General features: G+C 48.2%; 44 protein-coding genes, 3 tRNA genes and 1 riboswitch. Of the genes, 14 read left to right on the top strand and 33 right to left on the bottom strand.

The window, feature by feature from the left end; all coding sequences use genetic code 11:
- Positions 1-235 precede the first annotated feature (235 nt).
- The 11 genes from ACN5NT_RS09675 to ACN5NT_RS09625 form a co-directional block, all read right to left on the bottom strand.
- Positions 236-973, bottom strand: coding sequence for an amino acid ABC transporter ATP-binding protein (locus tag ACN5NT_RS09675; RefSeq protein WP_419175282.1), 738 nt, complete (start codon positions 971-973; stop codon positions 236-238).
- Between the two features lie 41 nt (positions 974-1014).
- Positions 1015-1686, bottom strand: coding sequence for an amino acid ABC transporter permease (locus tag ACN5NT_RS09670; protein ID WP_136798597.1), 672 nt, complete (start codon positions 1684-1686; stop codon positions 1015-1017).
- Positions 1687-1730: 44 nt separating this feature from the next.
- Positions 1731-2489, bottom strand: a complete 759-nt coding sequence (locus ACN5NT_RS09665) for an amino acid ABC transporter substrate-binding protein (RefSeq protein ID WP_136798596.1) — start codon at positions 2487-2489, stop codon at positions 1731-1733.
- A 502-nt stretch (positions 2490-2991) separates the two neighbouring features.
- Entirely contained in the window at positions 2992-4692 is a 1701-nt protein-coding gene (locus tag ACN5NT_RS09660) for an NAD-dependent malic enzyme (RefSeq protein ID WP_136798595.1), read from the bottom strand.
- A gap of 245 nt (positions 4693-4937) precedes the next feature.
- The gene (locus tag ACN5NT_RS09655; protein WP_136798594.1) at positions 4938-6725 is read right to left on the bottom strand and encodes a hypothetical protein; all 1788 of its coding nucleotides are present in this window, start codon (positions 6723-6725) and stop codon (positions 4938-4940) included.
- Positions 6712-7197, bottom strand: a complete 486-nt coding sequence (locus tag ACN5NT_RS09650) for a putative lipoprotein (protein WP_136798593.1) — start codon at positions 7195-7197, stop codon at positions 6712-6714. The genes ACN5NT_RS09655 and ACN5NT_RS09650 overlap by 14 nt, the downstream gene beginning before the upstream one ends.
- Positions 7179-7379 (bottom strand): hypothetical protein, encoded by a 201-nt coding sequence (locus ACN5NT_RS09645; protein ID WP_136798592.1) that lies wholly within the window; start codon positions 7377-7379, stop codon positions 7179-7181. The genes ACN5NT_RS09650 and ACN5NT_RS09645 overlap by 19 nt, the downstream gene beginning before the upstream one ends.
- A gap of 105 nt (positions 7380-7484) precedes the next feature.
- Positions 7485-8831, bottom strand: coding sequence for a Na+/H+ antiporter NhaC family protein (locus ACN5NT_RS09640; RefSeq protein ID WP_419175281.1), 1347 nt, complete (start codon positions 8829-8831; stop codon positions 7485-7487).
- A 475-nt stretch (positions 8832-9306) separates the two neighbouring features.
- Complete coding sequence (locus ACN5NT_RS09635) at positions 9307-10491, bottom strand: M14 family zinc carboxypeptidase (RefSeq protein WP_136798590.1); 1185 nt, start codon at positions 10489-10491, stop codon at positions 9307-9309.
- Between the two features lie 254 nt (positions 10492-10745).
- Positions 10746-11930: a Gfo/Idh/MocA family protein gene (locus ACN5NT_RS09630; RefSeq protein ID WP_136798589.1), complete on the bottom strand. Its 1185-nt coding sequence runs from the start codon at positions 11928-11930 to the stop codon at positions 10746-10748.
- A 331-nt stretch (positions 11931-12261) separates the two neighbouring features.
- Positions 12262-12347, bottom strand: a tRNA-Leu gene (locus tag ACN5NT_RS09625).
- A 753-nt stretch (positions 12348-13100) separates the two neighbouring features.
- Here ACN5NT_RS09625 and ACN5NT_RS09620 point away from each other — a divergent pair.
- Complete coding sequence (locus ACN5NT_RS09620; protein WP_419175280.1) at positions 13101-13664, top strand: acetate uptake transporter; 564 nt, start codon at positions 13101-13103, stop codon at positions 13662-13664.
- Between the two features lie 152 nt (positions 13665-13816).
- Here the strand turns inward: ACN5NT_RS09620 and cooS are convergent, their stop codons facing one another.
- From cooS to ACN5NT_RS09580, 8 genes are all read right to left on the bottom strand, one after another.
- Positions 13817-15706: an anaerobic carbon-monoxide dehydrogenase catalytic subunit gene (cooS, locus tag ACN5NT_RS09615; protein ID WP_419175279.1), complete on the bottom strand. Its 1890-nt coding sequence runs from the start codon at positions 15704-15706 to the stop codon at positions 13817-13819.
- 131 nt (positions 15707-15837) lie between these two features.
- The gene (locus tag ACN5NT_RS09610) at positions 15838-16500 is read right to left on the bottom strand and encodes a Crp/Fnr family transcriptional regulator (protein ID WP_136798586.1); all 663 of its coding nucleotides are present in this window, start codon (positions 16498-16500) and stop codon (positions 15838-15840) included.
- Positions 16501-16912: 412 nt separating this feature from the next.
- Positions 16913-16998, bottom strand: a tRNA-Leu gene (locus tag ACN5NT_RS09605).
- Positions 16999-17013: 15 nt separating this feature from the next.
- Positions 17014-17382 (bottom strand): preprotein translocase subunit SecG, encoded by a 369-nt coding sequence (gene secG, locus ACN5NT_RS09600; protein ID WP_136798585.1) that lies wholly within the window; start codon positions 17380-17382, stop codon positions 17014-17016.
- A gap of 12 nt (positions 17383-17394) precedes the next feature.
- A complete protein-coding gene (gene tpiA / locus ACN5NT_RS09595) occupies positions 17395-18153 on the bottom strand; it encodes a triose-phosphate isomerase (protein ID WP_419175278.1) in 759 nt (252 codons plus the stop codon).
- A gap of 54 nt (positions 18154-18207) precedes the next feature.
- Entirely contained in the window at positions 18208-19386 is a 1179-nt protein-coding gene (locus ACN5NT_RS09590; protein WP_419175277.1) for a phosphoglycerate kinase, read from the bottom strand.
- Positions 19387-19438: 52 nt separating this feature from the next.
- Complete coding sequence (locus tag ACN5NT_RS09585) at positions 19439-19888, bottom strand: GNAT family N-acetyltransferase (protein WP_419175276.1); 450 nt, start codon at positions 19886-19888, stop codon at positions 19439-19441.
- Between the two features lie 10 nt (positions 19889-19898).
- Complete coding sequence (locus ACN5NT_RS09580; protein ID WP_419175275.1) at positions 19899-21116, bottom strand: type I glyceraldehyde-3-phosphate dehydrogenase; 1218 nt, start codon at positions 21114-21116, stop codon at positions 19899-19901.
- 177 nt (positions 21117-21293) lie between these two features.
- On the opposite strand from ACN5NT_RS09580, the gene sfsA reads away from it, so the two are divergent.
- A complete protein-coding gene (sfsA, locus tag ACN5NT_RS09575) occupies positions 21294-21989 on the top strand; it encodes a DNA/RNA nuclease SfsA (protein ID WP_136798580.1) in 696 nt (231 codons plus the stop codon).
- A gap of 118 nt (positions 21990-22107) precedes the next feature.
- On the opposite strand, the gene ACN5NT_RS09570 is transcribed toward sfsA, so the two are convergent.
- Genes ACN5NT_RS09570 through lepB form a run of 3 tightly spaced genes read right to left on the bottom strand, consistent with a single transcriptional unit; the run spans position 22108 to position 25008 of the window.
- A complete protein-coding gene (locus tag ACN5NT_RS09570; protein WP_136798579.1) occupies positions 22108-23379 on the bottom strand; it encodes a dihydroorotase in 1272 nt (423 codons plus the stop codon).
- 1 nt (position 23380) lies between these two features.
- The gene (locus tag ACN5NT_RS09565) at positions 23381-24337 is read right to left on the bottom strand and encodes an aspartate carbamoyltransferase catalytic subunit (protein ID WP_136798578.1); all 957 of its coding nucleotides are present in this window, start codon (positions 24335-24337) and stop codon (positions 23381-23383) included.
- Positions 24338-24363: 26 nt separating this feature from the next.
- Positions 24364-25008: a signal peptidase I gene (gene lepB / locus ACN5NT_RS09560; protein ID WP_136798577.1), complete on the bottom strand. Its 645-nt coding sequence runs from the start codon at positions 25006-25008 to the stop codon at positions 24364-24366.
- A gap of 400 nt (positions 25009-25408) precedes the next feature.
- Here lepB and pilM point away from each other — a divergent pair, with 400 nt between their 5' ends.
- From pilM to ACN5NT_RS09525, 7 genes are all read left to right on the top strand, one after another.
- Positions 25409-26467, top strand: a complete 1059-nt coding sequence (pilM, locus tag ACN5NT_RS09555; RefSeq protein ID WP_136798576.1) for a type IV pilus assembly protein PilM — start codon at positions 25409-25411, stop codon at positions 26465-26467.
- A 29-nt stretch (positions 26468-26496) separates the two neighbouring features.
- Entirely contained in the window at positions 26497-27084 is a 588-nt protein-coding gene (locus ACN5NT_RS09550; protein ID WP_136798575.1) for a PilN domain-containing protein, read from the top strand.
- A 17-nt stretch (positions 27085-27101) separates the two neighbouring features.
- Entirely contained in the window at positions 27102-27722 is a 621-nt protein-coding gene (locus ACN5NT_RS09545) for a type 4a pilus biogenesis protein PilO (protein ID WP_136798574.1), read from the top strand.
- Between the two features lie 23 nt (positions 27723-27745).
- Entirely contained in the window at positions 27746-28279 is a 534-nt protein-coding gene (locus tag ACN5NT_RS09540) for a pilus assembly protein PilP (RefSeq protein ID WP_419175274.1), read from the top strand.
- Positions 28280-28282: 3 nt separating this feature from the next.
- On the top strand, positions 28283-30193 hold the full coding sequence (locus tag ACN5NT_RS09535; RefSeq protein WP_419175273.1) for a secretin and TonB N-terminal domain-containing protein: 1911 nt from the start codon (positions 28283-28285) through the stop codon (positions 30191-30193).
- A 69-nt stretch (positions 30194-30262) separates the two neighbouring features.
- Positions 30263-31948, top strand: a complete 1686-nt coding sequence (mshL, locus tag ACN5NT_RS09530) for a pilus (MSHA type) biogenesis protein MshL (RefSeq protein ID WP_419175272.1) — start codon at positions 30263-30265, stop codon at positions 31946-31948.
- Positions 31949-31998: 50 nt separating this feature from the next.
- Positions 31999-33015, top strand: coding sequence for a hypothetical protein (locus tag ACN5NT_RS09525; RefSeq protein WP_419175271.1), 1017 nt, complete (start codon positions 31999-32001; stop codon positions 33013-33015).
- 92 nt (positions 33016-33107) lie between these two features.
- Here ACN5NT_RS09525 and secB read toward each other — a convergent pair whose 3' ends face one another.
- From secB to ACN5NT_RS09510, 3 genes are all read right to left on the bottom strand, one after another.
- On the bottom strand, positions 33108-33587 hold the full coding sequence (gene secB / locus ACN5NT_RS09520) for a protein-export chaperone SecB (RefSeq protein ID WP_419175270.1): 480 nt from the start codon (positions 33585-33587) through the stop codon (positions 33108-33110).
- Between the two features lie 133 nt (positions 33588-33720).
- Positions 33721-36582 carry an excinuclease ABC subunit UvrA gene (uvrA, locus tag ACN5NT_RS09515; RefSeq protein WP_419175269.1) on the bottom strand — a complete coding sequence of 954 codons (2862 nt, stop codon included), beginning with the start codon at positions 36580-36582 and terminating at the stop codon, positions 33721-33723.
- 41 nt (positions 36583-36623) lie between these two features.
- Positions 36624-37046: a CoA-binding protein gene (locus ACN5NT_RS09510; protein WP_419175268.1), complete on the bottom strand. Its 423-nt coding sequence runs from the start codon at positions 37044-37046 to the stop codon at positions 36624-36626.
- Positions 37047-37311: 265 nt separating this feature from the next.
- Here ACN5NT_RS09510 and glyQ point away from each other — a divergent pair, with 265 nt between their 5' ends.
- The gene (gene glyQ, locus ACN5NT_RS09505; protein ID WP_136798566.1) at positions 37312-38178 is read left to right on the top strand and encodes a glycine--tRNA ligase subunit alpha; all 867 of its coding nucleotides are present in this window, start codon (positions 37312-37314) and stop codon (positions 38176-38178) included.
- Positions 38179-38592: 414 nt separating this feature from the next.
- Here the strand turns inward: glyQ and ACN5NT_RS09500 are convergent.
- Positions 38593-38690 (bottom strand) — tRNA-Sec (locus ACN5NT_RS09500).
- Between the two features lie 224 nt (positions 38691-38914).
- On the opposite strand from ACN5NT_RS09500, the gene ACN5NT_RS09495 reads away from it, so the two are divergent.
- Entirely contained in the window at positions 38915-39202 is a 288-nt protein-coding gene (locus tag ACN5NT_RS09495) for a hypothetical protein (protein ID WP_167495825.1), read from the top strand.
- A gap of 72 nt (positions 39203-39274) precedes the next feature.
- On the opposite strand, the gene ACN5NT_RS09490 is transcribed toward ACN5NT_RS09495, so the two are convergent.
- On the bottom strand, positions 39275-40066 hold the full coding sequence (locus ACN5NT_RS09490) for a lysophospholipid acyltransferase family protein (RefSeq protein WP_136798564.1): 792 nt from the start codon (positions 40064-40066) through the stop codon (positions 39275-39277).
- Between the two features lie 388 nt (positions 40067-40454).
- On the opposite strand from ACN5NT_RS09490, the gene ACN5NT_RS09485 reads away from it, so the two are divergent.
- Positions 40455-41300 (top strand): AAA family ATPase, encoded by an 846-nt coding sequence (locus tag ACN5NT_RS09485; RefSeq protein ID WP_136798563.1) that lies wholly within the window; start codon positions 40455-40457, stop codon positions 41298-41300.
- Between the two features lie 114 nt (positions 41301-41414).
- Here the strand turns inward: ACN5NT_RS09485 and ACN5NT_RS09480 are convergent, their stop codons facing one another.
- From ACN5NT_RS09480 to ACN5NT_RS09460, 5 genes are all read right to left on the bottom strand, one after another.
- Positions 41415-43262 (bottom strand): SLC13 family permease, encoded by a 1848-nt coding sequence (locus ACN5NT_RS09480; RefSeq protein WP_419175267.1) that lies wholly within the window; start codon positions 43260-43262, stop codon positions 41415-41417.
- Positions 43263-43626: 364 nt separating this feature from the next.
- Positions 43627-44064 carry a hypothetical protein gene (locus ACN5NT_RS09475; protein WP_419175266.1) on the bottom strand — a complete coding sequence of 146 codons (438 nt, stop codon included), beginning with the start codon at positions 44062-44064 and terminating at the stop codon, positions 43627-43629.
- Positions 44065-44395: 331 nt separating this feature from the next.
- Positions 44396-45409, bottom strand: a complete 1014-nt coding sequence (locus tag ACN5NT_RS09470; RefSeq protein ID WP_419175265.1) for a histone deacetylase — start codon at positions 45407-45409, stop codon at positions 44396-44398.
- A 762-nt stretch (positions 45410-46171) separates the two neighbouring features.
- On the bottom strand, positions 46172-46699 hold the full coding sequence (locus ACN5NT_RS09465) for a hypothetical protein (protein ID WP_419175264.1): 528 nt from the start codon (positions 46697-46699) through the stop codon (positions 46172-46174).
- A 240-nt stretch (positions 46700-46939) separates the two neighbouring features.
- A riboswitch (cyclic di-GMP riboswitch) is annotated at positions 46940-47013 on the bottom strand.
- Positions 47014-47624: 611 nt separating this feature from the next.
- Positions 47625-52814 carry a RecQ family ATP-dependent DNA helicase gene (locus tag ACN5NT_RS09460; protein ID WP_419175263.1) on the bottom strand — a complete coding sequence of 1730 codons (5190 nt, stop codon included), beginning with the start codon at positions 52812-52814 and terminating at the stop codon, positions 47625-47627.
- 674 nt (positions 52815-53488) lie between these two features.
- Between ACN5NT_RS09460 and ACN5NT_RS09455 the strand changes: the two genes are divergently transcribed.
- Together ACN5NT_RS09455 and ACN5NT_RS09450 are read left to right on the top strand one after the other, a co-directional pair.
- Complete coding sequence (locus ACN5NT_RS09455; RefSeq protein WP_419175262.1) at positions 53489-53683, top strand: hypothetical protein; 195 nt, start codon at positions 53489-53491, stop codon at positions 53681-53683.
- A gap of 1187 nt (positions 53684-54870) precedes the next feature.
- Positions 54871-55761 carry a hypothetical protein gene (locus ACN5NT_RS09450; protein WP_136799992.1) on the top strand — a complete coding sequence of 297 codons (891 nt, stop codon included), beginning with the start codon at positions 54871-54873 and terminating at the stop codon, positions 55759-55761.
- Here the strand turns inward: ACN5NT_RS09450 and ACN5NT_RS09445 are convergent.
- On the bottom strand, positions 55758-56780 hold the full coding sequence (locus tag ACN5NT_RS09445) for an L-tyrosine/L-tryptophan isonitrile synthase family protein (protein WP_419175261.1): 1023 nt from the start codon (positions 56778-56780) through the stop codon (positions 55758-55760). The two genes, ACN5NT_RS09450 and ACN5NT_RS09445, sit on opposite strands and share 4 nt — an antisense overlap.
- Between the last annotated feature and the right edge of the window lie 891 nt (positions 56781-57671).

Here is a 57671-nt window from a genome sequence, read left to right as displayed (position 1 = left end):
CATCATTTGATGTACCTGCCAGAAGCGTACCCACAATAACTTGAGGGAACTGCTGACTGATAATAGCCAAACCGAGCCAGGTGATGATACCGAAACTGCACGTGTGCTAATTCTATGAAATTGAGAAAAATATGTGAAGTGATTGCAAATATGGGTGGATTCAAACAGATGCACCTCTGCTCCATAGCTACGGGAAGAGTAGAAGAAATTTTTCTGTTTAAACTTTTGAGGCTTCTTAGTGGATTTGAATCTGGTTGAGGAATTTTTTCAAACGCACATCTTCTGCCGCCGAGAAGATCCTGGCCGGTTCGCCCTGTTCAACGAATCCGCCGTCAGCCATAAAGATAACCCTGTCGGCGATATTTCTGGCAAACTGCATCTCATGGGTGACCACCAGCATGGTCTGATGGCGGCGGGCAAGTTTCTGCATCAGGCCGAGCACCTCCCCCACCCACTCAGGGTCGAGTGATGAGGTCGGTTCATCAAAGAGCAGTAACTTGGCATCCAGCGCCATTGCCCGGCCAATGCCGACCCGCTGCTGCTGACCACCAGATAGAGCAGCAGGATAATGATCCCCCTTATCACCGAGACCAATATCTTCTAAAATCTGCCGGGCCCGGTCACAGGCAGCCCTTTTCTTCCAACCATGTACGGTTGTCAGCCCTTCCGCTATATTCTGCAGGGCGGTCATATGGGCAAAGAGCGCGTAATTCTGAAAGACAAAACCGGTCTTGCGACGCAGTGCCAGAATATCACTCTTCCTGGCGCTGCGAATATCGCACGACACATCGTCAATCCTGACGCTGCCGGTATCGGCTGTCTCGAGGAAATTGATGCAACGGAGCAGGGTAGATTTCCCTGTTCCCGAAGGGCCTATTATGGCAACAATTTCTCCTTTGGCAATATCGAGATCAATGCCTGAGAAGATCCTGTTTTCTCCAAATTTCTTACTAAGATTTCTGATCTGAATCATAGATGTACTGCCAGGCCCCAAGATAGATAAGAGCTGAAAAATTATTGATTATACGCCCTGTTCAACCTGATCTCTGCCCAATTCTGCACCTGGGTAAGGATCAACACCATCCCCCAATAGATGAGCGCCACCGCCAGAAACGCTTCAAAAAACTTGAAGCTGGAAGATGCTTCCATCTGCGCCCTGGCCATTATCTCTGCCACGCCAAGGGTAAACGCCAGCGAGGTAGACTTGATCATATCGATAAAATAGTTCATAAGCGACGGCAGGGCGACCCTGGTAGCCTGGGGGAGTATAACCCGACGCATGGCCTGCATCTCTGTCATGCCGATAGATAAACTCGCCTCCCGCTGACTGCGATCAACACCAATAACTGCAGCGCGGATAGATTCAGCCATATAGGCGGCAAAATGTAGACTCAAACCTATCACCGCTGCCGAAAAAGCATTGAGACCCACAAACACTGGGGCAATCTGCGGCAGACCGTAATAGAGCAGAAAGAGCTGCACCAGGAGAGGTGTTCCCCTGAAAAAGCTAATATAAAGCTGACTCAACTGATTAAAAATTGGGAGCCGATATACCCGAACCAGCGCCAGAACTACCGCAATGACAAGGCTGAATAACAGCCCCCAAAAGGCCATACCCAAGGTTATGCCCAGATATCTGAACAAAATCGGCATAAGCGAAAACATATATTGCAGGTCAAAAATCATGGCCCCCCACCTGGAGACAGGTATTCAAAACCAATCCCCGATTATTATTTTGTGATATCCGCGTCAAACCACTTTACTGCTATCGCTCCCAGGGTACCGTCCGCACGCATTGCCCGAAGGGCACTGTTCACCTCGTCCCGCAACTGCACTCCTTGGGCATTATTGACAAAGGGCCAGGCATTCTCAATCCTTTCAAAGGGCTCACCAACAGGCTCAAGCGGCAAGTTGGCCTTTTTGATAAGCTGTACAGTTGAGAGCCGATCCATGACAAATGCATCTGTCCGCCCCAGGGCAACGTCATGCTCAATGCCGGTATCGTAGGTCTTGATTTTAATGGTTCCCTCTATATCAAGTTCACGAAGCAGCTGTTCGTAATTTGAGCCGAGGTTCACACCAACGGTTTTACCATCCAGGTCATCCACGCCCTGAATTTCACCATTCCCCCTCTTGACCACCAACTGCGCCCCATCGATAACATATGGTTCAGAGAACAGATATTTTGCGCTTCGCTCCGGGGTAATGGTTATCTGGTTGGAGATGGTATCGATCCGCCCCGTCTCCAGGAGACCAAAAAGACCGGAGAAGTTGGCAGTGACATACTCGACTATGTAGTTGTTTCGCTTGGCAATCTCATTCCAGAGATCAACTTCAAAACCTTGCAGTTTATCCATCTGAACAAAAGTAAATGGAAAATATCTGCCGGACATCCCCACTTTCACCACAGTGTTTGCAACAACAGAAGAAACACCTACCAGAAGGCTCACCAAAAGAGCGAAAAAGAATATTGCGGTTCTGCTTTTCATTATATGCATCCCAAATTGAGGTTGTATCAAATACCTGAAGCTGATTTCCAGCTCTTTTCAAACGGTTCCCTTCCGGGATCCACTGATGCAAAAGTATAAGCAGGGCGTAGTCCCCAGGCAATTTAGCCACACTTAAAACTTAAACTATTCTCGCTTTAAATTCCTCCTGCCCCAGTTTGAAATCAACTACTTGACAGGACCATGGAAAAACTTTCCGATATAAAAGATAATAGCGCAAAGCAAGCACAATCAGTAATAAGAACTATTCTTTGCGAAATATTTCGACAACAAGAACCAATTGCCCGGAACTGCCATGCAGGCACATTTTTTCTTGTCTGACCGTTTGGCAACCGTCTAGCCTTAAGGGGAAGTAAAACAACAGGGAGGGAGCTAAGAAGCTGAAGAATACCTCTTAGCCGAACTATTGAGCGGAAGGCAACAGCCTCCCGCTCAATTGAAGATCCGGCCCATCTCAGATAACGTGAGCCACTGTGATAGCTGATCAGATGGAGGTACGTCTGTAATTACGATATTCAGGACCCCAGAAGTTCTCACAAAGTTGCTCGTCAAGAGCCTCGTCAGTGATGACGTTTGCCACACCATCCGCCATTGCTTGCTTGGCAACTGCCCGGGCTATCTTTACACTCACCTCACGAATATCAGTCAGTGGTGGCAATAAGGCATCGCCCTCATACTCTTTTGAGCATTCTGCAAGTGCTTCACTGGAAGCCATCAGCATATTCTCCGTCACCCTGCCTGCTTTCGAGGCCAAAACAGCAAGACCAACACCCGGAAAGATATACGAGTTATTACACTGGGCAATCGGATAGCTCTTACCATTCAGCTCTACCGGATCAAACGGACTGCCTGTAGCCACAACCGCCTTACCATCAGTCCAGGTCAACAGGTCTTCGGGGTACGCCTCACATTTGGAAGTCGGATTGGAAAGGGGAAGAATAATTGGGGTTTCAGTAGTCTCCAGCATCAGGTCAACGATCTCTTTGGTGAAAACCTGCGGCTGCATAGATACACCGATCAACACAGTCGGCTTGTAGTTACGAACAGTGTTGACAAAATCGACCCGCCCTTTCTCGTTACGCTGCCAACCTTCACTGGCCTCACGCTTCTGGGCAACCGGTTTCTGGAAATCTTTCAAATACTCCAGATCATCCGTGACCAGACCACGGGAATCTATGAGGGCAATTCTGCCACGGGCCTCCTCGTCGGTCAGCCCGCCTTGTTTCATGTGTGCGATAATCTGCTCACCGATACCGCAGCCGGCTGAACCCGCTCCCAAAAAGAGAATTCTCTGTTCCCCCAACTGCTGATCAAGATTTTTACACGCTGCCAGCAAAGTCCCTACAGTAACGGCTGCGGTGCCTTGTATATCATCGTTGAAGCAGCACATCCGGTCACGATATTCTTCCAGCAACGGCGAAGCATGCGTTGCGGCAAAATCCTCAAACTGCAGCAGCACATCCGGCCAGCGGCGTTTAACCGCCTGCACGAATTTCTCTACAAACTCGAAATATTCATCACCATCGATTCGCTCATTGCGCCACCCCATATAGAGCGGATCGTTGCGAAGCTCTTCATTGTTGGTTCCGACATCAAGCACAATCGGCAAAGTATACGCCGGGCTGATTCCACCACAGGCGGTATACAGCGAGAGCTTACCGATAGGAATGCCCATGCCGCCGATACCCTGATCACCAAGTCCCAGAATTCGTTCACCATCGGTGACGACAATCACTTTAACATTGTGCTTGGTCGCATTCTGCAAAATGTCATCTATGCGGTCACGATCGGGATACGAGATGAATAATCCCCGCTTACGACGGTATATCTTCGAGAACTCCTGACATGCCTTTCCCACTGTAGGGGTGTAAATATACGGCATAACCTCTTCCACGTTTTCAACCACCAGTCGGAAAAAGAGGGTTTCGTTGGTATCCTGGATATTGCGCAGATAGATATGTCTATCCAGTGAGTTCTCAAAACTTTTAAACTGCTGGTAACAACGCTCGGCCTGCTCTTCGATTGTCTCTATATTGTGCGGCAGCAACCCCTCCAGATTGAACATAAGTCGTTCATATTCGGTAAAGGCGCTTCCTTTATTCAAAAGTGGTGTTTCGAGCAATGCGGGCCCGGCATATGAGATATACAGCGGGCGTCTTTCTGCAACTTTGTGGGTATCCGACATCGTACCTCAACTCCTTGAATAAACTTATTAAAAAAATATTCCATGCGAGTACAGACACCTGAGTCTGCCCTTCACATCTTCCGTCCCTACGGCCACAATGTGACAAATGCACATTTTGCACACTATGCGCTACATCGTGGCCAGAAACCTAGTTTATCATTTCAGAAAGCACAATGAATTTCACAGATTGGCATGATCACTAATCTTTCGCGATCCTATAATTAAAACAAATAGTGCCTATTTTTTTACGGGGATTCCTCTAGAAAGGAATAATCCGGCGCAAGATATGTACCCTTGCGAATATTGACGAATACCAGTTCTGGAAGGCTATAGAATACCCCCTGTGCTCCCTGCTCTAAACGTTCACCTTTATCAAAAGGCAAGGTCAACACCCCGACGAGAGTATAAAGAGCGCCATATCCTGCATTGACCAGCCCAAACACCGGTCGTAATGCCCAGTTGTTATCGGTAAACATCAGAAAGGCAGTATCTCGGTCCCGTCTGGTATAGAGGGTACTCGTCATCGCATTGGACTCTCGCAGCCAGGCAATAAGCGAATTCAGTTGCTGGTCTTCAAGCTGACGTAATCGCCTTGACAGAATCTCCTCTTTATCATGGAGATTATAATTTTTTTTGACCAGGCTGTGGAACATGAATGGACTGAAGGAGAATTGCTCACCCGGCGAGATCCAGCCCCCCAACTGCCGTTCACCCTCTTCGCGGGAGGAAAACGATGCGTTCAGCTGGTGATTCATCTCTGTCACACAGTTACGACTGAGCAAGTTATAGCTGTAATTTGCAAGAATCTGGCGGTTCGCCTGCTCTAATTCGTCTGAGATGTCTGCAATGGCCGCCTCCAAGGTATCTTCTGAAAACTGAAAGTCATAGTGCACAGCCCCGGATTTCTCTGGCACCATTTTGCCTCGATCATAACGTATTTGATCCGCGCCCTGAAACACCTTATCGAGTTCAGCCATTCTCCCCCGAACCTCTTCCAGCCTGTTTATTACCAGTTCATGATGTTGACCCGTCACCATCTGCTCCATCAGATTCCGGCGGTCAAGCAACTGGGCGCGATAAAGGTTCTGCAAGGCATCAGATTCAACAATTTGCTCTGAAAGGGTAATTGTAAGGGCATCTTCAGGAAAGGGGTCGAGTGAGTACAGTCTCCGCTCTTCCAGGGACAGAGACAGCACATGGTATCTGGCAAGCTGGAGGAGCAGCGCCGACCCGTCGCCGGCACGATCTGAGACGATAAGCCTCAACAGTGATTGATATACAGTCTGCCGATATTTTTTAAGAGCAGCCAGAACATCTTCATTGAGCGGCAATTCGTCGGGGAGAGGTGCAATGACCGCCGACTCACTGAGGCTACGCCCTGAATCAATAACCTCCAAGGCAAGCTTTTTCTGCAACATATTCTGCAGTTCCAGGCTCCATTGAGCAGTAACAGGCTTTGTCTCATGCAAGGCGATACGCTGTTCAATCCTGCCGATTTTCTCTGCAAAAGCCCCACCGCCAATATCTGCGGCAATTTTCTGCCGTAAAGAAGTCGACAACCTGGCAGCACCAACTGAATTATCTACTGCAAAAAATCCCACAGCAGGGATAACAATACGGCTGTTATCACTTTTCAGAGAATCAAGCAAACGCTGGGCCCTGATCAGGTCATGGCGCTGCTGCTGATCAAGCTTCTGCCTGACCAGGGTCTGTGCCAGCTGATGCTCAACTTTTTCAAAGGTGTTGGCATCAACAGGTACTTCAGCGATATGAATAGGGCGGTTGCTTAACTCGGCATAAATAAGAGTGAACTTTTGCCAGCTGTCCCGCACAAGCAGGAATTCACCATTAGCAAAAAACTGGTAATGGTACAGAAATCCCCCTAACTTCAAACCATAATGGCCACCAGCAGCATGCCCGGTATTGGGAGAAACGTAGACGAAATCAAGGGTAAGCTCCTGCTCTACCGCCAGGGCAGAGCAGGAAAAAAACAGAAAGAGAAAAAGAGCGGAAATATACTTAGGAAACGCCATATCCTCTTTTCAGGGCTCTATCATATCTTTTCATCAACCCTTCGTCGAGCAACCAGCTATGCCCATAAACTGAGACACCGCCAATACTGAGACCACGTCCAATTGCCTCGTAGGTTTCTTCCATTGTCTCCCAGTTAGTAATGCCATGGGATCTGGCAATCTGATTCAGGTCATTCTCAAATGCAGCCCGGCTCTTTCCGTGCCTTTTCACATAAAAACTCACCAGACCTGCAACGTCATCCTGATAAAGCTTCAGATTCATTGCCACAGACTCATCAGAGCCGGATGAGCTTGCGGAAATTGACTCAAAACTCCCCATAATCGACTCAGAGCTCTTGGAAACGGAATCGGATGATTTCTCCAGAGAATAGGATACTGAACAACCACTGGCAAAAAGAGCCATTGCTGCCAACATTATTGATATCGAAATACTTTTTTTCAATGCGTTCATTGCTATATGTTTACTTTCCATAGCCTCCTCACTTGGCCACCTGCTGTTAATAATAGAACTCCTTCAAATCTGCCAACATGCAACTGCAGATCAAAGCCCGGAACAGTAAAATCACTCGTTACAAAGTCACCAACTATTCCTATTTCAACGATTGCAGAATGTTCTGAGATAATCAAGAGCGGAGATACATCCCCAGTATCCACGTTTGTGTCCGGGAAAGATGAACTCGTAGAATAGAATATGCGCACCAGCATTATGCCGGCACGCCGTATTCCGCCCCTTAACCCTGATGAATGACAACCCGCCGGTTATTGCCTTCGACGTTTCAAAAAAACCGCAATGATACCTGATGCTGCAAGCAACAAACAATAGTACGAATGTGAGACCACAGAAAGAGGCGAAAGCGCAAAAACCGAACCAAGCAACAATGCCTGGGCACCATAGGGCAACAAGCCCTGTATGACGCAGGAGAAAATATCCAGCAGACTTGCGGACCGCCTTGCTGTTACCCCGTTTTCCTCAGCCAGCTTGCGGGCCACACCACCGGAAACGATAATAGCGACAGTATTGTTCGCTGTACAGACATTGGTAAGGGCCACAAGCCCAGCGATCCCCAGCTCACTTGCCTTCAGGTTACTGCCGGTGTTATGATCCTTGCTGAACGCACCGATTACCCGCCCAACCAGACCTGTAAGCCAGGCGAGACCACCTTGTCTTCGCATCAATTCACCGATGCCGCCGATAAGCATGGAGAGCAGGAAAATCTCCTGCATATTGCCAAAACCTGCATAAATATCTTTTACATAATTTCCCAGGGTATAATCCGCTGCCGAAACCATACCAATCGTTCCAGCCAGCAAAATGCCAATTCCCAAAACCACAAAAACATTCAACCCCGAAACGGCCAATACCAGGATCGTTATATAGGGAAGTACCTTGATCCACTCAAAAGACTCTGCTGCCGGAGCATCGGTAACACTGTTGCTCATCATGAATATGGCGATTGCTGCAGCAGCTGCAGGCAGGGCAATAAACAGGTTTTCCCTGAATTTATCCTTCATGTGGCAGCCCTGGGAGCGGGTTGCCGCAATAGTGGTATCGGAAATGATAGACAGGTTATCGCCGAACATGGCACCACTCAAGACCACACCAGCCATCAGGGATGTATCAATGCCTGCCACCTGCGCAATTCCCAACGCCACGGGGGCGACAGCAGCAATGGTGCCCATAGAAGTGCCCATGGCTGTTGAGATAAAAGCTGAAATAATAAATATGCCAGGCAGGATAAAACTCGCCGGCAACAGAGACAGGCCCAGATTGACAGTGGCATCAACACCACCCGTTGCCTTGGCAACAGCGGCAAATGCGCCTGCCAGCAGATAGATCATACACATGGCCATTATATCGTTATGGCCTACGCCGCGCAGAAAATGTTCGAGTGCCTTATTGAGTTTATCCTTACTCAAAATGAGTGCCAGGATAACGGCAGGCAAGGCGGCAACGGGGGCAGGAAGCTGATAGAAGGCAAAATCTACCCCCTGCATGGTCAAATAACCGCCAACCCCTATAAATAGCAGAAGAAAAACGCCAAGCGGAAAAAGAGCCAGAGCCGAGGGACTTGGCTCTGATGGAGAATCTACAGAATTGTTTAACATGGTAACTGCTCGTTGAAAGAATAATTACAAATACAGCTGAAGCGCTATCTTTCACGAGTCAATACCACAATCAGGAATCTTTCTCATTGAGAAAATCTACTGAAACCACCACGTATTCAGCACACATAATGAGCAAAAGCCTAACCTTTTAAATAATATGAACACCTTGCCTGCGAAAATCAGTTCTGCAAAAAAAAGAAGTACGGTCGGACTGCCTTATTAAAACCTGATCCAATTCAGGAACGCTTGTTGGGAGCAACCACTACAGCCGCGCAATCTGGAAATTCACAATTTGCGGGTTTTGTGAGCAATATCAATAATGATGCCTTTCATAATCGCCCAGCAGTTCGGCTTCATGCTCTATCCGCCCGCTGTTCACAGGGAACGCAGGCCAATAGAGCATGAAACGACCTCTCAGCAAACTAAAATGGTGCTGCAGAGAGCTGACGGCAACCAATCAGGAGATTGCCGTGATCTATTCTTCACTGTCATCTGCCGACTTCTGGAAATCTTTGTAATAGAAGTAACGATCTGCCGGTATCTCATCAGCCAATAGCGGATCTATCCCAAAAAGGCTTTCGTTTGCGGTGGCCTCCAGTATAGCCCACATTTGTTCTGAGGCGTGCTTAATGATCATACCACTTTGCTTCTGCCCTATTGCACCTTTCAGTTCAACGAGAATTGAACCGGAGCCACCAAGTCCGTAAGCATTCCTGGCAATTCCAGGGAAGGTACCACCAGGATAAAGTGTTACAGTCGAGAAACCAAATTGCTGCATATGCTCATAGATTGTCACACACAACTGTTTCGAAAGATCGACTACCCCCGCCTCAACATTCTCATTTCTCGGCCAGAGAATTGAGCTCGTGACATTTTCACCATCATCTGTGACATATGTCGCCTGATGATGAAAATCTGCAATCCAGAGAGGGGCATAATAGTTGAAGGCATCAAGAACTGCCTGAGCTTCAGGTACCGGGTTGACATCTGGATCAAATGCAGGGCCTGACAGCCCTGGATTGCAGACGACTTGATCACTCTGCGACCAATCGTGCCAATGATATCTGTTGATATCATAGTCCGATTGAAGGACTCCATCAGCATCCACGAAAGTTGTGGAATACACCCCTCGCCCCTGATCAAGTAGTTCATCAATAACCGTGCCATCACTGGCAAAACAACTCCCTGAGTTGCGCGGAGGTGCCGATGGGTCAGTGTTTCCCCTGGTATCCAACACAGCACCATCAGGATTAGCCCGTACAATCATCAGGACGTAAAGTTTATCGAGAATCGACATTACCTTGCTGTTGCCGGTGGCAAGTTGCTGCAACACCTGCAACGCAGCCTCTGTGGTCATCTGTTCATTACCATGCTGCTGAGTCATTATCATAACGGGAGTGTTTGCAGGATTACCGACTTTTGCCAGATAGATATTTCTCTCCTGCCCGGAATGCCCAATTACCTCCAGCTCCACCAGACCCTTGGAAGATTTTTCTAACTGAAAAAGTTTCTTCTCAAGATCTTCGTATGTGCTGATCCTCGATAATGAAACCTGCTGATTTGGTGTGAGCCAGGGACCACCCGGCGTTATCTCCGTAGCAGCTATTGCTGAACCAGCGCTCAAGGCCAACGTAACGCACAATGCCATTTGCTTGATCATAAGTCACCCTGTTGAGTTAGATTAATCGTAGACGATCTAGGATTTACACCACCAGCACCCCAAACCTAACTTTTTGAATGATTATTTTCAATCGGAAATAACTACACTTGATTGATAGGCATGATTAGACACATGACCATAACGCTTATCCGTCCGGTCCAAGACGACATTAACAAGAACGATTATTCAACCCCAATCTTCAGCCTGAAAAAGTTTAGAGAACCCTCTACAATTCTGATAGTTAGAAGAAACAACTAAACTCCAACCCAACGGCTCTCAAGCTCAGAGGATTTCAGCACAGCTGTCACAAAGCGGATAGAGGCTAGTCCGTCTTTTTCATCAGGACAGGTCATCGCCTCCCCCCTTGGTTGAACACCAGCACGTTTTGCAGCTATAGCTTCTGCAGCATCCCGGTAAATATTGGCGAATCCATCCGGGAAACCTTCTGGGTGCCCTGCAACAATATGGCTGGCATATGCGGAAAGCATCAAAGTTCCGGGGCCGTTTGGTGTCCTCACCTCTGCCGGCCGGCCAAGGGGCTTAAAAGTTAAACGCTGCGGAACCTCCTGGCCCCACTCCAAAGTACCTTTAGTTCCGGAGATTCGAAACTGTAACGAATTCTCCACCCCCGCCGCGGCCTGGGTTACCCAGAAACTCCCCCGCGCACCATTATTCATGCGGAGCATAGCCCCGGCATAATCGTCAATCAGCCGGTTCGGTACTATGGCACCTGCCTCTGCAGCAACCTCCGCAACCTCCAGACCTGTCACATATCTGATAAGATTATGGGCATGGGTTCCGATATCCCCCATCACCAGAGAAGGACCACCTTTTTCAACTCGATAACGCCAGGGAGCATTTGCCCCTGTCGGATCTGCCTTCGACTCATCAGCCTTGCCGCCCTGCACATACTCAATCTGAATCAGTCGAATCTCACCTAATTCCTCCTGTTCCACCATGGCTTTTGCCTGACGTACCAGTGGATAGCCGGTGTAATTATGCGTAAGCCTGAATATCCGCCCTGTCTGCGCTACCATGTCGACAAGCTTCTCTGCCTCATCCAGAGTATTGGTCATCGGCTTATCACATATCACATCCAGACCACCCTTCATTGCGGCAGCCGCATAGATAAAGTGACTGTCATTCGGTGTCATGATCGCCACAACCTCTGCACCGTTGTCTCTGGCCACTTCGGATCGAATCAGCTCCAGTCCATCAGTGTAGATGCGATCTTCTGAAAGGCCCAGATCTTTCCCGCCTTGTCTTGCGCGCTCCGGGTTTGAGGAAAGTGCTGCAGCAACCAACTCGTAACAGTCAGTCAATCTGGCCGCCTGCCGGTGCATTCCCCCGATAAACGATCCAGGGCCGCCACCAATCACTGCCAACCGCAAACGCCTGCCCAGATGATGCAAAGCTGGATTATAGCCATCCGTCCCCATACTCTTCTCCTTTCCAGAGCAAAGCTTGATCCGCTGAGTTTTTTTCAGCAGAGTTACATACGCCACAGTCCTGCACCATCAAACATTACCCTATCATTGGGCGATGTGCTCCTGCTTCGTGAAAATCGATTATCATGCAGTTTCACTTCTGGTCCCCGTTGCTTCTGCCACGCATCAACCTTTAGCTGTGGAGTCTTGGTGATCAGATTATTTGTTTATGCAGGGACCAGAATTCGAAACCTCTGCTATCTCATGGGGAATTATAATTCGAGAACGGTATAAACGAAAAAAGCCGGAATCACTTTTCAGTGATTCCGGCTTTTTTATATGTTGGTGCCGAAGACGAGAGTCGAACTCGTACGGGCGTGGCCCACTACCCCCTCAAGATAGCGTGTCTACCAATTCCACCACTTCGGCACATAACAGCAATATGATTGCTCCGGTTAAAGCTGCCTGGTATCCGGACTGCTGATATCAGGTAGTTGACCCGGACGGTTGAGCAGTTTCTGCTCTCCCGTAGCAAGGAGACGTGTTTTTACCATAGCCCCGGGACAAGGTCAAGAATTGTTCACAACATAATTCAATTTTCTTTGTTGATTGTAACACAGTCCACACAGATGTCTACGCATGACACCTTTACCCGACTTTTCGAAGCTAAAGATCATCTTGCATAAACAAACGGTCAATTTCACCTTCAAATTTACTCTATGCCCGATTCTGCCAAACCGTTTGAGAGGCTCCCGCTACGTTACCCACAGATGCCTGCGGAGAATTACTCATAACGCTAGGACCTTACTGCAGGGTCATAATATGAGGTTGCCCTGCAAAGGACATCGAGGTTCTCACCCCGCGTCCACATAGAGAATATTTCTGCCGAATGAGCTCAACCCGTCGCTTTGAGGATATGCCGTAAAACCTCATTCGACATTCTGCATTTTTGTCATCTATGAGAGCGGTACATCCTGGCTTCTGAATATCTTTGAGATACCAACACATTCCCTCATCACAGAGGTAGAACTATCACTTTGCGAAGTACATATCACAACATGTTTTCGTGAATTTTAATTGCTTTACTCCCCGTCTTTCTGTAAGTTCCTCCCTTTTTCTTTTGCACCTGGTGCGCAGTAGCATCAACGGTGGCTGGAATTATTCATTTACAAAGGGTGAAACATGTCTCGCGAACTTGCCAATCCCGCACCCCTAGGACTTATGGGGTTCGGTATGACAACTATTCTGCTCAATATTCACAATGCCGGGTTCTTTCCCATCGACTCCATGATTCTTGCCATGGGCATTTTCTATGGTGGTATAGCCCAGGTAATCGTCGGCATCATGTGCTTTTTCCGGGGTGACACCTTCGGCACCACGGCCTTTACTTCTTACGGACTGTTCTGGCTTACCCTTGTTGGCCTGCTCACCATGCCGCATATGGGACTACCTGCAAGTCCACATAGCTTCATGGGCTGGTACCTTCTCCTCTGGGGAATTTTCACCGCCTTCATGTTTGTCGGCTCACTCCGCTATCCCCGGGCCAAACAGTTTGTGTTCGGTTCATTGACGCTGCTGTTCTTTCTGCTTGCTGCCCGCGATTTCACGGGCAGCGAGTTGATCGGTACCATTGCCGGCTTTGAAGGCATCATCTGTGGCGCGAGCGCGATCTATTTTGCCATGGCGCAGGTACTGAACAATGAGTACGGCCGTACCGTTCTGCCCATTGGTGCACTAAAGAAATAAGCTGGTATCAGCCTGTAATTCGCCGAACGGAAAAAGGGGGTGTTCACACGGAACACCCCCTTTTTCTTTGTCTGTGATCTGTCGTACAGTTGAACGTATCACAGCAATGTTATTGCCGTGTACTGCCCCACCCGTTACAACCTGAATAGTGACTATTCATCAAGCCCAAGCGCCTTACGCTTTGCCTTGATCCGCTCATCCATCTTCTCTGCCGCAATCCTGTAATCCGCTTCCACCAGAAATGATGCGCCAAAAACGTCTTCCAGCCCACCTGTTGCCAGATCAGTCACCAGCTTTGAACCAGTGATCTGGGGCGGGGTACCGATCTGCACCGGAATACCGGAAGCCACGCAATAAACGCCAATAGCCACCGCTTTCTCCGAATACCACTCAGGCGAAGCGCCCCAGACCGGAAGATCAGAGATGTCAACGCCCAGAGCGTCGGCAATACTACCGCATAACTGGATGACCCGCGAATTATCAACACATGAGCCGAAGTGCAGCACCGGTGGTATATCAAGAGCGCCACAGATCTTCTGCAAACCCGGCCCTGCCATTTCGGCACCTGCTGGAACCATCAGTCCCGCCTTTCCTGCCGCTGTGGTGATACAGCCGGTGGCGAGCACGAGAATATCTCTCTTGATGAGCTCTTTAGCGAGCCCCACGTTCTGTGAATCGTGGGTGAATTTGGGGTTATTGCAGCCAACTATCGCCACGACACCACGGATCGATCCGTCCTTAATAGCCTCAAGCAACGGTTCAAGACTACCTCCCAGCATGTCCAGCAGGGCTTCGTTGGAGAAACCTGAGACTATATCCACCGGCTCCACCGGGATCTCAACCCTTGAGTTATCCCTACTACCATATGCCTCAATACTCATTTCGACGATCTGGCGCGCCTGCTCCGCTGCTCTTGAAGTATCAAATGACACATGGGTTGCACCGGTAAAACGCGCCTTGTCGGAAGTCGTGATAAACCTGGTATGATAACACGCAGCCGCCTGAACCAGGCTTGGCATAATGCACTGGTAATCGACCACAACAGCTTCCACCGCCCCGGTCACTATGGCCAGTTCCGTCATCAGGTGGTTGCCTGCCATGGGAATTCCCTGACGGCCGAGCAGCTCATTGCCGGTACAACACAATCCACCGATATTGATGCCTTCTGCACCTGCTGCTTTTGCTTTGGCAATCATTTCCGGATCACGGGCTGCTGCCAAAACCATTTCTGAGACCACCGGATTGTGGCCATGCACCAGGATATTGACCTGTTCTTTCCGGATCACTCCCAGGTTTACTTTCGATGCAGCGGGTGTCGGTACGCCGAAAATAATATCCGACAATTCAGTCCCAATCATCGAGCCACCCCAACCATCTGCCAAGGCCGTCCGGGCTGAGTGCAGCATGGTGGAAATCGCGTCATTATCACACCCCATATGGGTGCGGTGCATCATCTCTGCTATTTCCCTGTCCACCCCCCGGGGAATTACATTCAACTGCCGCCAGATCTCTTTTCGCTTCTCGGGAACCCGGCCCATAAAGGCCAGTTCTTTTTTTCTGCTGCCGAAATCTGCAAACAAGACATCGACCAGTTCTCTCGCCACATCCTGCTTTGTCCTGCCATCGGTGGCTACTCCTACCTCCTGTGCGACCCGGTACAGCTTCTCTTCATTCGTGATGGTGTAAGCACTGGCTTTGCCCTCCACTATCGCTTCAAGTAATTCAATCAGGTCCCGGCCATGGTCGGAATGTCCAGCAGAGCCACCAGCGACAAAGCGGCCGAAATTTCGGGCTACAATGACGTCACCATCAGCCCCGCAAACTCCACGCTGCATCTTGCCGTTTTCTTTGAGGCTGATCCTGCATGGTCCCATATTGCAGTTTTTGCAGGTCAACCCCAATTCACAGAATTTGCACCCGGGTGTTTGTTGTTCAAAACGATCCCAGACAGTTTCCACGCCATCCCTGGCCGCTTTTTCTATCATTTTCGTAGCATCTTCCCAGATGCTTTTGTTCTTCACATCACCACTATCTTTAGCCATCTTTTCTCCTCCGAAATCTTTTTACGCTCAGGAAACCCGGTTTACCTCACTAGGTATGTACATCAGTACACCGTCGTCAGTTAAAAAACTGTCGTCTACCTGACAGAGGAAAAAGAAAAAAACAATACCGCTTACTGGATACCTATCCCACCAGCATGTTCCAGGGCCTGAATGTCCTGAATTACATAGAGTCCCCGCCGTGGCCGGATAACAAGATCGCCACGTATAAGTTCATTGAGGAGCATTGAGATCGTCTGCCTCGACGAGCCCACAAGACGAGCCAGGTGCTCGGTCGACAGATCTATTTCAACCTCAATTGAACCATCACCCTGCACTGATCCGTGTTTTCTCGCTTCGTAGGAGAGCAGAGCTATCAGACGTGCACCCACATCCTTAAAGGCAAGGCTGTCAATTATTGAGAAAGAACGCTCCAGAATATTACCCAGCACCCGTACCATGGCTTTGGTGATTTCAGGGTCACCGACCATGCGTTGCCGGAAAGTCTCAACGTTGGCGGTAAGCAGGGTTGCGTCAGTAAGCGCCTGCACAAATGTAGGGGTATGGCTCGAATAGATATCTCCGCGCGTCAGAATACCGAGACTGAACTCCTTTTCCTCATAACCGAGATAAATACGCACCCGGCCATGCACAACAATGAAGATTCGATTGCGCTGATCACCCGGCTGACTGACAAAGTTCCCCTTGGCATGATATTCGGGCTCCAGGGCTGAATACAGGTCTGCAAACTCAGGTCTTTCAAGATGATCGAGAAGATTCGCCTCTAGAAATTTCATTCTTGCCTCACTGAATACATTTCGATTGCCTACATGAAAAGCAGATGATAGTGAGAAACCGTTAAGGGGTCAATGATTACAAGGTGGCGGGGAATAGATGGATAGTCGTTTATAGACATAGACAACATGGCGACAACACACAATGAGATTACCAGCATCCTCAGCGTAAGATTTGAGGGAGGATAAAAAAAAGATTTAGAAGTTACACCCTACCAGGGCAGCGTTTCATTCCAATTCTTTCAGCGTATTTTTATCAGGCATATAATCAACTGAACCTATACGTCTGTATTCTCACGCCTAATTCCCGATCGATCCTTGCTGAGATTCAAAAGCAACCTGAAAATCCAATTTAAAAAAATGGATAAAAAAAAAACCGTAAATTACTGTTCAGTAATTTACGGTTTTATATAAATGGTGCCGAAGACGAGAGTCGAACTCGTACGGGCGTGGCCCACTACCCCCTCAAGATAGCGTGTCTACCAATTCCACCACTTCGGCACTCAAAGAGTGTGTCTATTTTGTTTCGCTGTCAGTTGTTGCTGCTTCTGTCTCTTCTGCTGCGGGAAGAACTGCATCTTCCTGGGCAAGAGGTTTTGCCTCTTCAACTGCTGCGGGTTGCTCTTTTACCACACTTTTCATCACAGATCCAGCACTTTTTTCCGATGAAATATAGGCAAGAGACAACGAAGTTACCATAAAGATTACAGCCGCTGCCGTGGTGATTTTATTCAGCAGTGGTATTGGGCCCTCTGAGCCAAAAAGTGACTGACTGGACCCACCAAAGCTTGCACCTATATCGGCGCCTTTACCTTGCTGAAGCAGGACAATGCCTACCAGGAAGAGGCAAACGACAACGTGTGCAATTGTGAGTAATGTATCCATTCAGACCTTCTTTTAGTTCTTCTGGTAATTAATAATACGCCCGAACGATTCAGCGTCCAGAGCGGCTCCGCCAACCAGCGCACCGTCTATATCGGGTTGCGCCATCAACTCATCTACGTTGGTTGGTTTGACCGAGCCACCATACAATATTCTCATTTGCTCAGCAACGTTTTTTTCAAACAACTTTGAGATAAGTTCCCTGATAAAAGCATGAGCCTCCTGTGCCTGCTCTTTGCTTGCTGTTTTGCCTGTGCCAATAGCCCAGACTGGCTCGTAGGCAATAACAACCCTGGCCATCTGCTCGGCTCTCACCCCGGCCAATCCGTTTCTAATCTGGGTTTCGAGGACATTGAGCATTTGGCCCGACTCACGTTCTGTCAGGGTCTCTCCGACACAAAGCAGGGCCATGAGATCAAAATCCAGAGCGCCTTTTACCCGCTGATTTATCAGGGTATCAGTCTCAAAAAACAGCTGCCTGCGCTCTGAATGGCCAATAATGGCCGCACTACCACCAGCATCTTTAACCATTACCGGTGATATCTCACCGGTAAAAGCACCTTGCTCCTCCCAGCAGACATTCTGGGACGACACAATGATATCACTGCCTGAAACCGTTTCAGCCACCGCAGCTATAGCGGTGTAGGGTGGAGCGAGAAGCACCTCCCGATCCGCAAAGGTGGGACAATGCTTCATAACTTCTTCAGCCAACCGGCATGCATCCTCACGGGTGGTATGCATTTTCCAGTTACCGGCCATCAACGATTTTCTCATGATGATCCTCTTTGAAATTTTGCTATGACGTAAACAGACTCGACCGGTTACGTCTTAGTCGCCAAGTGCAATAACACCCGGCAGCTCTTTCCCTTCCATAAGGTGTAAAAAGGCACCACCACCGGTGGACATATACGAGATATTTCTGGATTCACCAGACTTCTTTACTGCCGCATTTGAATCGCCGCCACCAGTTATGGACAGAGCATGTGATGAGGCGACAGCCTGACAGATAGCCATGGTTCCCCGCGCAAAGGCGTCCATCTCAAAAGCTCCCATTGGCCCGTTCCAGACAATGGTTCTGGCATCAGCCAACGCTTCCTGAAATAGGATAGTGGTTGCCGGCCCAATATCAAGGGCCATCCAGTTTTCCGGGATATCCTTGTAGGTCACGTTTTTGGTAACTGCGTGGGGACTGAATGAGTCAGCAACCACAAAATCCACCGGCAGATAGAGCTTTACTCCCTGTTTTTCGGCTGCGGCTATGAAATTTCTGGCAGTATCGAGCAGATCATCTTCCACTTTTGAGGCACCGACCTCAACTCCCATGGATTTTAGAAAAGTGTTGGCCATTGCGCCGCCAATCACCATACTATCGACCTTGCCGAGCATATTCTCAAGTGCACCGATCTTCGATGACACCTTTGCACCACCAACCAGCGCAACCAAAGGCCGAACAGGTTTATCCATCGACTTGTGAAAGTAATCCATTTCTGTCTGCAGCAACATGCCGGCGCCTTTATCTTTGACCAATTCGGCAACGCCTACCACAGAGGCATGCGCCCTGTGCGAGCAGGCAAAAGCATCGTTTATGTAAACCTCAGCATGGCGGGCTAGCTTTTTGGAAAACTCCGGATCATTGGCTGTCTCTTCATTATAATAGCGCAGATTCTCCAGCAGGACTAATTCGCCTGTTGCCATTGCCGCCACGACCTTTTCTGCCTCTTCGCCGATACAATCGGTGGCAAAATGCACTTTTTTTCCAATTAAGGCTGCCAGGTGTTCCGCTACCGGGCGCAGGCTGAACGCTTCCACCCTTTGCCCTTTGGGCCGCCCCATATGGGAACAGATAACCGGTAAGCCTCCCTGATCAAGGATATGCTGCAAGGTCGGCAACACCATACGGATGCGAATGTCATCGGTTATATTGCCGCCATCATCCATCGGCACATTGAAATCGGCGCGCACGAGCACACGTTTGCCCGACAGTTCTAAATCATATATAGTCTTCATCGTAAAATCTCCGGAACAAGGCTGGTTGTCTAACTGGAAGAAAATAGCACCTTCAACCATCAATATAGAGCAATTCTTTCCTATAAATCAAGGCATTATCCCTGGGATTCGCGTAATACCCAGCGCGTTCGCCAACTTGAGCAAACCCTTGGGAACAATAAAATTTACACGCCGGTTCATTTTTCGACCGTACTTCAAGAAAGAGAATACTGACGTTAACAGCCGCCAGTTTTTTGATAAGAACTCTGAGCAATTTTTTCGCCACACCTTTTCTGCGCTCGGAGCCCGCAACCGCGATCTTCAGCAACTCGGCTTCAGGCCCGCAATAGCGAGAACAGCACCAGCCATTAATGTTACCATCGTCGCCGGTTGAGACAAGCACAATACTTTCGGGCAGGGGGAGTTCGGCAAGAATCTGAGCAGGTGTCCACGGAGATGGAGACTCCTGCTCGATAATGGAAATGGCCCCGCAGTCTTCCGGAGCCATGTTACGGATATTCACAGGTAACGACTTAAACCATTTCGTCGGCAACCTTGACGGTTAAATCACCGAGCATATTGGTATAGCTACCAAGCTCGTTGTCATACCAGCCATAAACTACTGCCTGGGTTACCGGTACATTGAGGACAGGATCGGCACCAGCTGCAACAGTTGCCCCCTTGACCTTGCCAAGGTTGACCGGAATAGCAGCGGTACGGGTATGCGTCTCAGACGCTTCAATAACCGCAGCAGCCCTTGGAGTGCCGAGGATATCCGAGCTGACATTCTGCTGCTCAGTATACTCGAGGTATGGGGTAACCTCAGAAAACTCTCTGTAGATGCTGTTGATATCCGCGCGCTTTGTCGGGGTATCAAATTCATCCTGCAGATTGAGCACCAGGATAATCAGGGAACCACTTGAAGTCGGAATACGGACAGATTCTGCCATAAAACCGATTTTCTCCATCTCTGGAATAACCAACGAAAGCGCTTTGGCCGCACCGGTGGTCGTCAGGATGATATTATTTAGAATTGAACGGTTTTTCCTGAGGTCGGCTGCACCTGCGCCGGGCAGACGATCAAGTACCTGCTGGCTGCCTGTTGCCGCGTGAACAGTCACCATTGAGGCGCTGAGGATACGATCCGCTCCCATTCGCTCCATGAGTGGTTTGATCATGTATGACAAGCAGGTAGTGGTACATGAGGCAGCAGAGATGAGATTGTGCCTGGCCGGGTCATACATGTCGTCATTGATGCCCATCACCGTGGTAATGGCATCGTCCGGCATATCCAGCCCTTTGGATTTGATCTTGAATGGCGCAGACAATAAAACCTTTTCCGCACCTGCCTGCATATGACCTCTCATTGCACCACGGCCTTCACTGGCATCCGCAGTGGGGTCTTTGAAGACACCGGTGGTATCCACCACCAGCTTGACATCATTTTCCCGCCAGGCAATATCGAGAGGATTTCTGGCTTCCCTCAGTATGCGTACAGGAACACCATTAATCACCATGGAGCCTTTCTCTTCATCAAGCTCCTGGATCATCCTCCCTGCCGTATGGCCGTGGAGATACGTACCCAGCCGTCCATATGTTGAATCACGCTCTATGATCGCTGCAAGATCGGCAAGTCCGCCTCCGACTTCGCGACCGGTATTAACAACAAGCCCTGAGAAGTGCTTACGCGATACATGGTGCCATAATGAAAGCTTCCCAATTCGTCCAAGACCGTTGATACCTAAATACATGGCAATACGTCTCCTTTATGAGTATTGTGTCACAAGTGTTAATGCCGCCTCTATGTCCGCAATCAAGGATCGCTTGCGGGGCCTCAACGAACGAAATTCATAAATTTCGTTTATACGCGACGTCATTGTTTTTCATAAAGAAACCTATCAGGAATACCACACATCCCCAAAAAAAGCATGCAATTTAATCCACCTCTAACAACTGCCACCTTAATCCGGCGCTACAAACGTTTTCTCGTCGATGTGGAACTCACCGACGGTTCCACCCTCACTATCCACTGCCCGAATACTGGTTCCATGCGCTCCTGTTCTGAACCCGGCAGCCCGGTTGCCATGAGTATATCAGACAACCCGAAGAGAAAATACCCCCACACTCTCGAAATGGTACAAAATAATGGTACCTGGATAGGCGTGAACACCGGCCTCACCAACCGACTGGTTGCAGAAGCAATCAACGACGGTCAAATTGCCGAGTTCGATAAAGTGACTGCTATTCGTCGAGAAGTGAAGGTTTCAAGCTCCAGCAGACTCGACCTGGCTGTCAGCCATAACGAGATGACAACCTATGTTGAAATAAAAAACTGCTCGCTTGTTGAAAATGGTCAGGCAATGTTTCCGGATGCCGTGACCACCCGCGGCACTAAGCACCTTAAGGAATTAATGATCCTTTCAGAACAGGGGCACGGTGCCTGTATATTCTTTCTGGTACAGCGCATGGACACAGACAGCTTTGCACCTGCTGCCCATATCGACCCCGTGTACAGCGAGACCTTGAAAGAAGCCGTCGACAAAGGAGTTATGATTCTCGCATACCAGGCCGAGGTATCACCTCACGGTATTGATGTGATACGAAAATTACCTTGCGAAATATAACCTTATTTCCATAAAACGCACAAGACCTGACGGCCCTCACTTCGCACCAATAGAAAAAGGGCGAGGAGCACAAGCTCTTTCGCCCTTTAAAAAAATGACTCAGGTATGCGAAAAATGATCAGAGCCTGTACTTCACCTCGCCATCGACCAAGGTCATTATCGCCCGCCCTTTCATCTTTGTTTCATTAAAGGGAGAATTCTTCCCCTTTGAAAAACTCGCTTCAGCGGTAAAGACGTACTCCATTTCCGGGTCGATCACAGTGATATCCGCAACTGCCCCTTCACCAAGCTGACCACCTTCTACACCGATAATGCCCGCAGGACCGGCGCTCATCAGCTCAACCATCCTGCTTTCGGTAATTACTCCCTGGCGCACAAGCTCCAGAGTGAGTGACAAGGATGTCTCCAACCCGGTGATGCCGTTGGCAGCGTAGTTGAACTCCAGCTCTTTTTCTAAAACGGAGTGCGGAGCATGATCAGTGGCAATTGCATCGAGAGTACCATCCGCCAAGGCAGCCCTGATCGCCTCCCGGTCTTTTTCCGACCTGAGTGGCGGGTTCATCTTGGCATTGGTGTTGTACCCCAACACGGCGTCATCGGTGAGCGTAAAGTAATGCGGAGCGGTCTCGGCAGTAACCTTCACCCCACGTTGTTTCGCCAAGCGGATAACCGCCAGGGCATCTTCGCAACTCACATGAGCTATATGGACATGGGTGCCAGTAAGCTCAGCCAGGGCCACTTCGCGATAGACCATGATAGACTCGGCTGCGGCAGGGATTCCACGAAGCCCGAGCCGGGTGGAGTTAAGCCCTTCATTCATACAACCGTTTCTAACCAGCGCCTCTTCTTCAGAGTGGGACATGACAACAAGTTTGTGACTTGCCGCATACTCCATGGCCCGGCGCATCAGCTGACTGTCGACAACAGGCATTCCGTCATCTGTCACAGCGACAATGCCGGCCTCTTTCATCTCTGCGTAGTCAGCAAGGGATTCGCCTTTGCTGCCTTTGCTGATTGCACCAACCGGATACACCCTGGCGGCACAGCCTTCGGCCCGCTCAAGTATGAGCCGGGTCACCGAGCCGTTATCGTTGACCGGGGTGGTATTGGGCATACATGCCACAGCGGTGAAGCCACCGGCCGCGGCAGCCTGGGTACCAGACGCCACGTTCTCCTTGTACTCCTGGCCTGGCTCGCGGAGATGGACATGGATGTCTATCAACCCTGGCACCACCCAGCAACCAGTCGCATCAATTACTTTGGCATCCGCAGGCGTCTCAGCCTGAGAGGCTACAATCTTCCCATCTGTAACCCAGAGATCCGCAACTTCATCTCTGCCATTTACCGGGTCGATTACCCTCCCGCCTTTTAAAATGATTAATCCGTCCATATCAGCCTCCCTGCTCCACGCCCGGTTTATCTCCTCCCAACACGAGATAGAGCAGTGCCATCCGGACAGCCACACCATTTGTCACCTGATCCAGAATCACAGATCTTGCGCCGTCTGCAACATCCGGATTCATCTCCACACCTCGGTTAATTGGCCCGGGGTGCATTACCAACACATCGTCTTTAGCCAGCTGCAGCAACCTGTCATTAATGCCGTAGCAGACGGCATACTCACGCAGACTGGGGATGAGGGAGTCATTCTGCCTCTCCTGCTGAATCCTGAGCGCCATAACCACATCCGCATCGCGAACAGCGTCGCGCACATCTTCACAGACAACTGCTCCCATCTGCTCGATCGCGGCCGGCATGAAAGTTTTGGGACCAGCCAGGTAAACCTGTGCACCGAGTGTGGTAAAGCCCCTGATATCAGAGCCGGCGACCCTGCTATGGGCAATATCACCTATTATGGCGATTTTCAAACCCGCGAGACTACCTTTATGCTCCATGATAGTCATGATGTCTAAAAGCCCCTGACTCGGATGCTCGTGAGTTCCGTCCCCTGCATTAATGATCGAAGCTTGAACATTACGTGCAAGAAGATGCGGCGCCCCGGAACTGGAGTGGCGAAGGATAATGATATCAGGATTCATCGCCTGCAGGTTTCTCGCAGTGTCAATGAGGGTCTCACCCTTGGTGGCGGAGCTCGTCGATGCCGAGATATTGAAGGTATCGGCACTCATTCGTTTGGCTGCTATCTCAAATGAGAGGCGGGTCCTTGTCGATGGCTCAAAAAAGAAATTGACGATTGTCTTACCGCGGAGGGTCGGCACCTTTTTTATCGGCCGTGCGGAGACCTCCTTAAATGAGCGTGCTGTATTGATCACATGGCAGATATCATCGGCGCTCATTTGCTCGAGACCGAGGATATGCCTGTGCTTGAAGTTATAGTTTTCCTGCAATGGTGTTACCCGTGTTCAAAGGTTTATCAGTCTATAAGGCTGCCGATCCGACTCCAGCGAACCGACGTGAACCTATCCATTGAAAGTAGCGGTTTCTCGAGATCCCATGACCAATACAGGATAAAGGCCTTGCCCAGCACGTCTCTTTGGTCAACGAATCCCCAGAATCTGCCGTCGTAACTGTTATCACGGTTGTCGCCAAGCACAAGTAGCGACCCATCCGGGACAGTTACCGGCCCATAGTTATCCCGATTGCTCTCCCTGCCGCTGACTACCAGTTGTGAGGTAAAATGGGCATGGGGGTCTTCGATAGCCGTACCGTTGATATAGACTCGCTTGTTTTTTATTTCAACGATATCTCCGGGCACACCGACAACACGCTTTATATAATCAATTGAACGATCTTTTGGGAACTTGAACACCACAACATCTCCTCGTTGCGGATCCTTCCAGGGGATCACCACTGTGCCGGTGAAAGGCAACTTAAGCCCATAGCTGAATTTATTTACCAGTAAATGATCACCTATTTTCAATGTCGGCAACATTGAACCCGAAGGAATCTTAAAGGCCTGCACGATGAAAGTGCGAATAAATAATGCAAGGAGTATTGCAATAATTATGGCTTCAATATATTCCCTGACAAGAGATTTTTTATTGTTCGTTTTAGTCAACTTCGAACCTCATTTCGGCTTGAAAAGTATTCATGATGATAGAAACAAAGCAAGGCTACATTATCCAGACTTTAAATACAAGCGACATTGCCCCGACAATTTTCAGATTCCCTGCAGCTCCTAGTAATACTCATTTTTTCCAACAACACCTACTATATAGAGAGTAATCGGGCGGTTGGTAGACAATATATTGTGGAGAATGACTCTCAGCACCCTCTCAGTGCCTGCTAAATCACTGTTTAAAAAAAGAAATTAATACCTTTTGGCCCTGCTGTTTCCCTTGACAATTCAACTCAATTGTGTCCTTAATAACGACTAAGTATGAGAAATCTGGAGTTTAGCGCAGTACTGCTAAATTCGGTTATTTGATAGTTTAAAAATTAATGCCCAACTATTGACCATGAATTTGCCGTTTCTATCAAAAAAGGATCTCGTCATTGGCGTGGATATTGGATCCCATGCAATAAAAGTCTGTCAACTTAAGGAGACAGACAATGGATTCAAGGTTATTTCCGTCGGCAGTGCTGTGCTACCCGAAGGAGCTGTCGACGATGGCACTCTGGTAGAGCCGGAAATAGTCGGCAAGACCATTGCCGAATTGTTTTCCAACCTGAAAATACGAACCAAAAAAGTCGGCATTTCAATCTCCGGCTATTCTGTGATCGTTAAAAAGGTCAACCTGCATGCCATGGACGACAAACAGCTCGAAGAGCATATTCTGGCCGAAGCAGAACAATATATACCTTTTGATATACAAGACGTCTACCTCGATTTTCAGCGTATAACACCTCAGGAAGAAAGTGAAGAGCGCACTGACGTCATGCTGGTCGCCGCCAAGAAAGAGGTGATAGACGATTACCTGCAGATGCTTGAGGGCATCGGCCTTCAGGTGGTCCTGGTGGATGTCGATGGATTCGCAATGGAAAACACCTTCGAGCAATGCTCCCGAGACCTCACCAACGTTGCCCTGGTTGATATCGGCGCTTCAAAAATGAACATCAATATCATCTCCGATGGCCTATCAGTCGTGGCGCGGGATATCGTAGTAGGGAGCCGCCAGCTCACAGAGCAGATTCAGGCCTCGCTTGACACTGACTATGAAGACGCGGAAGCGATCAAACTCGGTCAGGAGCCCGCCGGCGAAAACCAGGAGACCATCGAAGAAATTTTTCTCTCGACCTGCACCCAATGGGTTCTTGAGATCAAAAAGGCTATTGACCTGTACCATGCTAACAACCCCGACATGCCGCTCCAACAGATCGTACTGAGTGGCGGCGGTGCCAAAGTTGCCGGCATGTGCGACTTCCTGTCCCAGGAGACAGGCCTGGAAGTCAACTTATTCAACCCGTTCAAAAATATGGGGTTTGACCCCAAAAAAATAGACACTGACTATCTCAACAGTATCGGACCTGAAATGGCCATTGCAACCGGGATTGCCATTAGACCATCTGTAATTTAAGGGCCAGTGGGCCCGATCATGGAAGAGTTATGATTCGAATCAACCTGCTCCCTGTTCGGCAACTTAAACAAAGGGCAAATGCACTCCGTCAGATCTTTGCTGTCCTGGCCGGCTTTGTTTTATTTCTCGGCCTATTCGGGATTGTCTTTTCTATCCAGACTGGAAAAGTCAATTCCCTGAATGGGAACATCAACACTCTTAATGCTGAGATTCGCAAATACAATAAACCGCTGGCAAAAATCAAGGAAATTGAGAAAACAATGGCGGAACTTCAGCGAAAGACAGCGGTAATCGACAAACTGAAATCAGACTCTTCTCTTACAGTCAGAGTACTTGATGAGGTTGCAAACAGAGTCGACAATGAGCGTTTATGGCTGCTTTCTCTCAACCAGCAGGGTAGTTCACTCCAACTGTCTGGTGTCGCACTCGATAATCAGACTGTGGCGCAGTTCATGGACATACTGAAAGCCTCTGATTTTGTAAAATCAGTTGATCTCACTGACTCGTCGCTGAAGAAAATCGCCGGCAGGGATTTGAAAAGTTTCTCATTAAGATGCAGTGTCGCTCAGCCACAGCCAAAGGCTGGTGAAGAAAGTGTCGCTAAAGCGAAAAAATAACCTCGAGTACTTACGGTATGAAAAAGAACGAAGCAATTAATAATTTCATAGATACCAAATACATTCCCCTCGAGAAAAAATTCAAGATTCTCTTGGCCGTTGCTGTATTCGTCCTTCCAGCACTTATTTTCTATCTCTTTTTTCTCAGCCCAAACTTTGAAGAAATAGAAAGACTTGAGAACAAAAAACGCCAACTCACCACTCAACTCCACAAAGTACAGAACAGAGCTAAAGATCTCCCCAAGCTTGAGGCAGACCTTGCACAGGTGCAAAATGAGTTTGCTGAAAAATCTTTGCTTCTTCCGAAAGAAAAAGAAATCCCCCAGCTCCTTCGCGATATCTCGTCCCTCGGAAGACATGCCGGCCTGGATTTCATCCAGTTCAAACCAATGCCAAGCGTACCGAGAGATTTTTATGCCGAAATACCAGTTTCAATAAACGTACGTGGCCCATATCACAACGTCGGGGCTTTTTTCGACAGGGTCAGCAAGCTCGAGCGCATAGTTTCCGTTTCCAATGTAAAAATGAGTTCGCCTAAGCTTGAAGGTGGTGAAATGCTACTGAATTCAGACTGCAGGCTGGTAACGTATCAGTTTACCAATAAAGAGCTTCCAAAGCAGAACAAAAAGAAGAGATAAAAGCTAACTGGAAGATGTATTCTATGAAACATTCAATACTCGGATTTCTTTTCCCGCACAAAACAGGCAAGATAACCTGCCTTGCTGGGTCTACACTCGCTCTGCTGATCTCTTTGCCATTGCCAGGTTCAGCAGCAGAATCTCAAAATGGTGAAATTGAGATCGCCGCTGTAACCTCTCAGGAGAATTTTGAATACATCCTGGAGAACCGTAAAGACCCATTCGTGCCTTTTATCTCAACCAAATCGACTACCAACGAAGTACAACCAGATGAAATTGTCGAAAAGAAAGTCACGTTAACCGGCATGCAGCTTTTTGAGCCGGGCCAGCTCAACCTAGTGGGAATGTTGAAAAGTGGCGGAAAGCAGTTCGCCATGGTCGAGGATTTTACCGGTAAGGGATACATCATTTCAGTAGGGACTAAAATCGGAAGGCGTGGCACCGTTATAGACATCATTCCGAACAAAGTCTTTATCGAGGAAACAGCGGAAACCCGATCCGGAAGAAAAATAGTTACTAAAACCGTTATGGTTCTCAAGAAAGAGGGAGAGGAGTAAATAATGTACGCGAGGTCTGCAATTTCCCAATTGGCCGTTCTTTCTGTGCTGACCATTATCCTGCTATCCGGTAGAGCCGAGGTTTTCGCTCAGGAGGCAGAAAATGCTACAGCACTGCAGAAATATCACATTTCCGCACTTGAATCAAAATTTGCAAACAACACTCTTTCAATAGACATTGTTGGTAAATCTATCCCACCATACACGGTGTCAGAGCTGTTTGCTCCGTTCAGGGTGGTTGTCAATGTCGCAGGTGCTGTTTTTGATGAAGGCGTGTCAACCACCGCCCCTCTGATTGTCCAAAACCCTGTGGGCCAGATGACTGTTACCACTCTCTCTGATCAGGACCCGCAGGTCACTCGCTTTGAAATCGCCATCGCCGATTCCCATGACTATACCGTTAACCGAAACGGTAACAATATCTCGATTGTCATAGCACCGGCCGATGAGGATCGCAATGAGCGATTGAAACTCAACACCCCATCGGTTCCATCCATTACCGATTTTCAAATCAGCAAAAATGAGATGGAAACGACAATTCTGCTTTCTTCGACAGCTCCGGTAACAAGCTACAAAACTGCCACACTGGCCGGTGAAGGTGACAAACCCGCCAGGATGTTCATCGATATTTCAGACGTCTCTATCATCGAATTACTTCGTGAGAAATACGTTGGCACCGCTGTCGACAAAATCCGGGTCGCTGAACGCGGAGCAGGTGCAAGGATAGTCTTTGATTCAGCCACGACTGAAATTTTTGATTACGACATTCAAAACACCGAACAGGGGCTCAAAGTCATTGTCAAAAACAACCTCGGGGCTGGAACTGTCTCGGCAACCGGCAGCCGCTCCTCAGTGCCTGCCAACGCTGACTCAACCCTCGATGAGTTGATCGAATCATCAACTGACCTTCTTGCGAAAGTCAAGCCAGGCTCATCTCCAGGCATTCCAAAAGCAGATACGGTACCATCCCTTCAGGACACTTTTGCCTTCTCCGGCTACAACAATCAGCGGATCAGTGTCGATTTCTATAAAATTGACATTCACAATGTCTTCCGTCTGTTCAGGCAGATCACAGATCTCAACATCATCGTAGACGAAGGTGTTGCCGGTACCGTGACCCTTGCCTTAAGCGATGTTCCCTGGGATTTCGCCCTGGATGTGATCCTGAACCTCCATGACCTGGTCAAGGAAGAGCGTTTCAACACCATCGTTATCTACCCAAAAAAGAAAGCTTTTGAGTGGCCTGAACGAGCGGTTGACAATCTCTCTTTTGAAGCTGACCTGCAGGTCGTTGAACAGGAAGCTCTCATCATCGAACAGACAGCGACTCAAACACCTGAACTCATGAAAGCAAAAGAGATTCTCAAGGTGGCAAAAGCTGCGGATGACAAACAGAATTATGAGCAGGCAGTCAAACTCTATGAAGAAGCTGTCGAACTGTGGCCTACGAATTCTAACATCCACAACCGTATGGCCACAATCTACCTCGTTCATATGGGCATGAATGCCAAAGCGGTCTATTACGCAAGAAAAGCACTCGAAGCCGACCCAACAAATAGCCGTGCCGCCCTCTATGCTGCAATCGGCCTTGCCAATATGCAACGCACTGGTGAGGCTTCAGAGTACTTCATGCAAGCAGTCAGCCAGGAGCCTCCCCTGAAAGAAGCTCTCTTCAGTTTTGCAGCCTTCAATGAATCCAACAATCAGCATCAGGCTGCACTTAAATTGATCAACCAATATCACAAATATTATGGTGAGACCCTCGACACCATGCTCACCAGAGCCCGTATATACGATAAGATCGGGAACAGTGAACAGGCAGTTAAAGAATACAGCGCGATCATTACTTCCGGATATCAACTTCGTCCAGACTTGAAGGAGTATATTCAAGAACGTGTTGCGGCAGGTAATTAATAGATTCGAGTTCCAGAATAAATTTGGTCAATTTCTCTTACAATTGATAGACAGCACCACGAGGTTTTTATGATATCCATAAAAAACATTTTTCTAGCCGGCAGTCTGGTACTTCTTCTTACCAGCCTCAATGCTTGCAAGCACTCTCCCGATGGGGCAGATGCAACACCCGCACCCGCACCGGCTGCAGAAAAACCTGCAATCGTTGAAAAACCACTGGCCCAACCCCGGGAGTTGGCACAAGCACCCGAGGGGCCACTTACTCTACCAGTCCGTTATCAGACTCCAAGCTATATGCTCGATATGGAAGGTAAGGATACGCTGGAAGAAGAGGAGATCACCTCGATCAAGGTGGGTGCCTCAATTCGATCCACCCGGGGCCCTCAGCCTCTCTGGGATATCCTCAAACGCCTCGCGGCACTCAAGGGAATGAATGTATCCTGGGCCAGTGATGTTGACCAGAAGGTACTGGTCGACGTCGATATCAGTGCCAATGACGATTTCTACGACTCTATCGACAACCTGCTTCGCCAGGTTGACTACTACCATGAGGTGCAGGGCAATACAATTATCGTCAAATACAAAGAAACCAGGCGATACCACATAGCAATGCCTTTCACCAAACAAAGTTACACTACCGGTACAGGCGGTAATGTTCTAGGTGGTGATGCTGCAACAGGCAACATTGATGGCACAATTGAGTTAAAGAGTACAGACAACAATTTCGATATCTGGCAGAATATTCAGGATAATATGGATGCAATCATAAACACCTGGAACACTCAAGCGTTCACGCCAGCATCGTCTGCCTCCCCAGCATCTGAAGCGGCTAACACCGCTTCAGATAACGAAGGTACTGAAAACTCCGACTCCCAGTTTGCCACTCGCCAGATTTCCAGCGGTGGCTCGATGTACATCATCGACAAACCTATTGGCGTCGTAACAGTTACCGCTCCAAGACCACTGCTTGAACGCCTTGATGTCTATTTTGATACTCTTAAAAAAGAAATCTACAAACAAATCACAATAGAAGCCAAGATTATAGAAGTACAACTTAATGACCAAAAATCACTTGGATTAGATTGGAGTGAAGTTTTGAAAGGCTTCCCAATATCAGGAACAGTGAACTTTGGTACTGGTGGGCAAGTTTACCCTTACACAGGCGACAGTTTTGTTTCCAGCATAACTTTGGGTGCTGCTAAATTTACTGTATTTTTGAACGCACTCAATGAACAAGGTGAATCGCGCATCCTTTCCAATCCGAAACTCAGCGTAATGAATGGTCAACCTGCGCTTATCACAGTTGGTCGAAACGTCACATATATTGATTCTGTAGAATCTGATCTAGATTCAGACACCGGTGTCATCAGCTACACTGTAAACACTGAACGAGTGCTCTCCGGTATTGGTATGGCACTCACTGCTACGGTTCTTGACGATAGTGACATTATCATGAATCTAGTTCCTGTCACTTCAGAACTAGAGGAGCCTATCAGATATGAAGACATCGGTGGCACTAACGGTGCGATGATTGGATTACCAATTGTTAATGTTCGTGAAATGAGTACCACAGTTCGTGTTAAAAATGGTGATATGCTTGTCATAGGCGGTCTCATCAGTAATGTGGACGATAAGCAAGAGGCCTTCGCACCGGTAGTCGGTGATATTCCCCTGGTGAAATACCTGTTCGGCAAAAAAGAAACAATCAAGCGTAAGCGCGAACTAATAATTCTTTTACGACCAGTAATTATTTAGCCATTAGCTGGACCAGAACTTAATCAATCTATATATGCTAGGAGTTTAAAATGGAGAGGCTCAGAACTTTAATTCTCGGACTTCTTGCACTGACATTGACCGGATGCGGACAGTCAGTGATTGAAACCCTTCACGTACCAGAGAATCCGGGCCCCAATGCCCCGGGTTATGGCAAAACAGTAGTTATCCTGCCTTTTGCAGATTACTCAAAAGGAGATAACCTCGAATCGGCCCACAGACGGAACATGATGGTCTCCGAGACCCTTGCGGACCGACTGAGCGCTAATGGTTTCGCTCTTCCCATAGAGGAGGATGTGTTTCAGTACCTTGTGGCGCAAAATGTTATATCTTTGATGTCGTACGAAAATACCCGTTCCACATCTATCAGCAACGAACTCAAAAATGACTGGTCCGATGAAATGAAGGAAATCCTTCGTCATTACGAAACCCAGCAAATCACGCAACGCGGCAATGATGCCGTCGACAGCCCCGGCACCCACGGCCTCACCAAACAGACTGTCGCCAAGATCGGTCGCCAATTCGACGCTGATTATATTGTCCGTGGTCGTATCCTTGAATACAAGACCCGTCAGGATACAGAATGGGTTCCCTGGAAAAAAGGTATAATTCCATTCGTCAACAACAGTGCCAATCGCCTCGCCTTTGGTTTTGCCAGCTCCGATGAATACGATGAAACCAACAACATGCTCACTGGCGGAATTTTAGGTGGAATCATCGGTCACAATGTTGGTTCACCGTGGGGCGAAGGTGACGAGATTCTCGGTATCAGCGGTGGAGATACCGCCAATGCCATCCTCTGGGGAGGAGTCGGTATGTTTGCCGGCAAGCAATCCTACCAGAACCGTGTCGACCAGGCAGCTGTCCAACTCCGTATCTGGGTTCAGGAAGCAGCAACCGGAAACGTGGTATACACCAACCGTGTCCGGGTACTGGTATCTCCGGAATCTGTTTATGCCGACAACCAGTATGACACCCTGTTCAATAAAGCCATCGAGAAAGGTGTAACTACACTTGTAGACAACTTTGTTATCTACACCTTCCTCTAGCAGGAACTCTTAATACAAGTCTCTCCAAACGAGAAAAGGGGAATGCTCAATTGAGCATTCCCCTTTTCTATTTTCAAGGAAACCTGACCAGATTAATTGTTCGGGCTTGCCTCTTTCTTCGCCTTGGCATTCTGGAAAAGAGCCATGAAGTTCACAGGCTCCATGAGGAATGGAGAGAAACCACCATCCACTGTGATCTGGCTGACGATCTGGCGGGTGAATGGGAACAGCAGGGTTGGGCAGTCAACGCCAAGAACCATCTCCACATGCTCTGCAGGGATGTTCTTTACCAGGAAAATACCTGCATGCTCAATCTCGAGAATAAAAAGCGCCTTATCATCATCTTTGGAAGAAACTTTGGCATAAACCTGCAACGCAACCTCAAAATGATCATCATCGATCTTCTTGTGATTGAGGTTGAGATTCAGCTCTACCTTTGGCTCAGATTTCTGCTGGGTAATGTATACTTCCGGAGCATTTGGGTTCTCAAAGGAGAGATCTTTGATGAACATTTTCTGCATGCGGAACTCCGGACGTGGAGCTGATTGTTGGTTGTCGGTATTTTCAGCCATTATCTCCCTCGTTTTTCTTTATAGTTATGTAATTGATGTATTGGATATTTAAATGTTTCGTCCAACGCATATTCAAGTGGTCGGATGGCATTTAACCGCACTTGACCACATCATTCAAGCTTTTCGACAGATTTCAGTTCAAACTGTTCTCGGTAACATTCTGTTCCAGAACCGGCAGCAGAAATTGACCTGTATGTGAATCCTGAACTGACGAGATATCTTCAGGGGTGCCACACGCAACTATCTCGCCACCACCATCGCCGCCTTCGGGCCCGACATCGATAATCCAGTCTGCTGTTTTTACAACATCAAGGTTATGCTCAATTATCACAACAGAGTTCCCATGCTCAACCAGCCGTCCAAGAACATTGAGTAGATGCTGGATATCTGCAGGGTGAAGACCAGTTGTGGGCTCGTCCAGAATATAAAGTGTCTTACCACTTGGCCGGCCAGACAGTTCCCGGCCAAGCTTCACCCGCTGTGCCTCACCGCCCGAGAGCGTAACTGATGACTGCCCAAGCTTAATATAAGACAACCCCACATCATACAATGTCTGGAGCCTGTTCTTTATTGGCGGAATGTTCTGGAAAAATTCCAGAGCTTCTGCCACCGTCATGTTGAGAACCTCGTGGATGTTTTTGTCACGATAGAGAATATCGAGGGTTTCAGTATTATAACGTTTGCCCTGGCACGTTTCACAAACCACATAAATATCGGGTAAAAAGTGCATGGCAATTTTGTTTACACCCTCGCCATCACAGGCCTCACAACGTCCACCTTTGATATTGAAGCTGAATCGTCCAGGCTTGTATCCACGGGCACGAGATTCGGGCAAGCGGGAAAACAGTTCTCGAATCGGCGTAAATACTCCAGCATACGTCGCCGGGTTTGATCTCGGGGTACGCCCAATCGGGCTCTGATCAATATCGACAATCTTATCAATATGCTGCAGCCCCGAAATTTCACCAGCCTCTGTTTCAAATTTATTCTGCCTCAGCGACAGACCCTTCTTGGCCAGCCCATACAGCGTCTCAATCACCAGAGAACTCTTACCAGAACCAGAGACACCTGTTACACAGGTCATGACACCAATAGGGAAATTGGCGGTAATCCCTTTGAGGTTGTTGGTTGTAGCGTTCTTGACCACCAGGTTGTTCGACTTTTTCTTGTGTACTTTTCTGCGCTTTCCAGGAACCTCAATGCGTTTACGATTGGAAAGATACGCCCCTGTTACCGATGTGTCGTCGGCCAGCAGCCCTTTCACATCGCCCCCGTAGACCACCTCTCCACCATGGATTCCGGCACCAGGCCCCATATCGAGTATATGGTCCGCAGCGAGAATAGTATCCGTGTCGTGCTCGACGACAATCACGCTGTTGCCGAGATCACGCAATTCGATAAGGGTATTAATCAGTTTCTGGTTATCCCTCTGGTGCAAACCTATACTTGGCTCATCGAGAATGTATAAGACACCGGCTAGCCTGGAACCAATCTGGGATGCCAGGCGAATTCGCTGGGCCTCTCCACCAGAAAGGGTACCTGCCCGTCGTTCCAGGGATAAATAGCTCAAGCCGACATCTTCCAGAAATGAAAGTCTGTCTACGATCTCTTTTAAAATCGGTTCACCGATCTTCCGTTCCCTTGAATTAAACGGCAGAAGCGGCAGTTCATTGAGCAGCTTGCCTATTGAAAATCTGGTCAACTCATAGATGGAATGTGGGCCAACTTTTACTGCAAGCGCCTCTGGTTTCAGGCGGGCTCCCTTACATTTCGAACAGGTCTGCTCATTCATGAATTTAGAGAGTTCATCGCGGATCATCGGTGACTGTGTTTCGTGGAAACGCCGGTCGAGCTGGGGAATAACCCCTTCAAAACTCTTTTCGGCGGTCATTACCCGCCGCCCCTTCTGGTAATAGAAATGAATTTCTTCATCCCCGGTCCCAAACAGAATGACCTTCTGGTGTTCGGGTGCAAGCTTGCTGAAAGGAGTGCTCAGTCGAAATCCATAATGCTTGGCCACAGCCGAAAGCAATTGCCCTGTATAGGTAGACTCAGAACGCCACCCCCACGGAGCGATAGCGCCATCAATTATAGACTTACTTTGATCCGGAACTACTAGAGATGCGTCAAAAAACTGGTTTACCCCAAGACCACTGCATTCAGGACACGCGCCTTGGGGGTTGTTAAACGATAAGAGCTGGGTTGAAATCTGCGGCATGGAAATTCCGCAACTATGGCAGGCCGCATGCTCGCTGAAGAGTTGTTCTGAATTGTCATCAGGGTAGTTGGCCAGCAAAAAGCCATCAGTCACCTTCACCGCTGTGCTGACAGAGTCTGACAGTCTTCTCCTGATGGATGGCTTAATGACCAGCCTGTCAATGACCACTTCGATTGTATGACGTTTATTCTTCTCAAGAGCAGTGATCTCGTCTGCATGGTAAATCTCACCATCGACCCGAACCCTGACAAAACCTTCCTTGCGAATTCTTGCCAGTATCTGCTCATGGCGGCCTTTCCTGGCCGTAACCAGAGGGGCCATCAGTATAACTTTCTTGCCTTCCGGCTCAGCCATCAGCGTATTGACCATATCCTCAATGGACTGGGCCTGAATTTCCGAACCGCACTCGGGGCAATGAGGCCGACCACATCTCGCATAGAGCAGACGCAAATGATCATAAATCTCAGTTACAGTTCCTACAGTGGAACGCGGATTTTTGCTGGTGGTTTTCTGTTCTATGGAAACCGCGGGGGAAAGCCCTTCCAGCGAGTCGACATCCGGCTTATCCATCTGCCCGAGAAACTGGCGGGCATAGGTGGAAAGAGACTCGACATAACGCCTCTGACCTTCTGCATAGAGGGTATCAAAGGCAAGGGTCGATTTGCCGGACCCGGAAAGACCTGTAAAAACAACCAGTTTATTTCTAGGAAGATCGACATCGATATTTTTCAGGTTGTGCATGCGCGCACCGCGTATGCTAAGCAGTTTTGGTTCCATAAAAAGAAAGGGGTATAAGGATTTTCAGCGGAGGTTCTGAATCAGTGTGCTATCGGCGCCAGGTTCATATGATCTATCTTGATACACCTGTCCATCACCACCTGCAGGCCGTGAGCCTCGGCATAGTCGGCAGCCTCGGTGTTGACTATGCCCTCCTGCATCCAGACTGTGGATGCGCCAATTTCCACCGCTGCTTCAACGATCGGCAACACTTCAGAGGATCGTCTGAAGATATTGACGATATCAATTGAAGCAGAAAGTGCGTCCAGACTGGGATAGCATTTCAAACCCAGAATGGAATCCTGGCCTGGATTAACCGGGTAAACTGTATACCCAACCCCGATCAGGTAGCGGGCGATATCATTGCTCGGCCGCGCTGCTTTTGGTGAAAGGCCTACCACCGCAATGTTTTTTGCGCTGGTGAGTATTGCCGAATAATCTTTGTGACTGGGGATATGTAGCATTTAGAAGCCGCTGAAATGTAACGGAATAGAGAAAATATACAGAAACTCTCACCGGAGAAAAATATTTACCCGCTGGGGCTGCTGTGGTAGCTTAAGCGCATATAATTATGATCCAATAGACAAAAGTCAAGGGAGCAATTATACTTGCATTGTGTTTATATATCGCTAATCTGCCCGTCAATCTGCCAAAGCGCCGGCATGGGTTGATATCGCAGAATCCGTAACTTTTCTTTTCAATACCCAGTACGAATTACGAGGGAATTTCATGAACTTTCAAGATATAATATTTGAGCTCGACACCTACTGGTCAGGTCAGGGCTGTGTTATCCAGCAACCATATGACATGGAGGTAGGAGCCGGCACCTTCCACCCCGCGACTCTTCTCAGGGCACTTGGCCCCGAGCCGTGGAAAGCAGCCTACCCGCAGCCATCCCGCCGCCCTACAGATGGTCGCTATGGAGACAACCCGAACCGACTGCAGCATTACTATCAGTACCAGGTTGTTTTGAAACCCTCGCCACTAGATGTTCAGGAACTCTACCTCGGCAGTCTCAAACAATTCGGCCTTGATCTGCTTGAGCACGATATCCGCTTCGTAGAAGACGACTGGGAATCCCCAACACTCGGTGCATCAGGCCTGGGTTGGGAAGTGTGGCTCGACGGCATGGAGATAACCCAGTTTACCTACTTTCAGCAGGCTGGTTCCATTGAACTGCACCCCACCACTGTGGAGATCACCTACGGCCTCGAACGCATCGCCATGTATCTCCAGGGGGTTGAGAGTGTCTATGATATCAAGTGGAACGATAACGTTACCTATGGCGAAATCTTCCATCAGGCAGAAGTCGAGTTCTCGACCTTCAATTTCGAAGAGGCCAACGTTGAAAAGATGATCGGCTTTTTCAATTCATTTGAAGAAGAAGCGTTGAAGCTGGTGGAGAAGGGACTCATCCTCCCGGCATACGACTACTGCCTGAAATGTTCCCACACCTTCAACCTGCTGGACGCTCGCAAGGCAATCAGTGTTGCAGAACGTACCCGTTACATTGGCAGAATCCGTAATATTGCCAGAAAGGTTGCTGAGCGTTACGTACTTCAGCGCGAAGAGATGGGGCATCCTCTTATCAAATAAGAAGTTCCCGCAGTCTGACAAAGGCGCCTGCAGTCTTGAGCTGCAGGCGCCTTATGCTTTTATTTGCATATGGAATGTTAAAGCTTCACCCTAACAATTGGGACCCTTCATATATTTTCAATTCTTGTGCTCTGGTTTCACCCGTGTCGTGATATAGTAAATTCAATAGCAGTGTATGGGCTGTTCTCATTCTCGAAAACAATCATCGATAAAGGTCTTAATGCCAGAATCCGTTTTCAGCCAAAGAATCCTGCCATTTGATAATTATGTACCAAAACAGCACATTAGGGCGGTGCACCTTGATTTTTGCGACCAGGAAACCTAATTTTAGGTGAAATGTTGTTCCATGTAGGCAGGTTCTCATGAAACAAAAAAGCGCCTTATGCACGAGGCATAAGGCGCTTAAATATATCTTGGCGGAAGTGCATGGGAATCGAACCCACCTAGCGGGCTATTAACCCGCTACACCGGATTTGAAGTCCGGGAGGGCCACCAGTGCCCTGTCCACTTCCGTTGGCGATTTGAACGGAGACGACATACTAATAAGTATTGACCTCGAAAACAAGTTTTTATTATAATACATTCTTCAAATCGTTTTTTCAAAAAAGTGTTACCCTGCAGGCCACATACGGCCACAGGTAACTATCTTAAAACATAGGTAAAATACAACAAAATGCAGTGTGAACGATTAATAAAACTGACGAAACAATGGTTCGTAAGCGTCAGAGACGAGACAATGGCGCCTGCCCGCATGGTTGGTTTTATGGAGCGCCATGTAGATGAATGCCCGATCTGTCAACAAGACAACGATGTCCACGATGAGATCGCAAAAATCACCGAAATGATTCTTCCTGAATCGAAAATTCCTAAGGCCGTCCGGATGCAGAATGAAGCTGCAATCCAGGAGCACGAAGAGCAGAAAGCCGCAGAAGAAGACGACGGCGACAGCGATGATGAGGAAGAAGACGTTTATGATGACGATGACGACGATTTCGAGCAGGAACCAGAACTCTCCAAAGACTGATTCTTTCTTCCAGGATGAGCTTCGGTATCAATAAAGCCGAAGCTCATCCTTTTTTTGCTACCTGTTTTCCAGTTAAACGGAAAGCAGTTCTTTTCCCCACTGGTCCAGCTTCTTTTCAATAAAGCTGTTCACCTCTTCCTGCACGCCATTGCCACGGTCTTCAATTGTCAGCTGCGCACCAAAGGCAAACTCAATGGAAAGACTCGGTTCGACCTTTCCAAAATCTTTGAGCATTTTGCCATTCTGCAGAGCATCTGTTTTCAAGGCAATAGGCACTACGGGTACATTGGCTTTTCTGGCGAGCTTGACTCCTATTGAACTCATCTTGGCAGGATCAAATACATGTGACCTGGTCGATTGTGGGAACACCACAACAGACGTTCCCTGCTGCAACCGTTTTACTCCCTCATCGAGTACCGCTTTAAGATCCTGCCGTGGATTCGTCCTGGTAACCGCAATTGGATCACGGGAAGCCAAGACATGTTTGAATATTGGATATTCCAGCAGGCTTTGCTTAACCACGAAAGTCACAGGTTTGGGTAAAATTATGGCAGGCAGAATAACCGTTTCCAGGAAGCTCATATGATTGCCGATAAAAACACAAGGGCCTCCATCCGCTTCGACATGCTCCATCCCTGTAACTCTTACCCGAACACCAACATCTTCCAGTACTTTAACAACCTGCCAGCTCTTCTCCAGCCACTGCTGATCGCCAAACTCCCCCCGTTTTGCCATGCTGGCACATTGAGAAATTATGCGAATAAAGCGAATATAAAAAATCAGTGAAGGAAAGGTGCGGCCAACCAAGGATGGCGGGGTACCAGCACTGACGTATCGGTAATCTTTTAAAAGTTCCTGTTTCATATATTTCTGCTGATCATCAATAATTGCGAATTACGCAAAAAAGCACATATAATTGGTTAAAATATGCCATGACAGTGTGCGCTGCAATGACCCTGAGAAAGTATCATGATTAGTTGGTCATCTGCAACAATTATAGCTTACCCTTGAGCTGACCAGAAATATTTCATTCAGCCTGGTCCAAAACACTTCGCCCACCTGCCACAACATCTTATGTCACTAATTTTGTGCATGAATATCTACCAACCTTCTGCTTCGTTGACTTTTTCAATCGTTCTTCAACTCGCTTAACCTTCAGAACGCCGCATGCATTTGATGTCACAATGCTTATGTTAGGCTCTGATGTATTTCTACGCATTGTTTTCCATATCCCCCAAATTTGAGGTTCAACATGTCGATCATTACCATTTCCAGAGGGAGCTACAGTAAAGGTAAGGACGTTGCCGAAGCGCTTGCAGAAAAGCTCGGATATATCTGCACATCGCGTGAGGTTTTGCTTGAAGCCGCAAATGAATTCAATGTCCCGGAGTCAAAAATCGCCAAAATCCTGCACGACCCTCCCACCATGCTTGATCGCTTTTATTACGATCGGGAACGATATCTGCGTTATTTTCAATCCGCCCTGCTCTCTCATGTATCCAGAGATAATGTCGTTTACCATGGTCTTGCAGGCCATTTTTTTCTCGAAGATATTCCTCACGTGCTGAAAGTGCGCATAATCGCCAGCAAGGGTTCGCGAATCAAGGAAGAAATGACGCGCGAAGGCGGGACTCAGGAAGAAGCCAGGGACAGACTGAAACATGACGATGAAGAGAGACAAAAATGGAATCTGAGGATCTATGGCAAGGATGCCTGGGATAGCCGCCTTTACGATCTTGTGCTCAATCTCGATCGGCTTTCTATCAATGAGGCTGCCGATATGCTTGTTCACATGGCCAGGATGCCGCAATTCCAAACAACGAGTGAATCAGCGCAACTGCTGGAGAAGAAAACCCTGTTAGCCAAGGTCCAGGCCAGGGTTGCCAAACATTCGCCAAAGATCACGGTGAGCCTGATAGATGACGGTATCATAGCCCTCGACAACCTGGGAGGCGGCTTGAAAACCGATCAGTATACCAGGCAGAAGTTTACCGAAAACCTCATCAGGGATCTTCACATCAAAGATGTTGTCTTTCAGAAAAAGACGGTTGCCCCAAAGGCCTACATCAACACCTTTTATAACCTCAACCTCAGTTGACATACCTCTCTCATCGGTTCAGGCAACGTCAGGTTCATAGCTTTTAGCGGTAAGCCACAGTAGCTATGCTTTCTACCGAAACAGGGAAGATGATGACGCTGCGTAGATTGACACTTACAGATCATAAAACATTGCAAGGCAGGCAACCAGCACCACTGTATATATTATGGTGATGCCGATGCCTGCCCGCATGTAATCCTTTGTTCTATACCCTCCGGGACGCATCAAGAGAGCATTTACCTGGTGCGTGGGCAGAATAAAGGTGTTGGACGCAGACATAGCAACGGCTATGCCTGCAACAACCGGGTTTACTCCCACTTCAACAGCCATGTTCATGGCCAGAGGCACCATCAGTACTGCCGCCCCCACATTGGATGCCAGCAAAGAAAAAAACGCGCTCAGCATTGAGACTACAAGCAGCAATACCAGCGAGTTCGGCGTCCCGACCACACTCATCACACGCTCTGCCAGATATGCTGCGGCACCTGTCTGTTCAAAGGCTACGCCAAGGGGGATCAGGCCGGAAAGCAGAAAAACCGTTCTCCAGTCCACCGCTTCGTAGGCCCGGTCTGCAGCTATCACCCCGGTAATAATCATCCCGAGGGCGCCGGTAAGCAGGGCGATGGAAAGCTTTATATGAAAGCTGAGAGCAAGCACCAGGGACAGGACCACAAAAAACATCGCCGAGCGCGTTCTCTCAGGCAGAAATTGCTCCCCTTTTACCTCTTCGATAAAGGCGATATCCATCTTCTGGCGCAGCAGTTCAAACCTCTGCCACCGCCCCTGTAAGAGTATGGTATCGCCCTGGAGAAGGGTGGTGACATTGATATTCTCCATGATGATCTCATCGCCTCGCACAATAGCCAGCGGGTTCACCTGAAAAAGGTCGCGAAAGCGGAGCTCTGCCATGGTGTGACCACTGAGATTGGAGTGGGGAATTACTACCCCTTCGATGACACCCGATTCATCCGGCGAGTTTTCCTCGGCAAATATTTCATGCTGCTTCTTTATTCGCCAGCCGTAAGCATCGGCTACTTTCTCAATTTTTTCTTTTGAGCTGATGATCCACAGTACATCACCGGGGCCTACAACCGAATCCATCACGGGTGCCAGATTTTTCACATAACCTTCATTTTTGGCTATACCCACAACGGTAATGTTAAACTGTGAGCGAAGTTCCAGCTCCCCAAGACTTTTGGGCCTAAATGATAGTGGAACCTCAAGTTCATAGCCATCCCCGACCACACTGCCATAGATTTCCTGCAGCCGTTTATCCATGCAGTCTTCATCAATCTCACACATATCTGCCGGTAGCAACCTGCTCCCGAATACCGCAAAATAGACCAGGACGCAGGCCAGCAACACCAGCCCGACAGGAGTAATTGAGAGCAATTCGAGAGGTACAAACTGAGAGCCGCCAACCGCTTCACTATTATTTGCCCACCAGCTCGCCATCAGATCGTTGAGCATGATCAGGGGGCTGGAGCCGACAAGGGTCAGACAACCACCGGTAATTGCCGCAAAGCCCATCGGCATAACAATACGACTGGCGGAGATATTAAGGCGGCGGCATATTCGCATGGTAGCCGGTAAAAACAGGGCTGCCGCACCTATATTCTGCATAAAGCTGGAGATGATCGCCACCACAGTGGCCACCACCAGCATGATCTGTTTCTCTCCCCGCCCGGCCAGTTTAATGATCTTTGAGGCGACCACATTCATCACCCCGGTCCGATTCAGTCCCGCGCCGATTATCATCACCGCGATAACAGATACAACCGCGTTAGAACTTAAACCAGCCAGAGCGTCCTGAGGTTCTATCACCCCCAACAGAGGCAAAAGAACCATCATAAGTAAACCGACAATATCTACCCGCAGTAATTCAAAGACAAATAAAATTATGGCAAAACCAAGCAGTCCGAAAACAATCAGCATCTCTGAAGTCAAAACAGAGTTATCCATGAGCGACGCTCCGTGCAGATGTATAGCGCTGACGAGAATTTCCCTGCCAGGCCACAATTAAAGTACATCCGGGCAGATGAAAACAGAGACACCACAACAGATTCAAAGCATGTTTCTGCCGAATTATCTCAATTCTGTCGTATAAATCAAGTAAGCGAGCGCGAGACTCCGGAGTATCGAATGTAAATCAGACAGAGCCCCCTAATATCCCTATTAGCGCAGGTTCATTTCCTTGGTGTATCTGCGAGCATTATTTTTAATCCGACAACGCCGGGTTATCAGGAGAAATTGCCCACAACTTACAGGCCCCGGCGCCAGGCAAATCAGGGAAATGGTGCGTAATAAGGATATGAAAAGTCACGAATCACTCGGTCTTCTGGTCCGATTCCATCGCGCCTTCAGCAGACTCCATGGTCTCGTCGACTTTTTCATCGGCTGGTTGCATAGCATCACTGGCTGCATCCCCCGCCGATTCCATAGCATCTGCACTCTGATCAGCCATCTCTTCCATGGCTTCCCCAGTCTTCATGGCCGCCTCTTCAGCAGCTTCCTGGGTGGCGGTACCGGCATCCTGCATCGCCTGACCGGCTTCCTCAGCTTTTTCCTGCACTGCCTCGCCTGCCTCCTGGGTCTTCTCAATCACAGTTTCACCTGCATCCTGCATGGCCTCGCCAGTTTCTTCAACCGCTTCTCCAACAGCGGACTCGGCAGGTTCTTCAGTGCTGTCCTTGCAAGCAGTCACAATCATTGAAAACAAAGCAATTGTTAAAACAATCAAAAGCTTTTTCAAATTCGCGCTCATCGGAAGCCTCCATAGTTGTTAAGTGACGTTATCTTTCATTTGCGTGTTTTACTGGGCGGGAGATTGACCATCTCCTGCCTGAGCAACAAGATGAGAACATTCTCATTCGCTTCAATCTTATGTTATTAGAATACTCAGAGAGACTGAAATGTCTATTATTCGAAGTCTCCCGGGGCCCTCTCAGGTCTATAACTGCTGAGAGATTCCTTTCCTTCATTGCTAGTTACCATTCTGCCCAGTACCAGATGTTCATAACCCGCAAAAGATTGACCTGCTGAGTCAACACCTCAACAGCTCCATACTATCTATTCAACGTTCAACACTTAGCCACTCATGCAGCAACAAAACGCTTATGCAGTACCCATAACAAAAACTGGCTGTAGACCCGCCACACCTTATCGCCGTACCCTCCTGCCATCAAAAAAGCCGCCGGTATGTCTCGCGCGGCAAGCCAATCATATAACAGTCTGTCGCGTTCGAACATCTGTTCCAGACTGAGCTTCAACAGTGCCGCAGAGGGCAGTTCGTCGCCCTCATACGGATCGGCCCCGCAGACGACAATGGCCAGATCGGCCCGGCCTACTTCCTCCAGAGTATCTAAACCCATGCGTAGCCTGTCCAGATAAAGGCTTTCCTCGCCGCTTTCGATTGGTATGTCGATATCACTTCGGATAAAAGAGGGGTTAAGGCTACCGTCTGCGAGTTTCTCCGGCCCATCCAGCGGCCAGCCTTTTGCCATGTGTATGCTCAGGGTGCGAATTGAAGAATCATGCTCGGCAAGGGCAGCGGTACCATCGCCTTTGTGAGCATCGACATCGATTACCCAGACCTGCCGCACCAGCCCTTCGGCCTGCAACTTGCGGCAGGCGATAATAATGTCATTGAGTAAGCAAAAGCCATTGCCATAGTTGTGCTGGGCGTGGTGAGCACCACCAGTGAAAGAAAAACAGAACCCATGCTGCAATGCCAGACGCGCAGCCTGAACCGACCCCGCAGCTTTTTTCAGCAGTCGGTCAAAAAGATCGGTCAGCGGCCTTATCGCCGAATCCGGGTCATAACGGTTATATTTACCCTCTTCATCAATCAACTCGAAGGTAGAGATAATCTCCTGCTCAAGCCCGGCCGAGTACAACCGTTGCACATACTCCTCAGAGTGGGCCCGCAACAGATCTTCACGCCTTAACTGTTCGGCAATTTTGGGGACATGCCAGTGGGCTTGCCTGGCCTTTAACTGCGGATCGTCCAAGAGGGCCTGAAAGGTTTTTATGACCCGACTGTCTCGTACAGGAATCTGAACTCCGAACTCTTCAATGCTGGCTGGTATGCTCTGATCGTAGAGAATCATGGCTTGATTTCCTTCTGAGTATTTGTGCAGATATCAGCTCGAACCGGATCCAGGAGTCTTTCAGGGTATTGCAAATTTTTTCGCAAATTCAGGCATCGAACGAAAATTAAGCGATGCCATGGGTCTGATATCGATATCTATCTTCGTTCGTTTATCTGCAAGCATTAATTTTCAACCGATAACAACCAGTTGAACAGGTAAGTGAGCGGAGCGGGACTCCGCAGAAAGGCCTGGTCCGACATAATCCCAGCCACTACTCTTTATAATACCTATCACACAAGGGGAATAGAATTTAATTCTCTTTCCCAATAATGTGGAGGATAAGTTAAGCCACCTTCAGTAGCAACTCGCTACTGGCCTCAAATTCGGCTTGAGATTTAGAGCCATTAGCCGAGCGCTTTCTACTACGCATGTAGTGCATCCCAGATGTAAACAGATAGTGCTTTCTCAGCTTCGTCTTTAGTACTGAACTTCTAATGATAGATGAGGCGGTTTTCCAACGAGTAAAAGAATAACTCAGCGACAACGTTGACGCTCCCATGTCAAGTGACGAGAACCGACTCTTACCAATCAGCCAAAATAATAGGGTACCTTTCAATTATAATGCACTGTTGCTAACTTCTTTGTATCTCAGCAATTCCCCCTACGTGTAACAGCCGAAGACTTTTCCATCCAGTTTGCCCTCCCGGATTACGCTACTTAAACCACAGCCCTTTAGGGCATAGACACTTGCAAGCGAGTGCCTATGCCTGTAATCCCGCATTATTCAGGTGCGATTTTGACCATGATGTGTGCGTATGGCGTATCTTTCCACATCACGTAGACCGGGTCTTTGGGGTCCGTTGACAGACCGTCGAGCATGGTACGGTCAGGAACAACAATCATCAGGTGAGGTCCCTCCTTTACCCAGTCATCGCCTTCTTTTGGCTCCCTCAGATAGGGGTCGCTGTTACTTACTCCGAGGGCAGTGCCTTCACCTGCCAGCATGTACGAAATGCCGACGCTGTTGGCCTGGAAATCCCGTTTATTCACCATCGCGTCAATGAGCTCATCCCAAACCGCGTCATTACACATTGGCCCCATGGTCTCTTGTTGCGGATAACAGGTATAGCCGTTTGTACCTTCGCGCAGAACAGCACCGTCCGGTGCCTTTATGGTGGCATTCCCAGCAACGACAGGGGGAGCCGCGCTTTCTGCACTGGCAATCATTTCAGTTGTGTTATCTGCAAGTGCTACGCTGCCACCAAGCAGCCCCAAAAACATGCAGACACTTATAATTGAAGTTTTCATGGTGTCCTCCAGTTGTATTCTGATACGTTGTCAATGAGCGGGAATAAAGTAGCAAGGCAAAGCTCCTGGAGCAGCCTCTTGTCCCGCCGGCAAGCATTGATAAAGCAGCTGCATTCTCATCCCCCTCTCTATCTCCACACAACTTAATGCCGAAGGCATACCGGAAATGTTGTCGTTCCACCTCAATACCCTTTCAGCAACAAGCAAACTGACAATAAAAAAAAGCCGAACCACCTTCTCAAAGGCAGTTCGGCTATCATTTAAGACCCGTGACTTTCCGTCCCTGCCTTGCGGCAGGTTTGGCTTTATCTTTTATGGCTTCACTATTTTTTCAAATCGATACACAGATTATCGTCATGGGAACACCGCTGGTCAAGGCATCCAGTGGCACAAGTGCTGCAACGGGAAGCTTTGAATACATCTATTCGACTTCATGGTGAAATTTGCTAAATTCGAGAAAGTCATGGCCCCCAAAATGCAGCGAATCTGCTACCCAGCAAAGAAACAGAATCAGCCCCTACACATCTACCAGTCGCCCGATTCGCCCCTAGTTGGATTATCCGATATGCCCATGTTTCCAGGCCAAGACTTGTAACAAATTTAAAAGGAAGCTCATGAGAAATCGGGGCTGTCCTTTTTCGTTATTTCGCTCTCAAAGAAGCCCAGCCAGACCAGAGCCTGCATCAAGCGGGAGGCTGACCCCGACAGATTTCTCCTTAATCGGGGAACTTGAGAAAATATGTTGATAACCCGACTGTCCCGCACAGGGAACTGAATTCCAAACTCTTCTCTACTTGCCGGTATACTCGGTCATAGAGAATCATGATGAAATTCCACGTGATTGTTTATGCAGATTCTGCCTCAGCCAGCCGCAAAAGTCTCCCGATTATTGCGTTTTCACTCAAATCGCGGCATCGAGGGAAATTCAGCCCGACTCTTGTCGCTGCACCTCACAAACAACAACCTCCCAAACATCGGATAAGCAATACTTCAGATATTCTTCATCCTTCACATCACTCTTATAACGTTTGACCAATGCCACAACCGTAACGCTACGAACTTCATTCAACCATTTCGACCACTCGGCCCGTGCTTTTCGGGACAGACGGGCAACAGAAACGCCCTCGCTGTTGACCATCTCGACATGATCATTACGAATCTCCATACCAAGGCTATCGCCAGGCTTCAGAGCGGGGAGAGCGTTTAATGTCGGGTGGTTACTTTTCAATCGTCCGCCAAAGCCAAGGTCAAGATCTCTCATGCCAAGGAGATGGTAGCTTGTGCCGGGCAATTTAATACCATCTGTTGCCGGAATTGTCCGTTTTATGACTGAATCACCCTGTACCTGGCCGGCAAAAGACGTTCCTCCTCCCGGCAGGGAAAAGAGTTGCAGGGTCTGCCGGGCCCTGGACATCCCTACATAATAGAGCCTGCGCTCCTCATCCTCATTATTCCCCTGCTTGAACTGCCAGCCATTGCCGAGCATGAAGACGTGATCGAATTCCATCCCCTTGACAGAGTGAACTGTAGAAAGAAAAACACCGCTACCGAGGTTACGGGAGCGCCCCTGCTCTGAAAGCGCTTCATACAGATAATCTTCTATGACCGAAACCGGCTGTCCCGTATTCGCCGTCTCTTCCTGCCAGTCGGTTAGCAAACTGCGGAGATTGCTCAACCAGAGGTTGTTATTCTCCGATTCTGAACAATCGGGCAGCATCACAAACAGGTCTGTAGCCCTGAGAGACTCTGTTCGTCGCAACCTCAGCTGTTCGAGAAACACTGCATTTTCGCGGATTCTCGATAAACCGGGAAAACCATTGTTGCCGCTTCTTCCCCAATTAAAGTTTACCGCTATGCCTTCTGCCTCAAAAGTACTGCGGATAAGAGCAAGATCTTTCCAGTTTCTACCGAGCACTGCGCAATTGTTCAAATCGAAATGCCCTTCAAGGCTTTGCAAACGCCTGATCTCTTCCACAGCCGCCCGCGCCTGTGTTTCCGCATTTTCCACCTCGAAAATCTGCACCTTGCCCCGGGCAATGGGGTCATTGATCTGGTAGTTGCCACCCACAGGTAACATACGGCGTGCCGAATTGACCTTTATCGGATGCTCTCCCTTCATCCGGTCACTGCTATGGGTGATCAGGCTATTCGCTGCACTAATAATGTTTGCCGTAGAACGATAGTTCTCGATCAGGTACTTTTTCTCAGCGGTGAAATCTTCCTCGAATCTGCGAATGAAGCCAACGTTCGTTCCCCGAAAACCGTAAATATTCTGATCGTCATCACCAACAGCCAGAATTGTCATCTTCTGCTCATTTTCCTGAAGAGTTCTCCCGGCCAGCAACGATACAAGCTCATATTGCCCAGCATCAATATCCTGATATTCATCCACCAATATGTGGCTGAACCTGCCGATGAGCGCATCCCTTGCAGAAATACTCTCAAAACCCAGGGCCTCAGTTTCCCCTTTGAGCAGTGCTATCGCCTCCGGGATTATTTTACCGAAATCAATTTCACCGCTTCCTGTTCTGCCGGCTGTCGCAAGAGAACGTCCACTCAAACGCAAGGCGAGCCCATGGTAGGTCAGGGTGGTCACATGGGCCATTTCATTACCCACAAGATCACGTAGCTTCTTCCTGAGCCCCACGGCGGCCGAGTGATTAAAACAGAGCACCAGTATGGCTTGCGGCTTTACCCGCTCTACCCGCAACAGATATGCAACCCGATGGGTGACCACCCTGGTCTTGCCCGCTCCGGGACCGGCCAGCACCAGCATATTCTTCTCGGCGGGAGCCGAAACTATGGCCGCCTGTGCCTTGTTCTTCAGATCATCAACAATGCGCTGGTACGACTGCTGGCTGGTTGCCCTGTCCAGCATTTTTTCCCGGCCGGGAAAATAGCGCATGACAAACTCTTCCTTATCATCATTGAAATAGGAAGAGACCAACCGCATGGCGGAGCTCACTTTCTCCATAGCCTTACGAGCGTATTCATTCATCACATGGATCTGAAAATTTCGCTCGGTGTAGTGGGTTTTCAAAGGAGAAAAATCCTGATTGGTATACCGTCTCCCCTTTCCCTCCGATTGCAGCTGCAGAGTCATGGCCTGGTTGAAAATGGCCAGACCATGCTGAAGGTCAATCACGCCCTGTTCGTGCATAAAGGTCAGGGTTCGCTCAGCTGCCGCCAGGGGATCTTTGAGTAATGGAAAGAGCAACAGATCCCTCTTAAAAGCCTCCACTATCTGCTCCAACGTAAACTCCACCAGCAGACTGCCATTTGGCTTTTCCCCGTCGTTTATCCCCTCCATTATACTCCTGAGCGCCACCTGCGACGCCTGCTGGCGTATTTCCACGGTCTTTTTCAGCGAATCCCAGTCGCGGTGCAGATAGATACTGAAGCAATTACTTGCCTGGGATTTGGTGGTGATGCTGCCCGCCTGCCCCGCCAGGCCCTTACCATCCCGGCTGAGGCCGTACAGAATGAGTTTCAATACATGGGGGGTTGTATCTTCATTGCCGCAATCCAGAAGCTGCTGGTTTATCTGGCGCAGATCAAGCTGCAGAAATGTTTCCGTCTCCACTTCCGGTGCGTTTTCCTCCATAAGCCGGATAAATTGTCGCTCCAGCTCACATAACCGCTGCAAATGCAGTGGCGCACCATTTTTCACCTTATACCTGAGATAAGCAGAGAGGGTTGTCTCTTTAGAAAGCACTCCCTGCTCGGCCATGTCGTGCAGAGTTCTTAATACCCGCTGGGTCTCAGTTTCATAAACGTTATCGTTTTCCGCCGTGGCAAACGAAGACATACCAGCCAGTTCATCGGCAGAAAAACCACGGTTACTCCCGGATTCCATCAAAGCACTCAACACATCGAGCCAGCGTTGCTCCTGCCGTTTTGAGAGATTGAGCCCCGCGATCTTGCCTGCTGCCTCTTCGAGATCTTTAACCAGGGGCTTCCCCTGAAACACCCTGGTTTCATTTTCATCTCGCTTTATGAACCCCGCCCGCTCCAACCAGGCTATCGCCGTGCGAACCCGGGAATCCGCATCGTTCAGTTTATCCGGGTCGATATCCACATCATCCCGGCGAAGCAATTCTCCTGCTGTGAGTATTACCTGCTGCTCTCCCCTGGAAGCCGCCCGTATCCCTCTCAGCATCTGGGCTATTTCGCGCCTGGTGAGTCGTGACATGGAGCCGAGCCTGAATTGCCCCTCGATGTCCTGCTCATCAAAAACGAGAATGCACTCAGCGGCCTTTCTGTCGCGCCCTGCCCGCCCCGCCTCCTGCAGATAATTCTCAAGCGAGCCGGGGATATCGGCATGGATGACGAGCCTCACATCGTCTTTATCGATCCCCATGCCAAAGGCGTTGGTTGCGCAAATCACAGGCAGTTCGCCCGTGATAAACTGCTCCTGGATACGCTTTTTGAGCGACACATCCAGCCCCGCATGAAAAGCCTCCACGGTATACCCCACCTTTTGCAGATCGGCGGCCAGTGTCTCTGTGTTTTTTCGGGTTGCACAGTAGATGACCACACTCCCCTCGTCCTCGTAGCGCGAGCGCAGCAAGTCGATAATAACCTGGCCCTTACCATAGCTGTCGACGCTATAGACTTCGTAGTTCAGGTTGGTCCGTTCGTGCCCCCCTTCATATTGCAAAACCTGCAGCCCAAGCTCACTCTGAACAGTGTCTATGATCTCCTGCCGAACATCTTTTTTGGCGGTGGCAGTAAAGCACTGCACCGGTGGAATCTGGGAGTTGGTCTTGCCGGCCAATTCACGTATAAAACGGACAGCATAGAAATAATCGGGCCTGAAATCATGCCCCCACTTAGACATACAGTGCGCCTCGTCAAACACCCAGGCACCTATCTCGCGCTGCTTTATGGTCTGAACAAAGGAGCGGTTACGTAATTGCTCTGGAGAAACGTAGAGAATGCCGATATCACCGAGCCGGATAGAATCCAGCACTTCGCTGCGCTCCGGCATGGTAAGCATGCCATAGAGTGCTGCGGCCAGTTTGGTGCCGGTACTTTCAGAAAAATTGTCCACCTGATCTTTCATCAACGCCTGCAGTGGCGATATCACGATGGTGAGTAAATTGCGCCGCGTATAACGCATAAGCGCGGGCAGCAGATAACAGAGCGACTTTCCCCCACCGGTGGGAAGTGTAGCGAACAGGGTCGCGCTGCTGGCGGCGGCAGAAACAATTTCACCCTGCAGGCTTTTACCGTCTTTCGTTGCAGGCGTGGGCCGAAACTCTTTAAAGCCGAAATAGGTTTGTAAGAAATGGCCAGGGTTGTGATGCTTCCGGCAATAGCTGCAGGCCGGGTCCTCACAGCAACTCTCGCGCAGAGAATGAAGGATGGCGGAAATTTCAGGAAACCGATGGCGAACCCAGGGCGGCAGCACAGAGTTTCCACCGGCCACCGAAAGCCAGGCCACAACATAGGCAAGTTGCGGGGCATAAAAATCGGCATCGTGCAATTGTTCCAGCAACCGCTCTACTGCGGTGGAACACGCATATTTTTTTGCAAACCAGGCAAAAGCGTCTGGCAGATCAGAGTCATCCAGTCGGGGAATCGACATCGCCGCCAAAGCCCTGGCCGTGCCGACGAGGTTAGAATCACGCTCAAGGAAGTTCCTGTAAAAAACAGTTCGCTCTGCACCCGACTTGATCTGCTCGCCGAGAACCTGCCACTGCTCCCTGAAAATTCGTGCGGCCAAACGGGCATCCGCCACAGGATCATTCACGCTGTCGCGCACAATCTGGTAATCTTTAACCAGCCTGTGATACGGGTTTTCCGGGTAGGCAAGCGGGGAGATATAGAGGGTATCGACCAGCTGTTTTTTCAGGAGGGCTAACTGCGGATACAGGGCAGCCAGCTGGGGGATGTCATGGGCGATAATGTTATGACCGAGGACAAAGTCGGCGCTTTTACTGAGCCCGTCTAACCCAGCCAGAATATTACTATCAATCTTCTGGCCAGCTTCAACCTGAATGGTCTCATCCCGAAAAACTGCACCAAGAGCATAGATCTTCCCCTTCTCGTTTATTTCGATGTCAAGAAGCAGACAACGATTCAGGAAATTTTGCAGCTCTGGCTCGGTCATTGATTAATAGGAAACATATAAGGCACATGTGAACGACAACTATTTGAAAACAAAGCACAATGTACATCATTGGCGGTTTTATTCAAAACATATTAGATCGTTACAAGCCGCTTACCAATAATCCGGTTTTCTTTAGCGATCAATTTGACATGCCGAATACCATATGTCAAATCGGCTCCCTTTTTTCGACAAATGGCTTTTTCTGGTTCACCCTGCAACTCCCCAAGGCTAACCCGATTTTTTTCGTCTGTTCAGGCAGTGTCAGGCTCGAAGGCTTTGGCTGTAAATCATGGTAAAGTCTATTTTCAACCAAAATACTGGAGAAGATGGTAGCGCATGGTCTGACCTCTGCTGAGCATGGTGTCGAAGTGAATGGAAATTTTAGTTAGCTTCAATAATTTGAAAAGCTAACCATTATCTCAATTTCAACAAAATGCTTATGAAAAATTTGTGCTAAAGGTCAAGGTCGAGTTGAACGATCTGCCAGATAGCTTCGGGAAAACACAGACAGTTCCCCTGTAAAGTCGCCAACGATTACAAGGCAAAAGGCACATTACACTTCGCCTGAAGATCAGTTTTCTGTCGTCGACCAGTTCCCTTACAGAGAGGGCATAGCGCTGGTAATTCACATAAAAAGCACTGACGGCAGTTCTGTCACTGATCCGATAGTCGTCGTGCAAGAAAACGGGCGCTGGAAACAGACCAGTGCATTTAACAGTGATGAAGAATTATCAGATTATACCAGTATCCGTGGTCTGACCCGAATTGATCACGATCATATCACGGCGACCAACCGGGATCTATGCAAACTTTCCGGCAAGAACGGACAGTTTCGAATGGATCTGGAATGGATCTGTATTATCGCCTGAGCACTCATCTGATCCAAGTCCCTCCTTTGCGTGATAGAAGAGAGGATATTCCTCTCCTGGTAAAGCATTTGATTGCCTAAGCGGCAAAAATGATGACCAAAAACGAGCCCCATATCAGTAGCCGGGCATTAGAAGCTCTCTGCCAGCATCATTTCCTGCGCAACCTAAGAGAGTTGAAAGCCTATACACCAATGCTCAGCTGAGATATATCGAATACGGAAACCCGGGACACACCACGATTTCCAAGCCGAGACAACAAAACAAGGGTGAAACCTCAATATCTTGAGATTGCACCCTCTCAACTTGTGGCTACCAGAGATCGGAGCCGAAATCTGAACCACACAGCAAAAATCATACGATGTCGATTATATAGACAATCCTGCAGCTTTGGCATTATCGGCATACCCGCTTTACACCTTTACTATATATCAGTGCTTTTATCGTGGTCTGCCCTCGATTCTAGTTGCGATTTCTTTGCAGGCGACAGAATTACTGGTATCGGGGGAGATTCAATTTTGCCGTCGAGGTATTGGACCGCGGTGTTTAGATGTCGTTACGGTAGCGTTTTAGCCCCCATTCTTTCAACAGCGGGCTTTTGAATAGTTTGGAACTCACCCTCCTCCTGTTATACGGGCTCGAACTTCTTGAGCAGCTGCATCCCCATGCCGCCATGGAAAAATTCCTCGTTTTTCTGCTGCTGCGCTTCCCTGTGTGACTCTGGCCTGTTATTTCGATAGCCAAAACGGTGGGGACTGCCATATCGAATCGATGATGGCCTTGTCAAGCCAGGCAAAGGGATGAACTGCTCGTTGCGGCACTGCGCAATTGTGAAGAAGGTGAATTTGAACTGCAAATACAAGGGCCGGGAATGAATGATGCGCCCGCTTACCTATCAAACAAGAGACGCTGACAAATTCTGACAGCTCTAGCAACCAAAGGGCAAATCTGATTTATGGTTCTCACACGAACGCTGAGAGTGAAGAGAAGGATCTTGTTTTTACACCATCCGTGAGATAGGCTTATATTTGTTGAGTAAAGCCCAGTACCGGCCAACACTATTTGTTAATCGATACTCGAAAAAAGGCGATCACTTAACCACATTTTTCATTAATTAATCATAACTCAGAAGGTCAGATCAGAACCAAGGATTCATCTTTACCTATATTCAAACGAACGAAGGACAAGTAATGAGCAAAAAGCGTATCGTAATTTTGTTTCACGAGAAACAAGAGAGACCGGCCAAATTTGTTATTCATCATTTAGCAAAATACTGGAGGGATGATGGCCATGAGGTTGAGTATCTTATTGGTTGTAATGAGTTCGTGCCTGCGGATATCATTATAGTTCATGTTGATTTGTCGATAGTACCAGATATGTATCTTGAATTTGCTCGAAAATATCCTATAGCCCTCAACGGGAAATTAAATAATATCTGTAAATCTCATGTTAGCAGCAACTTGCTCGGCCCGAATGACACATGGAAAGGGAAAGTGATCATCAAGTCAAATTATAATTTTTACGGATCACCAGAACAGAAGTTAAAACAAACTGATGCCAGAGAAAAACTCCCTGGAGTAAGTCAGTTACGGAAAGTTGTCAGACGTTTTGAAAAACTATGGTTTCCGGTAGATCAAGCAAAAAATTATACAGTATACGATTCTCTCAAACAAATACCTAAAAGATGGTTTTCATACAATGACGTTGTGATAGAAAAGTTTCTACCTGAGTATGATAATAACTTATACCATCTACACATCGTTCAAGTTTTAGGTCAGAGATTTAAGTGTACCAAGATGTCATCTGATAAGGCGATCATAAAGGCCCACAACAGTATCAACACCATGGAAGTTGAACCCCACCCAATAATTCATAAGTGGCGCGAGTTCTACAACCTTGATTATGGGAAAATTGACTATGTGATGCACGATGAGAACCCGGTACTCTTGGATATCAACAAGACGATAGGTGCCACATCGGGTTACCGAGAAAGTGATCAACTCAATGAAACAAGAAAATTTTTAGCCATGGGATTGTATGACTATTTCAATGATAAGAAAAACATCCAGTTCAACCTCTAAAGAGGGGCAGCATACAAAACAGTTATCACTGTTTGCGAAGGAATACCGTCAAGGACCAATTCAGACAATCTGTAGTTATTATAATTTCTTGATGTAACAAGAAGAGGAACAATGCGTCTTTTATGATTCATGGTTAGAGCCATCCTACCAACCTGAATTCGCTGATCCCCCCCCGGGAAAGAACGAAATGCCAATGTCTCACTTGTTGCTCTTTGTGTGAGACGAACTCCATCTACCAATTTCGAAAGTAAAAGTTCGGTCACGGTCCCGGCCCTCTTGTAACGGGCCACTCTTTTTGTAGCTTCGTTGATACAACATTCTCTGCCTAAAAACCGGGTAACATTATCAACCTCAAGTTGAGACAATTGTTTGCTAACCAAACGATTTTTTTGTTTTTGATACAGAGAAAGATACTCTCCTAATGAAAAAAGCTCGGATTCCACTAATACTGAAATCGAATCATTTGCTTTCACCTCATCAATCAAAGCACGTAACTGCATAACATAATTATTCGTCAACTGCAGAGGGATATCATTTGTAATGTATGCACATAAGTTGTCAATTATAATAAAAAATTTCGCTCCAGCCTTATATACGTGCTTAATCTTCTCACAAAACATTAACATTTGTCTAATTGCAAAGATTTCGGACAATCCTACCTCGAAACTTAATTCATGGTTTTGGGGATCAATGCTTGCATGGTACCCTGGTCCAAAATCATAATAAAACTTAACAGGCTCTTCTTGATCAGTATACTGTGTAATTAATGGAATTGTTTTATCTTTGTATAAATCTGAATGTCTCCGGGTCATATAACTGAACTTCCTGCTCGTCAACAATGAAAATATTTCTTCACCCATAAAACCATTTACACAACAAGCAGAATCAATACATTCTATTCCCTTCACAGATTTTTTTATATCACTAACATACCCCTCAACCTGTAGAAAAACTGAACCATAAACATCAGAACCTTTTTCTTTATCCAACACAGTGCTTATTTGACTAGCGCTATTCACAGTTTCCTAGACCTCTCTGCTTAGTTATTATCAATCACGTCAATACAATGCATGAAAGTCAGCAATAGACCAAATAAGTACAATTATGTTTAACCCAAGGACTCATCTACGCATTCACTACCCATAAGGTTGCAGTTGAGACATTAATACAAAATCATCTGATTTTTTTTCTTGCAACAGCTTTTTAATTTTACCCCTCAGCCTACAGAAGATTCATCCAGTATATATGTTTATTTTGAGCAATAAGTATAATTATACTTATCCCAGATTAAACTTAATCAGACCGCCAGACTCACCGTCCACTATTTTAGCTACCTCATCGCTTTCACGAAAATTAAATTTTTAAATTTTCTTTTTTTATATTTTTAATAATTCAGGGGAGAGGTGTGTTATTTCTCATCAGAACTTGGCCAATCCTGTTTGAAATGAGCTTTGAATAGATTTTTCTCAACATGGTCAAACACCTATTTTCTGCAGTCAATACCGTTTGCAATTTAGATTTCTTCAAAAAGTATGACGGCTTCCAAGAAATACTGCAAGTGATTGTTGGGCTTCTCGGGAATTTTGTAGGCAATATTCTGTGATGTAACCAAAAAAAATTCTATGACCAGCGATGAGGATCATGAAGCAAGGCTCTTGCTGTTTAGCAAGGTCGCCATGGTAAAGTGTTGGTTCCATGGAAAGGCGCGGTGCCCGTCACACCAGGAAATCAGCGTGCTGCTGGTCTGGCGTCTAACTCATGCAGCCCATACAGTATACCCTACAATAGATGAGCGACTTGAGAAAGTATCAGGAAAGTATCGGGGTCAGACCAGAATGGCGCTAGTTTAAGCGTGTTTTATAGGTGAAAAGCAACTGAATATATTGGCAAAAATTGGTATAATTTGCTAT

This window comes from Desulfosediminicola sp. (genome assembly GCF_048381775.1).
Taxonomy (GTDB): Bacteria; Desulfobacterota; Desulfobulbia; order Desulfobulbales; family Desulfocapsaceae; genus Desulfopila; species Desulfopila ganghwensis.
Note: the sequence above shows the minus strand (reverse complement) of the source record. Positions and strands in the feature narration are given on the sequence as shown.

Excerpts from the sequence above, each read along its gene's own strand:
- ACN5NT_RS09675 (WP_419175282.1), bottom strand. The coding sequence starts at position 973 with ATGATTCAGATCAGAAATCTTAGTAAGAAATTTGGAGAAAACAGGATC.
- ACN5NT_RS09670 (WP_136798597.1), bottom strand. The coding sequence starts at position 1,686 with ATGATTTTTGACCTGCAATATATGTTTTCGCTTATGCCGATTTTGTTC.
- ACN5NT_RS09665 (WP_136798596.1), bottom strand. The coding sequence starts at position 2,489 with ATGAAAAGCAGAACCGCAATATTCTTTTTCGCTCTTTTGGTGAGCCTT.
- ACN5NT_RS09660 (WP_136798595.1), bottom strand. The coding sequence starts at position 4,692 with ATGTCGGATACCCACAAAGTTGCAGAAAGACGCCCGCTGTATATCTCA.
- ACN5NT_RS09655 (WP_136798594.1), bottom strand. The coding sequence starts at position 6,725 with ATGGCGTTTCCTAAGTATATTTCCGCTCTTTTTCTCTTTCTGTTTTTT.
- ACN5NT_RS09650 (WP_136798593.1), bottom strand. The coding sequence starts at position 7,197 with ATGGAAAGTAAACATATAGCAATGAACGCATTGAAAAAAAGTATTTCG.
- ACN5NT_RS09640 (WP_419175281.1), bottom strand. The coding sequence starts at position 8,831 with ATGTTAAACAATTCTGTAGATTCTCCATCAGAGCCAAGTCCCTCGGCT.
- ACN5NT_RS09635 (WP_136798590.1), bottom strand. The coding sequence starts at position 10,491 with ATGATCAAGCAAATGGCATTGTGCGTTACGTTGGCCTTGAGCGCTGGT.
- ACN5NT_RS09630 (WP_136798589.1), bottom strand. The coding sequence starts at position 11,930 with ATGGGGACGGATGGCTATAATCCAGCTTTGCATCATCTGGGCAGGCGT.
- ACN5NT_RS09620 (WP_419175280.1), top strand. The coding sequence starts at position 13,101 with ATGTCTCGCGAACTTGCCAATCCCGCACCCCTAGGACTTATGGGGTTC.
- cooS (WP_419175279.1), bottom strand. The coding sequence starts at position 15,706 with ATGGCTAAAGATAGTGGTGATGTGAAGAACAAAAGCATCTGGGAAGAT.
- ACN5NT_RS09610 (WP_136798586.1), bottom strand. The coding sequence starts at position 16,500 with ATGAAATTTCTAGAGGCGAATCTTCTCGATCATCTTGAAAGACCTGAG.
- secG (WP_136798585.1), bottom strand. The coding sequence starts at position 17,382 with ATGGATACATTACTCACAATTGCACACGTTGTCGTTTGCCTCTTCCTG.
- tpiA (WP_419175278.1), bottom strand. The coding sequence starts at position 18,153 with ATGAGAAAATCGTTGATGGCCGGTAACTGGAAAATGCATACCACCCGT.
- ACN5NT_RS09590 (WP_419175277.1), bottom strand. The coding sequence starts at position 19,386 with ATGAAGACTATATATGATTTAGAACTGTCGGGCAAACGTGTGCTCGTG.
- ACN5NT_RS09580 (WP_419175275.1), bottom strand. The coding sequence starts at position 21,116 with ATGTATTTAGGTATCAACGGTCTTGGACGAATTGGGAAGCTTTCATTA.
- sfsA (WP_136798580.1), top strand. The coding sequence starts at position 21,294 with ATGCAATTTAATCCACCTCTAACAACTGCCACCTTAATCCGGCGCTAC.
- ACN5NT_RS09570 (WP_136798579.1), bottom strand. The coding sequence starts at position 23,379 with ATGGACGGATTAATCATTTTAAAAGGCGGGAGGGTAATCGACCCGGTA.
- pilM (WP_136798576.1), top strand. The coding sequence starts at position 25,409 with ATGAATTTGCCGTTTCTATCAAAAAAGGATCTCGTCATTGGCGTGGAT.
- ACN5NT_RS09550 (WP_136798575.1), top strand. The coding sequence starts at position 26,497 with ATGATTCGAATCAACCTGCTCCCTGTTCGGCAACTTAAACAAAGGGCA.
- ACN5NT_RS09545 (WP_136798574.1), top strand. The coding sequence starts at position 27,102 with ATGAAAAAGAACGAAGCAATTAATAATTTCATAGATACCAAATACATT.
- ACN5NT_RS09540 (WP_419175274.1), top strand. The coding sequence starts at position 27,746 with ATGAAACATTCAATACTCGGATTTCTTTTCCCGCACAAAACAGGCAAG.
- ACN5NT_RS09535 (WP_419175273.1), top strand. The coding sequence starts at position 28,283 with ATGTACGCGAGGTCTGCAATTTCCCAATTGGCCGTTCTTTCTGTGCTG.
- mshL (WP_419175272.1), top strand. The coding sequence starts at position 30,263 with ATGATATCCATAAAAAACATTTTTCTAGCCGGCAGTCTGGTACTTCTT.
- ACN5NT_RS09525 (WP_419175271.1), top strand. The coding sequence starts at position 31,999 with ATGGAGAGGCTCAGAACTTTAATTCTCGGACTTCTTGCACTGACATTG.
- secB (WP_419175270.1), bottom strand. The coding sequence starts at position 33,587 with ATGGCTGAAAATACCGACAACCAACAATCAGCTCCACGTCCGGAGTTC.
- uvrA (WP_419175269.1), bottom strand. The coding sequence starts at position 36,582 with ATGGAACCAAAACTGCTTAGCATACGCGGTGCGCGCATGCACAACCTG.
- ACN5NT_RS09510 (WP_419175268.1), bottom strand. The coding sequence starts at position 37,046 with ATGCTACATATCCCCAGTCACAAAGATTATTCGGCAATACTCACCAGC.
- glyQ (WP_136798566.1), top strand. The coding sequence starts at position 37,312 with ATGAACTTTCAAGATATAATATTTGAGCTCGACACCTACTGGTCAGGT.
- ACN5NT_RS09495 (WP_167495825.1), top strand. The coding sequence starts at position 38,915 with ATGGCGCCTGCCCGCATGGTTGGTTTTATGGAGCGCCATGTAGATGAA.
- ACN5NT_RS09490 (WP_136798564.1), bottom strand. The coding sequence starts at position 40,066 with ATGAAACAGGAACTTTTAAAAGATTACCGATACGTCAGTGCTGGTACC.
- ACN5NT_RS09485 (WP_136798563.1), top strand. The coding sequence starts at position 40,455 with ATGTCGATCATTACCATTTCCAGAGGGAGCTACAGTAAAGGTAAGGAC.
- ACN5NT_RS09480 (WP_419175267.1), bottom strand. The coding sequence starts at position 43,262 with ATGGATAACTCTGTTTTGACTTCAGAGATGCTGATTGTTTTCGGACTG.
- ACN5NT_RS09475 (WP_419175266.1), bottom strand. The coding sequence starts at position 44,064 with ATGAGCGCGAATTTGAAAAAGCTTTTGATTGTTTTAACAATTGCTTTG.
- ACN5NT_RS09470 (WP_419175265.1), bottom strand. The coding sequence starts at position 45,409 with ATGATTCTCTACGATCAGAGCATACCAGCCAGCATTGAAGAGTTCGGA.
- ACN5NT_RS09465 (WP_419175264.1), bottom strand. The coding sequence starts at position 46,699 with ATGAAAACTTCAATTATAAGTGTCTGCATGTTTTTGGGGCTGCTTGGT.
- ACN5NT_RS09460 (WP_419175263.1), bottom strand. The coding sequence starts at position 52,814 with ATGACCGAGCCAGAGCTGCAAAATTTCCTGAATCGTTGTCTGCTTCTT.
- ACN5NT_RS09450 (WP_136799992.1), top strand. The coding sequence starts at position 54,871 with ATGAGCAAAAAGCGTATCGTAATTTTGTTTCACGAGAAACAAGAGAGA.